The following is a 55,624-nucleotide window of genomic DNA, read 5'->3' as shown; positions in this document are numbered from 1 at the left end:
CCCTCATCGCCACCGATCAGTTCGGGGTGGGGATGTTCGACGGCGGGATCAACGCGACCCTGCGCGACCTCGCCCGCTTCGGGTACCTCTACTCGAATCGGGGGCTGTCCCTGACCGGCGAACAGGTGGTGCCGACCTCATGGATCGGCGACACCCTGACCGGCAGCGAGGACACCCGGCAGGCGTTCGCCGACAGCCCCGGCGACAACCGCATGCCCGGCGGGATGTATCGGAACCAGTTCTGGTTCCCCTTCCCCGACTCGCATGCGTTCCTCGCCCTCGGCATCCACGGGCAGATGGTCTACATCAACCCGGGGGCCTCGTTCGTCGGCGTCAAGCTCTCGAGCTGGGGCCTGCCGCAGGACGCGAAGAAGCTCTTCCCCACGATCCGCGCCTTCGACGCCCTCGCCAAAGCCGTCAACTGACACCCTGCGCTCTCCCCTCCCATCCGCGCGCGCTCCGAAGTCATTCACGGGTCACTGAAAGTCACGGGGCCGTAACCGGGCCTGATTTCCACTGGCCGGGACTGTAATCTTTGGGCACGTTCCTTCCCAAAGGAGCTGCAGCGCGCGTTCGCTGCCACCGCGGCCCGACATCCACCGCATCGGATGCCGGGCCGCGGCGCAGAGACAACTGAAGGCACCCATGTGAATCCCCATTCGACATCCACCCCCTCCCCCGAGCCCGGCGCTTTCGACCTCTTCCTCGGCCCCCGCATCATCGAGGAGAAGCGGTTCGCGTGCCGGGTGGCCACTGAATTCCCCGACACCGACCTCGCCGCGGCGACGGTCACCTCCCTCTTCGACCTCACCGCCGGTCGGATCCGCATCGCCCGCGACGTCATCGTCGGCGCCGACCGCGCCCAGGTCGACCTCGACGCCCTCGACTCCGATCGATTCAGCACCCTCCTCGTCCCCCTCGGCGAGGATTCGGAGCTCACCGGCCACCTCGGCGAGGTCCCTCCCGCCGTGCGCCTCCTCCAGGTGCTCGCCCATGTCAGCGTCATCGACCAGCCGACCGTCGCGCTGGCCCGGCAGGCGATCCCCCGGCTCGAAGCCGTCGATGCCACCGGTCTGCCGAGCATCGACGAGATGACCTCCCAGCTCGTCTTCGCCGGTCTGCTGCGCATCGACACGGACCGTCCGGGCACCTACGCGATGCCCGGCCTCGTCCGCTCCGTGGCCCGCCGCTTCGACCAGACGCCGGCCCCGAGCGGGCTGACGGCTCGGCGGGCGCTCAGCTGCGAGCTCGAGGAGTCGTTCCGCTCGCTGCTCGACATCGGCACGTTCCGTCTCGAGGCGATCTTCGGTCTCATCGCCGACCTCGAGGCGTGGTCCCTGCTCGCCGAGGTGTGGGCCGAGCGCGGCTTCAACGTCTTCTACCCCGAGTTCCTCACCGCCGTCCGCGCGATCCTCTCCGCCCCCGCCTCGGCGGCGCGCGGCTCCCTCGTCCTCGCCGAGGCCCAGAGCGCTGCCCGGGAGATCGCGAACATCTCCACGCGCACCGGGTCGACGGATCCGCGCGAGGTCCTCGCGCTCGTCACCTTCGACCGCCTCGACGTGCCGACCCTCGAGCAGGAGCGGGTGCGCCTCGACAACGGCGACTTCACCGCCAACGAGGTGGCCGTGATGACGCTGCGCTCGATGCGCGACCGCCGGCAGCAGGGCGACCTCGACGGCGGGGTGCGGGCGGCCGAGGAGGGCAACCAGTACCTCTTCGCCCGACAGTCCCAGGCCGCACCCCTGTCGCGTCTCTACGATGCGCGTCTGCTCATGGAGCGCGGACTCGATCTCGCGCGGACCGGCGATGTCCGCCGCGGCCAGGACCTCGTCGACCGGGCGGTGACGATCTCCGAGACGATCCTCCCGTTCGACCCGTACCCGCTCGTGCCGGGGCTCGCGATCGCGGCGCTCGGCCATGTCGCCGCCGGGTTCGGTCCGAAGAGCGAGGGCTGTCTGCGCCGGTATGACGAGCTGCGGTCGCGGTTCGACTTCCACACGCTGCAGACGGACTTCATCGCCAACACCCCGCGCTTGCACCGGGCTCTCGACCAGCTCGACCTCGAGGCCTCGGCGGCGGCGATCGCGATCTCCAAGCGCCTGGCCCCGGACCAGCTGGGGTCGCGGGTGTACCGCTACGGGGAGGTCCTCCACAACGTCTACTCCGGCACGGCGGGCCTCTATCTCAAGGAGCATTCGCTCGCACCGGAGAACCAGGTGACGAACACCGACCTGCAGATCGTCGGGTCCGCGTACTCCCTCATGACGATCCTCACCGTCGCCACCGGGGCGCTGCGGGAGGCGCAGGCGCTCGCGGCGCAGGCACCCCTCGTCGACCGCAAGCACGGGCTCTCCCGGGCTCGGGTCGGCTTCGCGCTCGGACAGTACGACGTCGTCGACTCCTCGACCTCGCATGTGCTCATCACGGGCACCGACCCGAAGAAGAAGGGGTCGGCGCTCGCGCTGCGGGCGGCGTCGATGCACCGCCGGGGCCGTGAGACGGCGGCGCTGGCCGATGTCGACAACGCCCTCGACTACTGCATCGTCGCGGGCTCCGTGCTGCCTCTGGCCCTGCTGCCCTCGGACATCAGGGAGGCGTTCGTCCGGGCCACCGCTGCCTCCCGGCAGTGGGATCTCATCGCCGCGACGTTCGAACTCGTCCCGGTCACCGGCGAGGAGCTGCGTGCCCGTCTGCTCGCGCTGCCGCAGACCTTCTTCGAGGCGCAGGTCGAGAACCGTCTGCTCGATTCGCAGGAGCTCGATCTGCTCTTCCGGCTCGAGAAGGCGACCCCGCTCGCACGGATCGCCGCCGACCTCTCCCTGGCCGAGGGCACGGTGAAGAACCGTCTCTCCGCGATCTACCGGAAGCTCGGGGTGCGCAACCGTCGCGACGCCGTCGAATACGGCTACCGCAACGGCTACTTCAGCTGACGGCGGGCGAACGCGCCTGGGCCGGTCGGTGTCATGACTCCGACCGGCCCAGGCGCGTTCTCGGGTATCCGGGGTGTGCTCAGCTCACGGACTGGGCGCGGGCCTCATCGCGGGCTGCGGCGAGCATGCCCTCACGGGTGGCGATCTTCACCCGCTCACGACCCTCAGCCTCCCCAGCCGCCTTCTCGGCAGCCTCGACCCGGTGGTACCCCTGCCAATCGACGAAATCCACACCTTTGGATTCGAGGAGATCGACGATCGCCGACTCCTCGGGGAACACCGGCTCCGCCAACACTCCGGCATTCCGGTCCCCGAGGATATGGCCGATCGTCTCCAGGGCGTCACCCTTCGTGTGCCCGATCAGACCCACCGGGCCGCGCTTGATCCACCCCGTCGCGTACACACCGGGCACCAGATCAGCGCCCGCCGCCTCCGCCTGATCCAAGGTGTCGACGACGCGCCCCTCATGGTTGGGGATGACGCCCTTGCGCGGGTCGAACGGCAGCTGCGGCAACGCCGTACCCGCATATCCGACAGCACGATAGACGGCATCGAACTCCCAGTCCGTCACCACCCCGGTGCCGCGAACATTGCCCGTCCCATCGAGTTCCTGTCGCTCCGTCCGCAGACCAGTCACCCGACCCTCGCCGAGGATCTCGACCGGGGCATGAAGGAAGTGCAGATGCAGACGGCGCTTCGCCCCGGTGGGTTCACGCAGCGTGAAATCCGTCAGAGTCTTCGCGACCTGCTTGACCTGGTTGGACGATTCGATCGCCTCCAGCGAGCCGTCATCGAACTCGAAGTCCTCCGGGTAGACGATGATGTCGACATCCGGCACATGCCCGAGCTCACGCAGCTCGAGCGGGGTGAACTTCGCCTGCGCCGGGCCCCTGCGCCCGAAGACATGGACGTCGGTGACCTTCGAGGACTTCAGACCCTCATACACGTGGTCCGGGATCTCCGTGACATGCATGTCATCGGCCTGCTTCGCCAACACCCTGGCCACATCCAGGGCCACGTTGCCATTGCCGATGACCGCGACCCGTTCCGCGTCGAGCGGCCAGTCCTGGGCCACATCCGGATGCGAGTCATACCAGTTGACGAAATCCGCCGCACCGAACGACCCCTCAAGATCCACACCGGGAATCGTCAACGCCGCATCCGTGATGCACCCCGTGGAGAAGATCACCGCATCGTAGCGATCCGTGAGGTCATCGAGAGTGATGTCGGTGCCGTAGTCGACGTTCGAGAACAACCGGATGTCACCCCGATCCAGCACCTTGATCAGGGCATTGATGATGCCCTTGATCCGCGGATGATCCGGCGCCACCCCGTACCGGACCAGACCGAACGGCGTCGGCAGACGCTCGAAGAGATCAATGCTGACCTCGAAATCACGCTCAGCCTTCGTCAGCAGATCAGCCGCATAGATTCCGGCAGGACCGGCACCCACAATGGCCACACGGAACGGACGAGTCATGGTTCACCTCAGGTCTTTCGTTGTCGTTTCAGTCGTCGGTGTCCTGCGGCGGGAGCGCCGCGATGAGGGGATGGTCGAAGCTGCTCGGTCCGAAGCCGGCCGCACCTCCGGGTGAGCCGATGTCGGCGAAGAATTCGACGTTCGCCGTGTAGTAGGACTCCCATTCCTCGGGGACGTCGTCTTCGTAGTAGATCGCCTCGACGGGGCACACGGGTTCGCAGGCGCCGCAGTCGACGCATTCGTCGGGTTGGATGTAGAGACTGCGTTCGCCCTCGTAGATGCAGTCGACGGGGCACTCCTCGATGCAGGCCTTGTCCTTCACGTCGACGCAGGGCTGCGCGATGATGTACGTCATGGGGTCCTTGTCATGGTCAGGGCGGAGAGGAAGTCGGCCGGGTTGACCTCAGTGAAGGCCCCGGCGGCGTACGGGCTCAGGCGCACGACGTCGCCGACGACGACGACCGCGGGGTTGCGGACTCCGCGCCGGGCGGCTTGGAAGGCGATGGTCTCCAGGGTGCCGACGGTGACGCGCTGCCCGGCGCCGTAGCCGTCTTCGATGATGGCGACCGGGCAGTCGCCGCCGCGCTCCCCGCCGGCGAGCACCATCGCCGAGTGCGCGAGGGTGCCGATGCCCATGAGGACGACGACGGTGTGGTCGCGTCCCCCGCCGAGGCCGGTGAGCTGATCGTGGCCGGTGATGACCGTGTACGCGGTCGCGAGGCGGCGGTGGGTGAGCGGGATGCCGGCGACGGCGGGCACGGAGTTCGCGCTCGTCACCCCGGGCACGACACGGGCGTCGATGCCCGCCGCGTGCAGGTGGGCGAGCTCTTCGCCGCCGCGGCCGAAGACGAACGGGTCGCCGCCCTTGAGACGGACGACGCGACGACCGGCGCGAGCCTGTTCGACGAGGATCTCGTTGATCCGCTCCTGCGGCACCGGGTGGTGTCCCGGGTTCTTGCCGACGTCGATGATCTCGGCCTCCAGGGGTGCTCCCCGCTCCGCGGTGAGCTCGTCGATGACGGTGCGCGCGCCGAGGCGGTCGGCGACGATGACGTCGGCAGCCTCGAGGGCGCGCAGCCCGCGGACGGTGAGGAGGTCGAGCGTGCCCGGTCCGGCGCCGATGAGGAGGACGCTGCCGGGAGCGAAGTCGGTCGTCCTCATGCTCCTGCCTCCGTCGGGGTCTGCTCCGCGGGGGTGTGGATGCCGGCGGCGACGGTCGCCCCGGTCTGCGGGTCGATGACGAGGAAGCCCCCGGCCCGGCCCTGCTCGCGGAAGTCCGGCAGCGGCAGCGCGGTGCTCAGGCGCACCGTGGCTGTGCCGATGTCGTTGCCGGCGAGCACCTCGGCGGGTTCGGAGTCGTTCGTCGTGAGGTTGCGTCGGGAGTCGATCGTCACGATCCCCTTGACCGTCGACGTGCCCGCTTTGACGAGCACGCGGTCACCGGTGCGCAGGCCCGCCGCGGTGAAGGGGAAGACCTCGGCGCGCAGGGTCGTGCGCGCCGGCGGCAGGGACCCGGCGGCGGCGAGCACGCTGCCGCGGGCGGTGTCGATGTCGTCGGCGAGCCGCAGCGCCACCGACAGGGGCGCCCCGGCGGTCTCGCGGGAGCCGTCGGCGGTGTCGATGCCGACGACGCGGGTGCGCATCCCGGCGGGGTGGATGTCGATCTCATCGCCGACGCTGATCCGCCCCGAGGTGATCTGCCCGGTCACGGCCCGGTAGTCGCGGTAGGCTTCGGCGTCGAGTCCCGGGGCCAGTCCGCCCTGGGGGCGCAGCACCGACTGGACGTCGAGCCGGAAGGGCTCGAGGTCGGCGGTGTCCTCCTCGATGCTCGGCAGGGTCTCGAGCAGCTCGAGCAGGGAGGGACCGGAGTACCAGGGGGTGTTCGCCGAGGTGGTCGCGACGTTGTCCCCGGCGAGCGCGGAGACCGGGATGAGGTGCGCGGTGTCGAGGCCGATCTGGTCGGTGATCTCCTCGACCTCGCGGGCCACCTCGGCGAAGGCGTCCGCATCGTAGCCGAGGAGGTCGATCTTGTTGATCGCGACGATGACGTGGCGGATGCCGAGCCGGTGGACGACGGTGAGGTGGCGACGGGTCTGCTCGGTCGCGCCGTTGCGGGCGTCGATGAGGACGACGACGGCATCAGCGGTCGTCGCGCCCGTGACCATGTTGCGGGTGTACTGGACGTGTCCCGGGCAGTCGGCGAGGATGAACGAGCGCCGGTCGGTCGCGAAGTACCGGTAGGCGACGTCGATCGTGATGCCCTGTTCGCGTTCGGCGCGCAACCCGTCGGTGAGGAGGGCGAAGTCGAATTCGCCGCCGACGAAGCCGCGTTCGGCGCTCGTGGCTGTGACCTGCGCGAGCTGGTCGGCGAGGATCGCCTTCGCGTCGTGGAGGAGGCGGCCGACGAGCGTCGACTTCCCGTCGTCGACGGACCCGGCGGTCGCGAAGCGCAGCAGGGTCTTCGTGGTGGTGGGGGCGATGGTCGTCATCAGAAGTATCCGTCCTTCTTCCGGTCCTCCATGGCGGCGGCGGAGATCCTGTCGTCGGCGCGTGTGGCGCCGCGTTCGGTCACGGTGGTCACGGCCACCTCGGCGACGACGGCGGCGATGTCGGCGGCGTCGGATTCGACGGCGCCCGTGCAGCTCATGTCCCCGACCGTGCGGTAGCGCACGGACTTGGTCACGACGGGTTCGTCCGCGCGCGGGGCGGAGAACTCTCCCGTCGCCCACCACATGCCGTCACGGTGGAAGACTTCGCGGTCGGCGGCGTAGTAGAGGGGCGGAAGGTCGATGCCCTCGCGGGCGATGTAGTTCCACACGTCGAGTTCGGTGAAGTTCGAGATCGGGAACACGCGGACGTGTTCGCCGGGCACGTGACGGCCGTTGTAGAGGTTCCACAGCTCGGGCCGCTGGTTGCTCGGGTCCCACTGGCCGAACGCGTCGCGCAGGGAGATGATGCGCTCCTTCGCCCGGGCCTTGTCCTCGTCCCGGCGGGCCCCGCCGAACACCGCGTCGTAGCCGCCGGCGGCGATCGCGTCGATGAGCGGCTGGGTCTGCAGGGTGTTGCGGGTGCCGTCGGGGCGTTCGCGCAGCCGTCCGTCGTCGATGTAGTCCTGGACCTTCGCGACGGTGAGTTCGAGGCCGAAGCACTCGGCCGTGCGGTCGCGGTAGTCGAGGATCTCCGGGAAGTTGTGCCCGGTGTCGACGTGGAGGAGGCCGAAGGGGATCTTCGCCGGCCAGAACGCCTTCTGGGCGAGGTGGAGGACGGTCACGGAGTCCTTGCCGCCGGAGAAGAGGAGGACCGGCTTCTCGAACTCCGCGGCGACTTCGCGGATGATGTGGATGGCCTCGGACTCGAGGACGTCGAGGGTCGTCGGTGCCTGGTGGTCGATGCTCATACGTGCAGCCCGCATTCTGTCTTGGAGAAACCTGCCCAGCGTCCGGCCCGGGGGTCCTCCCCCGGGGCGACGGGACGCGTGCAGGGCTCGCACCCGATCGACGGGTAGCCCTGGGACATGAGTGGATTGACCGGCACGCCGAAGGCGCCGGCGTAGTCGAGGAGGTCGTCGAAGGACCACGCGGCGACGGGGTTGACCTTGATGAGGCCGTTCTTCTCGTCGAACGTGATGAGCGGGGTGTTCGCCCGCGTCGGCGCCTCATCACGGCGCACCCCGGTGAACCAGAGTTCGTAGCCGGACAGGGACTTCTTCAGGGGCGCGACCTTGCGGCGGGCGCAGCACAGGCCCGGGTCGCGGGCGAAGAGCTCGGCCCCGAATTCGGCATCCTGCTCGGCCACGGTCTGCTCGGGGAGGACGTCGACGATGCGCACATCCATCGTCCGGGCCACCTCGTCGCGGGTCTCATAGGTCTGGGCGAAGTGGTAGCCGGTGTCGAGGAAGAGGACGTCGACGCCGGGCATGTACTGGGCGACGAAGTGCGGCAGCGCGGCATCGGCCATCGAGCACGCGACGGCCGCGGCCCGGGTGTCGACGTTCCGCGAGACCCAGCGGATGACGTCGGCGGGGGCGGCTTCGGCCACCCCGTTGTCCGGGTCACCGGCGAGCTCCCGGTTCCCCGCCTCGGCGAGGGCACGGAGATCATCGAGGGTGCGCGTGCTCATACCAGCTCCTCATCGTCGACGCGGTGCGCCCATTCGGAGAACGTCTCGGATTCGCCGCGGCCGTCGAGGAAGCGGCGCACGAGCTTCTCGACGTAGTCGCTGAGGTTCTCCGCGGTGACCTTGAGTCCGCGCACGGTGCGGCCGAGGCCGGCCTCGTCGCGGTCCTGCGAGGCCAGTCCCCCGCCGACGTGGACCTGGAAGCCGGGCTGCTGGGTGCCGTCCTCGGTGGTGACGAGCTGACCCTTGAGGCCGATGTCGGCGGTCTGGATCCGGGCGCACGAGTTCGGGCAGCCGTTGAGGTGGAGGCTGATCGGGTGGGGCAGGTCGATGCCCGCGAGACGGGCCTCGAGCTGCGCGACGGCATCGGCGGCGGTCTGCTTCGTCTCGACGATCGCGAGCTTGCAGAACTCGATGCCGGTGCAGGCCATCGTCGAGCGGCGGAAGAGGTCCTTCCGGCTCGAGAGCCCGAGGGCGTCGAGACCGGCGACGACGTCGTCGATGTCGTCCTCTGCGATGTCGAGGAGGAGGATCTTCTGGTGCGGGGTCGTCCGCAGCCGGGTCGAGCCGTACTTCTCCGCGAGGTCGACGATCTGCCCGAGCAGGGTGCCCGACGCCCGACCGGCGATGAGGCTCACCCCGATGTAGTACTTCCCGTCGGCCTGCCGGTGCACGCCGACGTGGTCACCGGCCGTCAGCGGCTTGTCCGGGGCGGGACCGTCGGCGAGTCGGTAGCCGAGGTACTCGGTCTCGAGGACCTCGCGGAACTTCTCCGGACCCCATTCGGCCATGAGGAACTTCAGGCGCGCCTTGTTCCGCAGCCGGCGATACCCGTAGTCGCGGAAGATCTCCGTGACGCCCAGCCAGGTCTCGACGACCTGGTCGGGGGCGACCCAGGTGCCGAGGCGCTCGGCGAAGCGGGGCACGGTCGACAGGGCACCGCCGACCCAGAGGTCGTAGCCGATGCCGTGTTCGGGGTGTTCGACGGCGACGAACGAGCAGTCGTTGATCTCGTGGACGACGTCCTGGCTGGGGTGACCGGTGATCGCGGTCTTGTACTTGCGCGGCAGGTTCGCGAGGCTCGGATCTCCGATGTAGCGACGGGAGATCTCCTCGATCGCCGGGGTCGGGTCGATGAGCTCGTCGGCGGCGATGCCGGCCACCGGCGAGCCGAGGATGACGCGCGGGACGTCCCCGCAGGCCTCGGTCGTCTGCAGACCGACCGCTTCGAGGCGGCGCCAGATCTCCGGGACGTCCTCGATGGCCACCCAGTGGAGCTGGATGTTCTGCCGGTCGGTGAGGTCGGCAGACCCGCGTGCGAAGTCGTTCGAGATGTCGGCGATCGTCCGCAACTGCTCGGTCGTGAGCTTGCCGCCGTCGATGCGGACCCGGAGCATGAAGTACTCGTCCTCGAGCTCGTGCGGTTCGAGGGTGGCGGTGCGGCCGCCGTCGATGCCGGGCTTGCGCTGGGTGTAGAGACCCCACCAGCGGAAGCGACCGTGGAGGTCATCGGGGTCGATCGAGGCGAACCCGCCCTTGGCGTAGATCTCCTCGATCCGGGCGCGGACGTTGAGGCCGTTGTCCTCGGCCTTGTCGACTTCGTTCTTGTTGAGCGGTTCGTGACCGTCGATCTTCCACTGTCCGTTGGACTTCTTCGGTCGCGCTGCGGCCTTGCCTGCGGGCTTTGCGCCGCGCTGCTCCACATCTGTGGACATAGCCAACTCCCCATGCTGGTGCGATTGCTTGGTCAGTCACGCTACAGGCTAACAGAATTGCTCAACAAATTAGGATGGCCAAAGCCCGTCATGTTTCGACATATGACGGTCCGCGACAGCGGAAGACGTTTCCTGATCCGGGGCTTGACGCAGCCTCAGAGGACTGCCATCATGCGGTCGCGCACGATGTCGACGAGCAGCGGCGAAGCTGGTGAAGTGCTGTGAAGCAGGGGGTCGGCGAGGCGTCCGCCGGCACCGCCGACAAGGCGCGTCGCGAGGTCGTCGAAGTAGCCGGGGGCGAGGAGGAGGTTGGCGACGACGAGGCGCTCACCGAGGTGGCTCTTCTGCTCAACAATGTCACGGAGATTGTCGTGTTCTCCGGCGAGGAACGCCGTCTGCACGGGCCGGCCGAGGCGGTCGGCGAGCAGGCGCCCGACCGCTCGGCTCGCGTCGTTGGCGCGCTCGTCGCTCGAGCCGGCCGCGACGAGGACGACCTCGTCGTCGGCACCCAGGGACCCCACACGCTGTGCGAGGAGTTCCGCGAGCCGCGGGTCGGGCCCGAGGGTGCCGGCGACGCGGATGTCGCGCACCGCCGTGGACGCGGGACCGGTGCCGTCCGGGAGGACATTGTCCGGGGCGGAATGGTCCGGGGCGGGGCCGCCTGCGGCGGTGACCGCCTCGGCGAGGTCGACGTGGACGTGATACCCCGGGGAGAGGAGAAGGGGGACGAGCACGCTCGGTCGGTCGGCGGGCAGACGGCGGAGCACCTCGGCGACATCCGGGGTCTGCACGTCGACGTGCCCGAGGATGACGGTGTCGGCGATCCCGCGCTGCCGCACGTCGGCGGCGACCGCCTCGGCGAGGGCGGTGATGACCGCCTGCCCTTCCGGGGACGAGGTGCCGTGGGAGATGAGACCGAGCGCAGGGGTGGGCATCGTCTCATCGTGCCAAGCCGGGACTCGCGCGGTCAACGCCGACGTCACACAGTGTCGTCGGCGCACTGCGTCGTGGTCGCACAGTGTCGTCGGCGCACTGCGTCGTGCGGTGGTTGCGTCGGGTCGGACACCGATGTCGCAGAATGCGCACATCGTCAGGCCCGCGGGTGCGGGGTGCCGCGGCGAGAATGGCGTCAGACCCACCCCGTCACCCCACTCGAGGAGTCCCGATGTCCCCCATGCTCACTGCCCCCGGCACGGCTGCCAGGATGCGCACCGTCGTCGCCGCGTCCGTGTTGGCGCTCAGCCTCGGCCTGTCCGGCTGCGGAGCCGGTGGGGATCGCGACGCGCCTGCCGACGGCGCGCCATCCTCGGCGGATCCGAGCGCAGCGGAGTCGACCGCGCCGAGTTCGTCCGAGCCGGGGTCGTCGGAGGCGGCACCGTCGGAGTCGACGGAGGCGGCTCCGTCGGAGGATGCCTTCGCCGACTCCGCCCGCGCCCAGTCGTGGGCGAGCGACGAGGGGATGGACATCGACGCCGACGGCAACGGCACGATCCCCGCGGCCTCCCTCGAAGCCGATCTCGTCGATCTCTTCAGGAACAAGTTCGACCTCGAGGTCGAGAAGGCCACGTGCGACACGGACATGGAGGTCTCGGCGTGGAGCGGCTTCGAGCCCTGTGACGTCGTCGTCAAGGATATGACGTACTTCGGCACGGTCGAACTCATCGACCACAAGGATGCGATGGTGAAGTACGAGGTGCTGTTCCCGGGACTCAACAAGGACGACGTGAGCTTCTAAGCTGGGAGTGGTTCGCGCACCGAGTTTGTTCGAAAAACACCCTGATATGCGAATATAGGCTAGAGTAGCTCCATGTCACGTCAACGGGCGAGCACCGACAAGGTGCACGGACAGATCCGCGCCGACATCCTCGGCGGCGTCTTCGCGCCCGGACAGAAGCTCAAGTTCGCCGATCTCGGGCAGCGCTACGGTGCGAGCGTGAGTGCGATCAGGGAGTGTCTGACGCGGCTGACGGAGCAGAGGCTCGTCGTCGCCGAGCCCATGGTCGGCTTCCGCGTCATGCCGCTGACGGCCGAGGATCTCTGCGATCTCACCGACACCCGCATCGACCTCGAACTCCTCGCCCTGCGCGGGGCGATCGAGCACGGCGGTGTCGACTGGGAATCCGATCTCGTCGCCGCCCATCACCGCCTCGAGCGCACGCCGATGACGGCGCCCGATGCGCCGCGGACGATGTCCGATGAGTGGGAGCAGGCGCATACGGCCTTCCACGCGGCCCTGCTGGCCGGTTGCCGACGCCCCCGACTGCTCGCGATGACCGAGTCGCTGCGGGATGCCACCGCTCTCTACCGCCGCTGGGCGGTGCAGCGGGAGCCCAAGCGCGACGGCATCGACGAGCACCGTGCGATCCTCGAGGCGGCGCTGGCCGGCGACGTCGACGCCGCGACCGAGGCGCTGCGCGCGCACTATGCGACGACCGCGGAGATCCTCTCCGAGGGGCTCTCGTCCCCTTTGCCCCGCACCCAGGGGTGAGCGGCGGTTTCTCGGGCACACGAATGGGCGCGCCGCCGGATCCGCGACGCGCCCGCTCGTCAGTTCGCGGGGACGGTCTCCTCGTTGGCCTCTTCAGCCTCCGCCTCGGCGCGGTTGCGCTGCGACCACACGATGAACGCGGTCGCAGGCACCGCGGCGAGAGCGAGGGAGGCGAGTCCGCTGGCGACGCCGTACCTCTTCGTCAGCCCGAGCGCACCGTCGACGGAGTACTCACCGGGCCCGGTGAACCCGAGGACCCCGGCACCGGCGGCGTAGAGCAGCGGGAGTTCGTACCCGCCCTTCATCGCCCACAGGCCGTTCTTCGCATTCACCGAGGCGGCCACGGCGAGGGTGCCGCTGACCATCGCCGCACCGAGCGGCGTGCCGGCCCCGAGGAGGAGCATCCCGGAGCCGACGGACTCCGTGGTCGCGGCGAGCTTGACCATCGACTTCCCGGGGACGAAGCCCCACTTCTCGAACATCGGCGCGGTGCCCTCGGGTCCGCCCCCGCCGAAGAGCCCGAAGGCCTTCTGCGAGGCGTGCCCGAGGATGAGTCCGCCGACGACGCCGCGCAAGAGCAGCAGTCCTGTGTTCATGGTGTCTCCTAACGGTTGAGCTGCTGGTGGACAGGTGGTGCGGTCAGCGGGAGAGGATTGCGGCGGCGGCCTCCCGCAGGGCGGCCGCCGGGTCGGCGACCATGTCCGGGGCCCGCCACCCGATGTAGCGGTCGGGCCGCACGAGCACGGCCCCGCCGTCGCCGACCTCGCGGGCCCTCGCCCACGCGCCGTAGGCGTCGTCGATGTCCTCACCGCGACCGATCGACCGGATGCGCAGCGGGATGCCGAGGTCGGCGGACACCGCCTCGGCGGCGGCCTCCCACGCCTTGCCGCCGATCCCGGTGAGCAGGGTGAACTCCCCGCCGCCGGTGAGGTCGAGGGTCGAGACCTTCCGCCCGTCCGCAACGACCCATACGTGCGGCAGATAGGCGCCAGGCCACGTCGTCGGCTGGTAGTAGAGCTCGGCATCGCGGGTGTAGGCGGGCATCGGCTCACCGTCGGTGACGGCCGCCGTCGACACGTAGCGCTGACCGAGCTCCACACCGTGGGCGTTGAAGTGGTACTCGTTCTGCGCAAGCACATCGTCGAGGTGACTGCGGCTCGCCGCCCCGGCCGGGGTGTCGCTGAAGAACTCGTCGAGTGCGGCCTGCCCTTCGGCATCGGTCTGCCCGATCCGGCAGCCGAAGGCCGAGGGCACCTGTCCGAAGGCCTGCACACTCGCCAGGGCCCGGTCGACGACCTGGCGGCCGACGGGCCGGCGTTCGGCGTCATACGTGTCGAGCAGGTCGGGTCCGGCGAGGCCGGTGACGACGTGCGCGAGCTTCCAGGCGATGTTGTACCCGTCCTGCACCGAGGTGTTGCTGCCGAGGCCGTTGGCCGGCGGGTGCCGGTGGGCGGCGTCCCCGGCGAGGAAGACGCGTCCGCGGCGGTAGGTCGAGGCGACGAGGTGGTTCATCTGCCATTCGCTCACGCCCTTGATCCGCACGTCGACGCTGGGATCGCCGATGACCTTGCCGATGCGCTGCTGCAGTCCGTCCTCGCTCGTGTCGATCGTCTCCGTCTCGGGGTCGTAGACGACGATGAGCACCCATTCGGTCCACGGTCGCACGGTGACGAAGGTGCCGGCCCCGAGCCAGAAGTCACGGCCGGGCTGGATCGTGAAGAAGAGCGCTCCGGGGCGGTGTGCGCGATACTTCTCGAGGTCGGCTTCGATCCAGATGTTGATCGCCGAACCGAGACCGGTCTCTCCCTCGAAGGGGAAGTCGAGCTCCTCGGCGATGAGGCTGCGACCGCCGTCGGCGGCGACGACGTACTGCGCCCGCACGAGGTAGTGCTCACCGGTCGCACGATCGAGCATCTCGGCCTCGACGTGGTCAGCGGTCTGGCTGATCGCGACGAGCTCGGTGGAGAACCGCAGGTCGCCGCCGAGGTCCTCAGCCCGCCGGCGCAGAATCGGCTCGAGGTCGTGCTGGCCGATGTTGCACATCGAGCTCGGGCTGGCGTTGGCATAGTCGGCGCGACGTGCCGGTCCGCTCCCCCAGGCGTCCATCCGGGCGAGCTCACGGCCGGCGACGCTCGTGGCGAAGACGTTCGTGCCCATGCCGTCTCCGGGCAGGGAGGCGGCGAGCACCTCGTCCTCGATGCCGAGGTCGCGGAAGATCTCCATCGCCCGCTGGTTGGTGATGTGGGCCCGCGGGGTGTGCGCGGTGCTCGGGAACTTGCTCACGGTGATGGCGTCGATGCCGTCCCTGGCCAGGCACGCAGCGGCGGTGAGCCCGGCAGGGCCGGCGCCGACGACGAGGACATCGGTGGTCTCGATTCGCATGGTGGTCGTCTCCTGCCGCTCAGATCGTGTGCATCGCGGAGTCGACGACGAGGTTGGCGGCGTTGATGCCGCGGTTGTCCATGAGCGCGAAGGACGCATCGACGATGTTGTCCGGGGTCGGCAGGCGCTTGCCGGGGGTGCGCTGGCGCGCGGCCTCATAGGCGTCGGCGCGCACGGGGTCCGCGTTGTCGACGGCGTCCGTGCCGCCGACGACCCCGGGCGTGATGACATTGACGCGCACCGGTGCGATCTGCACGGCCAGGGAGGTGGCGAGGCCGACGACTCCGGCGTTGGCCATGGAGATCGTCGTCGAACCCGGGAACGGCCGCCACATCGACAGGCCGCTGAACATGAGGACGGATCCCTCGGCGGCGAGCTTCGGCAGAGCGTAGTGGACGCTCGTCGCATAGCCGACGTTCTTCATCAGCGAGGTGTGGGCGCTGTCGTCGGGTCGGAAGTCCCTGATGTCATTGTTGTCGCGGTCGAGGGCGACGAGGACGAGGTGGTCGATCGGCCCCTCGACGGAGTCGAAGAAGGCCTTGAGCGACGCCCAGTCGGTGAGGTCGCAGACTCCGTGGCTCGCGTTCTCCCCGAGTTCGGCCGCGCGCTCCGCGTTGCGCTGCGGGTCCCGACCGGTCACCGTGACCCGGTCCCCGCGGGCCACGGCGGCGCGGGCGATCTCGAGCCCGAGGCCGCGGGTGCCGCCGATGACGACGATGTGCTCATTGGTGGTGCTCTCCGGCATGATGCCCTCCTGAGTCGACTGCGTTGTCGCGTGACATCAGTTCTACACGAGAACTTTCGAAGCCTCAAGATTTTTTCGAATATTCTCATGACAGGCCGGGATGATGGGGGTTCGGTGAGGGATCGCTGCGCGGCTCAGGCGGGAGTCGCGGGGGCTGGGTTGTCAACGGCCCCGGGAGCGTTCGCGGCGTCCCACCAGTCGAGGACGCGCAGAGCCTGGAGGGTCACCCATTTCGACGGTTCGCCTGCGGGGGCGTCGACGTGGAACCAGACGTCGCCGGCCAGCCGGTGTCCTTGCAGCCACGTGCCGTCGAGCTGGCGCTGGTCCCGGATGCGCTCGATCGCGTCGGCCAGACGCGGGTCCGGCCGCGTCCCGTCGGTGAGCGCGACGTCGCGGAAGTAGTCCGCGGCGGCGAGGATGCTGTAGTACGCGCGCCGCGGATGCGCGAGACTGAACGCGTTCACCGAATACGGCTCGCCGGTGCCCAGGCGCCGGTAGAGCTCGCGTGTCAGCAGATACTCCTCCCCCGCGGCACGCGCCTGCGCGACGCGTGCGACATCACCGGTGCGCTGCTGATAGTCGAGGAGAGCGACGAGCGCGTTGAGGGTCGAGTGGAAGGACGACCGAGTCGAGCCCTCGACCCATTCGCAGTTCCACCCGCCGTCGTCGAGCTGATGGTCGAGGAACCACTGAGCGATCCCGTCGACGTCGGCTCCGAGCCACAGACCGTTCGACAGGGTCCACGCGTTGATGCACACGTCGACCTCCCCGCCCCAGTAGGGCAGGTCCTCATACTCCCACCGCACGGATACGAGCTTCTCCGCGGTCCCGGCGAGCACCTCGGCGTCGATGCCCCATTCGCGCAGGTCCTTGAGCGCCCACGTCGTCGCTGTCCACGGCTGCGGACCCTCGCCCCTGAAGCCGGCGGGGAAGAACGCACCCCCGGCCCACTGCCCGTCGGAGTCCTGCCGCGCGAGCAGGTCGCGCCCGAACCCCTCCGTGGCGACCCGGGCCCGGGTGGCCTGCCAGGTGTCCTCGTCGGCTCCGAGGAGGTCGCGCTCGACCTGCCAGCGCAGCGCCGGATCGGAGTCGAGCAGCCAGTCCCTCATACGTGTGTCGATCATCGTCGATCTCCTCCGCAGTCGGCTCGCAGCCCACTTCAGGCTGCGAGTCCCGCTCACGGCCATCAGCCTAGTCCCGGTGGCCCCGGGCGTCACAGGGTCGGGCGCGCGACATCGGCGGCGAGCACCCCCGGCCACTCAGCGAGGTCGGCCGGTGTCCGGGCGATGATGAGCTCGGAGTGCGGAAGCACGGCGTGGAGCGCCTCGGCCGTGGAGAGCGGATGGGCGGGGTCATCGGCCCACGCGAGGATCGTCGTGCGCGTCTCCACCCCGGCGAGCGCCTCGGTGGCGGGCAGGTCGCTGGCCGCGGCCCCGCGGAGCACTGCGGGCAGGAGACGTTCGGGAACCTGCGGAGTGGTCTCCGGTGCGTCGGCGAGCGCAGGGGGTCGGACGGCGCTCGCCCCGACGGCCAGGTACTCGGCGAAGCCGCCGCCGGCGACGAGGTCGGCCGCTTCGAGGTAGACCTCGGCCTGCGCCGGACGCGTCTGCCAGGCCGTGGGCGGGACGACGAGGGTGAGACCGGAGAAGCGCCGCGGGTCGGCCACCGCGGCGTGGAGGAGGGTGGCGGCGCCCATCGACGGGCCGACGCCGTGAACCGTCTCCCCGGGGAAGTGGAGGCCGAGAAGCGTGAGGAGGTCGACGGCCAGACGGGACCAGCGATAGTCGATGGCCGCGCTCCGGCCGGTCGATTCCCCGTGGCCGCGCGCGTCATAGCGCAGCAGACGGGTGCCGCTGAGACCGACGCCGAGGTCGAGGTGGAGCACGCGGTCGCGAGCTCGCGACGACGTCAGACCGTGGAGTTGGACGACAGCTCGTCCGCCCTCGTCGCTGAGCTCGGCGGCGATGTCGGCACCGTCGACGGCATGTCTCGACATCACGGACCAGACCTCCCCACCTGCGGCTCCCTGCCGTGGCTCTCACGTTAGAGTAGCGACATGCGTTTGACCAACGTGTCTCACCTCAACCTCCCGTTCGGCCGCCTCTACGGCTACGACGTCGTGACCGGGCCGCTCGGACGCAGGCGCCCGATCTCGTTCGACCAGCAGCGGCATGTGGCCGCCGGAGCGCGCCCCGGATCGTGGATGGCGCTCTCGCTGCGCCTGCCCGGCGATGTCGACCGCGATGCTCTCGCCGTCGCCTGGTGGGCGGTCATGCAGCGGCACGGCACCCTGCGCACGGCGTTCTTCACCGATGACGACAACGAGGTGGGTCTGGCCGAGGTCGAGCTCCTCTCAGGGCGCTGGCGTGAGCATGCGATCGCCCAGGGCGAGGCCGTCAACAGCGCCCTGCGCAGCGTCCTCGATGAGGCGTGCACCCCGTTCGCCCGGCCCTCCCACCGCCTCTGCGTGCTCGAGACCGCGGCCGGGTCGACCGTCATCATCGGGGCCGATCATGCGCACGTCGACATGTGGTCGATGCTCGTCATCGCCCGCGATCTCCTCTCCGCGCTCTCGGCGATCGCCGTCGGCGAGGACCCCGATCTCGGTCCTGCCCCGGCGTTCTACGAGCACACCCTGGCCCTGTCCGAACCGGGACCCCCGCCGGAGCGGGTGAGCTCCCGGTGGCGGGAGATCCTCGAGGCCGGTGGTGGCTTCATGCCCCGCTTCCCGCTCCCCCTGGGCGACTCGACCGCGCACCTCGAGCGGGTCGTCGTCCGCGATGTCTTCGACGTCCACTCCTCGGCGGCGTTCTCCGCCGAGGCCCGGGCCGAGGGTGTCTCGACGCTGACCTTGGCGCTCTCGGCGATGGCGGAGATCACCCGCGAGGTCGGCGGAGGCCCGCTGCGCGCGGTCTTCCCCGTCCACAGCCGGTATGAGGAGCGCTGGAACGACGCCGTCGGCTGGTTCATCACGAACTCGGTCCTCGAGATCACCGACCCGGCCCCGCGGGCGAGCGCGGCAGCGGTGCGGGAGGCCATCGACCTCGGCTCCCATCCCCTCGCCGAGGTCCTCGCACCGTGGGGCGGCATGCCCGAGGCCCCGGGGATGTTCGCGATCTCCTGGCTCGACCTGCGCAGGCTGCCGGTGCGCATCGACTCGACGGGACTCGACGCCCAGTACGTGGGCGCGACGATCCGCACCGACGGGGTGATGCTGTGGTTCATCCTCGACGAGAACGGCCTCCACCTGCGCTGCCGGTACCCCGATTCCGAGCAGGCCCGTGCCAACGTCGGCGGGTGGCTCGATGCGCTCGTCGCCCGGATGCAGGACATCGCCGCGACCTCCTCAGGCGACGCCCTGCGCGTGGCCGGCGAGGAGTTCCGCGTCTCACGGGCCCGCCGCGGTGACGTGCCCGCGATCCTCACTCTCCTGGACGGCGATGCTCCCGGCGCCGAGGTGCTCGACCGGCTCCATGCCGCGATCACTCGGGATCGCGCCCACTATCTCGCCGTCGTCCGCGATGAGCGCGCCGAGGTCGCCGGGACGATGCAGCTGACGTTCGTGCCGGGGTTCTCCCACGGCGGGGCGCTGCGACTGGAGATCGCCGGGTTCCGCGCCCGTTCGTACGGGCTCGGGGAGGCGATGCTCGCGTGGGCGCATGAGCAGGGCCGCAACCGCGGAGCCGATGTCGCGCAGATGACGACGGAGGTCGATTCGGAGCTCGTCACCGCCCTCGGCTACACGCCCGAGCAGGGCCGGTTCGTTCGCCGGCTGGCCGGTGACGACGATGGGTGACTCCGATCCTCGCCGAGGCGGTCCCCGGCTCCTGACCTCAGCCGACGGTTCGCGGTCGGTCAGGACACTGACGACACGGCCCGGGCGCTCCTCGCGCACTCGGCTCGAATCCCTGGCGACGCGGCTGTCGATCATCGCGTTCGTCGTCGTCGCGGTCGGAGTGGGCGTCTCGATCCGCGGTGAGACCATTCCGCTCGGCGGGGAGGACTCCCTCGGCGCGCTGACGGGATGGTGGACGGCGCTGACGGCGGGACTGGGATTCGGCCTGTCGTATCTCCTCGCCGGCCGGCGGAAGGAGCTGGCGTGGCGACGACGGCTGCCGCTGGTCAAACGCGCCCTCGATCTCCTCGCCCTCACCTCGGCGGTGGCGCTCGTCGCCAACATCGCGATGCACGCGATCTTCCAGGTCTTCCAGCTCGGCTTCCTCGGCCTCGAAGTCGACTGGCTCGGCGGGGCCGCCCTGGCCGGGGCGGCCGCCTCGGTGATGACGTACTTCGCCGTGGTCATCGGCGATGACGTGACGAGCGTGGTCGTCGTCGGTCTCGTCGTCACCGGGCTGTTCATGGGCACGCTGGCGTCGATGATCCAGTCCCCGGAGGCGACGTGGTGGCAGTTCCACTTCTCGCGGCTGGGCAACGACACCGGCGTCAACGGGTATCAGTTCAACGTCTCGCTGCTCATCACCGGTCTGCTGCTGACGACGCTGGCGAACTTCATCGGCCGCGACATCGACCTCGGGCTGCGGCACCGCGGCATCCGGGAGCCCGGGCGCGTGACCGTGCTGACGTGGGAGTTCGCGGCGATCGGGATCTGCATGATCGTCGTCGGGATGGTGCCCGACGCCGTGAACTTCCCCGTGCACGTCAGCGCGGGGGCGGGGATGGTCGCAGCCTTCGTCGCGTTCTTCCTCACCCTGCTCCGGATGGTCCCCGGTCTCCCCCGCGACTTCACGGCGACGTCGTTCACGGTCATCGCCGCGATCGCGGTGGCCATCGCGCTGTGGGTGCCGCTGGGCTACTACAACCTCACAGGCATGGAGACGATGGCTGCCGGAGTGCTCTTCGCGTGGCTCTTCCTGCTCGCGCGGATGACGCGCGCATATGCGGAGCCGCCGGTGACGGCTTAGACTCACGCCGCGCATTCAACCTCTCGCCGCTCGTTCAACTCTTGCCGTGATCGTCACTGCTTCGGCGACTCACCGGCCGCTCATTCAACACTTGGCATGAATATGTCGCCTTCGGGGTCCAGTTTTTAGCGCCAACTGTTGATCGAGCCTGTTGCGTATCGGGGAAGCTCGAAGCAGGGGCATGAAAGAGCCCCTCACCCGGATCATCATCACAGGTGAGGAACCAATGGACTCCATCGATGTTGCTGGAATGGACGACTCTATTCGGGGACAGCACCGAAAGTGAACGCAGTATCGCCATCGTTCGCGTCGGATCCAGACAAGCGGATGAGATCCGTCTTCCTCGGCGTGTCCAACGATGTGAACGGTTCGCCTTCGAGTTCGACGAACAGTTCTACGCGGCGCCCTCTCTCGTTGTTGCTGATCCAGTCGAGGACTTCGTGGAGATCTCTGGCATCTGCGAGCACAAACGCTTCGAGGTTCCACGCTTCTGTCCCGGACCGCTCCCAGAAGTTGACGCGGTAGGTCGGCGAGTCATCAATGCACGCCCCTTCAGAATGAACAGTTTCGTCTGCTCTCATCTCATTCCGTTTCATTCGACTGGTGCGAAGGTGACGGTGATCTCTTCGCTTACATCATTGGTAGCAGATTGTGGGTTGCCCATCTTCCCACAAGCCACTCAAGCGCGGGGTGCTCTTCGCGTGGCTCTTCCTGCTCGCGCGCATGACGCGCGCATATGCGGAGCCACCGGTGACACCTTAGACTCGCTGACGGGCTCGGCAGACTCGCGCACGTGGCCGAGGCCGCCTGCCTGAACCGCCCGTCCTCACTCCTGGAGCGCACTGTGCCAGATTGGCTCGTCATCGTCCTCTCGGTCATCGCGGGACTGCTCGTGCTCTGGATCGCCCTCATCGTCACCCTGTGGGTCCAGCAGCGGCGCCTCGGCAGGACCGTGAATTGGCGGGAGATCGTGCGGCTCGTCCCCGACGTCGTCCGCCTCATCAGGCGTCTGGCCGCGGATCCGCAGACACCGACCGGCACACGGTGGATGCTCGGCGGGCTGCTCGCCTACCTGCTGCTGCCGATCGACCTGGTCCCCGACTTCATCCCGGTGCTCGGGTACGCCGATGATGCGATCTCCGTCGTTCTCGTCCTGCGCTTCGCGATCCGCCATGCGGGCATGGAGAGTATCGAGAAGCACTGGCCCGGCACCGAGGCGGGCCTGCAGAGCCTGCTCACGCTGACGAACGCGAAACTGCAGAGGTAGGCGGGCGTCCGGGTTAGCGATCGGGTGAGCGAACAGCCACGCGAACGGACGAAGTCGCGTGTGAACGGACGGCCGGGCCGCACTCCGCACCGGTATCCCGCCGCTCGTTCAACACTTGGCGTGTTCATCACCGCTCCGGCGACGCCGCGGCCGCTCATTCAACAGTTGGCGTGAAAATCGCGCCTTTGGGGACGACATTTTCACGCGAACTGTTGATCGAGGGGCCGCCCTGTCGATCGAGGGCCGCCCGGGACGCCGGCCCGCTCCCCCGCTCGGCGGTGGCCGAGAATTGAAAACGCCCCCCACCCGGAACAATCTCCCAGGTGAGGGGCTTATCGAGTAGCGCGGGGGAGGCTCGATCTCCCGACCTCACGATTATGAGTCGTGCGCTCTAACCAGCTGAGCTACCGCGCCTCGAATCAAGCGCCGCGGTTTTCACGCGGCACGAGAGCCCCGAAAGGGAATCGAACCCTTGACCTTCTCCTTACCATGGAGATGCTCTGCCGACTGAGCTATCGGGGCAACAGGTAAGAATTTACACGGGTTTGCGCGACCGGAGCAAATCCGTCCCCGGTGACCTCACTCACAGGCAGCTTCGCCCACGCCCGTCCCCGGCTCGCGCCGGAACCGCAGTACCATCGGGGCCGCCGCTCGAACCCGCTCGGACGCCTACTTCACAGGGTCGAACCGACCCGCGAGGAACCCCTGGAGCCGGCCCGGATGGTTCGTGATGATCCCGTCGACCTCGGCGTCGAGGAGTTCCCGCCACTCGTTCATCTCATCGGCCGTCCACACGAACACCCCGAGGTCGTTGTCCCGGATCTCCTTGACGATCGACTTCCGCAGCGAGAATCCCCTGAACGACGGATTGATCGCCACCGCACCGAGGCTGCGGGCCGTGGCGATGTCCTCGGGCCGGGGCACCATGCGCAGGAGGAACCGGGTGACCATCGGCAGCAGGTCCCGGCATGTGGCCAGCGTGTCGGTGTTGAACGCCTGGACGACCATGCGATCGGCGGTGCCGGTCTCGACGACGAGTTCGGAGATCCTCGCCACCGCCCCCGGCGACCACTCCCCCTTGAGCTCGAGGAGGAGTTCGCCGCCTCGGTGCTGGATGTCGCGCATCACCGCCGCGAGCGTCGGGATCCGGATGCCCATGAACCCCGGCCCCATCCACGAACCCGCGTCGACGAACGAGAGCTCCTCAGCCGTGAGCTTGACGACCGGGCCCTTGCGGTTCGTCGTCCGGTCGAGGTCGGGGTCATGGAGGATGACCGGGACCCCGTCGGCACTCGTCGAGGCGTCGACCTCGATGAAGTCGACGTCGAGCGCCCTCGCCGCATCGACGGCGGCCAGACTGTTCTCGGGAACGACGGCCGAATATCCGCGGTGGGCGATGACGAGCGGGCGCGTGCCGGAGCCGGGTCGCTCGGTGATGCCCCGCTCGCGCAGGAACTGGAGAAAGCTCATGCCTCCACCCTAATTCCAAAGCAGTCATGCCACGCACGCGAATCGGAGAACATCGCCGGTCTTGCATTCTGGATACTCAGTGCTCTATCCCCGCCGCCCAGGAGTAACGTACGCTTCTGAGAATCGGTGAACATCTCGGAATCCGGGATGGCGATTCTCCGATCCGACACCGCACCACCGCAGTCCGCAACCGCTCCACCACCCTGTCGCTTGACGAAAGGTTCGCCATGGAGGCCATCTTCGCCGCCACGATCCTCCTCGCCTTCATCGCCCTCGGCGAGTTGGTCTCGATCTGGTCGAAGGCCCGCATTCCCAGCCTGCTCGTCGCGATGCTCGGCGTCTTCATCTTCGCGAAGATCGGCATCGTGCCCGAATCCGTCGTCGACGACTCGATGCTCGTCCAGATCTACACGATCCTCGTCGCCCCGCTGCTCTTCCACATGGGCACGCTCATCCCCCTGCGCATCATGCTCAAGCAGTGGCGTTCGGTCATCATCGCGGTCTCCGGCATGCTCGTCGCCGTCCTCCTCATCCTCGCGATCGTCGCGCCGCTCTTCGGCTTCGAGACATTCGTCGCCGGGTCCGGCCCGCTGGCCGGCGGCATCGTCGCCACGAGCCTGACGACCGAGGGCCTGACCGCCGCGGGCGCCGCCTCGTCGATCATCGTCCTCCCGGCGCTCGTCCTCATGCTCCAGTCGCTGCCGTCGATGCCGCTGACGAACTTCCTCCTGCGCCGGTATGCGACGAAGCTGCGCGACAGCGGCGAACTCCACGAGATGGCGCTGGCCCACCACGAGGAGGAACAGGAGGCGGCGACGAAGAAGAAGCTCATCACCCTGCCGTCCTACCTCGTCGACAATCAGCTGTTCATGCTCTTCCTCATCCTCGTCGGCGGTTCCCTGGCCACCCTGCTCGCGATTCCCACGCAGATCCCGTCGTCGATCCTCGCACTCATCCTCGGCATCCTCGCCACCGCGATCGGGCTGTCCCCGGACAGGGCGATGGAGCGCTCGAACTCTTTCGGCATCGCGATGGCCGGTGTCATCGCGATCGTCATGGCCCCGCTCGTGACCGCGTCCGTCGAGGACGTCCTCCGCGCCTTCCTGCCGACCGTGACGATCCTCGTCGTCGGCGGCGCCGGCATCGTCATCGGCGGATTCATCGCGACGAAGCTGCTGCGCTGGCGGGCGCCGCTGGGCATGTCCGTGGCCCTGACGGCGATGTACGGCTTCCCCGCCGACTACCTGCTCACCAATGAGGTCGCCCGGTCGATCGCCCGCGACGACGATGAGAAGGAAGCCCTCCTCAACGTCATGCTCCCGCCGATGCTCGTCGGCGGATTCACCTCGGTGAGCGCCGGGTCCGTCGTCATCGCCAGCGTCCTCGTGGGTCTGCTGTGAGAGATCTCCTCGCCGAGGCGGCCGTCCTCCTTCCCGACCTCACCGCGCTGCGGCGCGACTTCCACGCCCACCCCGAGGTCGGTCTCGACCTGCCGCGGACGCAGGCCGCGGTGCTCGAGGCGATCGCCGACCTCGACGTCGAGGTGACGACGGGAACGGGAACCACCTCGGTGGTCGCCGTCCTCCGGGGCACCCACCCGGACCGCGGTGCCGATGCACCCGCGGTCCTGCTGCGCGGGGACATGGACGCCCTGCCGCTCACCGAGGCGACCGCCGAGCCGTTCGCGGCGACGAACGGGGCGATGCACGCATGCGGTCACGATCTTCACACCGCCGGTCTCGTCGGAGCGCTGCGCCTGCTCGCGGCACACCGCGACGAACTCAGAGGCGATGTCGTCGCGATGTTCCAGCCCGGCGAGGAGGGGTTCAACGGGGCGTCGGTGATGATCGACGAGGGCGTGCTCGACGCGGCCGGGTCACGGGCGATCGCCGCCTTCGGCGTGCACGTCAACACCAGTGAGCGCGGGATCGTCTCGACGAAGCCGGGGACCCTGCAGGCCGGGTCGAGCGTCCTGCAGGTCACGGTGCACGGTCGCGGCGGGCACGGTTCGCAGCCGACCCAGGCCGTCGATCCGGTGCCGGCGCTCGCGGAGATCGTCACCGGCCTGCAGACCATGGTCACCCGGCGCGTCGACCTCTTCGATCCCGTCGTGCTCACGGTCACGCAGCTGAGCGGCAGCGAGGCGGTCAACATCATCCCGGAGCAGGCGTCGCTGGGGGCGACTGTGCGCACGCTCTCGCAGGCCTCGCTGGAGACCGTGCGGGATCAGGCGACGCAGCTGGCCACGGGCATTGCGGCCGCCCACGGGTGCACCGCCGAGGTGGACTTCGAGGTCCAGTATCCCGTCACCGTCAACGACGCCGCCGAGACCGCGTGGGCTGTCGACCGGCTGCGCGACCTCCTCGGCGACGATCGGGTGCAGGTGGTCGCGCAGCCGATCATGGCGAGTGAGGACTTCTCCTTCGTCCTCGCCGAGGTGCCCGGGACGTACATGATGCTCGGTGCCGGGCGCACCGATGTGCCGGCGGAGCAGCAGGGCGACAACCACTCCCCGTTCGTCATCTTCGACGACACGGTGCTCACCGAGCAGGCCGCGATCCTCAGCCACCTCGCGATCACGCGGTTGGCCTAGGGTCTGGTCTCCGGCGCCCGACTCAGCGCTTCCGGCGGAGACGCCACCAGCGAGGTCGTCGGCGTCCGGGCTGATCAGGGTCGATGTGCTCCTCGGCGGGGGCTGGGTCCTCAGCAGCGGCAGAGTCTGCTGCCGCAGCTTCGGCTGCCGCGCGCAGTGCGGTGCGGCGCTGTCGCCAGGAGACCACCTCGGCGTCGATGTCGCGGGGCGGGGTGAAGACCGGGGGGCCGGTGCGGAGGTCGAGGACGGCTTCGCGCACCCGGGCGTTGAACCCGGTGAGATAGTCGCGGACATCCGACTCCTTGGCGAATGCATCGAGCGTGTCCTCGAGGACGGCGCTCTCCTTGCGCAGCTGGAAGGCGGCGGGGGCGACGCCGCTGATGTCCTCGGCGTCGAGCTTCTGCTTGATCCACCAGTCGGGGTCCTCGGAGCTGTGGAGACCTTTGAGCGGCTTGCCCATGCCCGGCAGGTTGTCGAAGTCGCCGCGTCTGACGGCCTTGTCGATCGCCGATTCCGCGACCGCGTCCCGGTCGGCGAGCGAATTCATCCGCCGAGGTGGTTCCTTCGCTCCCATCGCTGCCCCCTCCACTGTGGTGCTCTCCACGGTAGTGGGGGGATCCGGGCGTGACAATGCGGGTCCCCCGATGTCGGTGTCATGACAGAACCGGGCGGGAACGCCACAGGGCCCGATGGTCACGCGTTTCCGCTGAACATCGGGCCCTGTGAGTCTGCGTGGATCAGGCGCTGACGGGATCGCGCGGAGCCCTGTCGGTGACTGCTTCGGACACCTCCATCGCGCGAACATCGGCCTGACCCTTGAAGCCGCGCAGACGAAGGCTGTTGCTGACGACGAACACGCTGGACAGCGCCATGGCCGCGCCGGCGAGCATCGGGTTGAGCAGACCGAACGCAGCGAGCGGGATCGCCGCGGTGTTGTAGGCGAAGGCCCAGAACAGATTGGTCTTGATCGTCCCAAGCGTCTTCCTCGCCAACCTGATCGCGTCTGCCGCTGCGCGCAGGTCCCCGCGCACAAGGGTGATGTCGGCGGCTTCGATCGCCACATCGGTGCCGGTGCCCATCGCGAGCCCGAGGTCGGCCTGAGCCAAGGCTGGAGCGTCGTTGACGCCATCGCCGACCATCGCGACTACCTTTCCCCTCTTCTGCAGATCGGTCACGACATCGACCTTGTCCTTGGGCAGAACCTCAGCGAAGATCTCGTCGATGCCGACCTCGGCAGCCACCTGCTCGGCAACCGCCCGATTGTCGCCGGTGAGCAGGACCGGGGTGAGACCGAGTTTCCTGAACTGGGAGACGGCTTCGACGCTCGTCGGTTTGATCCGGTCGGATACGACGATCACCCCGCGCGCCGCTCCATCCCAGGCGACGGCGATCGCTGTCTTGCCTTCTGCTTCGGCCTTCCGCTTCGCTTCAGCAAGGCGACCGTCAAGGCGCACCGACCAGTCAGCGAGCAGACTCTCCCGTCCGGCGACGATGGCATGACCATCGACGATCCCTTGGACTCCGCGCCCCTCGACGTTGCCGAACGACTCCGGCACGGGGAGCTCACCGATCTCCGATGATGCACCCGCCGCGATCGCCTGGGCAATCGGGTGCTCAGAGGCGCTTTCGAGGGCACCGGCGAGACGGAGCAGCTCAGATCGCTCGACCCCGTCGGCGACGTACGCTCCGGTCAGCGTCATCTTGCCGGTCGTCACCGTCCCGGTCTTATCGAGGACGATGGTGTCGACCTTGCGTGTGGACTCGAGAACTTCGGGACCTTTGATGAGCACTCCCATCTGAGCTCCCCGTCCGGTTCCGACGAGCAGTGCTGTGGGCGTCGCAAGCCCCAGAGCGCACGGGCACGCGATGATGAGCACGGCCACTGCGGCGGTGAACCCGGCCGCGAGTGGGAATCCGGCTCCGATCCAGGCACCGAGAGTGACCACGGAGATGCCGATCGCGACGGGAACGAACACCCCTGAGACGCGGTCGGCCAGGCGCTGGACTTCGGCCTTGCCCGACTGGGCGTCTTCGACGAGCTTGGCCATCTGTGCCAGCTGCGTATCGGAGCCGACGCGGGTGGCGCGCACGACGAGTCGGCCTCCCGCGTTGACTGTGGCACCGGTGACCGTGTCGCCCTCAGTGACCTCGACGGGCACCGATTCTCCGGTGAGCATCGAAGCGTCGATCGCCGACCGCCCGGACACGATGACTCCGTCGGCACCGATCTTCTCGCCGGGGCGGACGACGAACTCGTCGCCGACTTCCAGCTCCTCGATCGGGACGCGCTGCTCCTTGCCGTCGCGGAGAATCGCGACGTCTTTAGCCCCAAGTTCGAGGAGGGCTCTCAAAGCGGCTCCTGCGCGTCGCTTCGATCGTTTCTCGAAGTAGCGGCCGAGGAGGATGAAGGTGATCACTCCCGCGGCGACTTCGAGATAGATCGAGCTGAGCCCGTCGGATCGGGAGATCGTGAATTCGAAGGCGTGGGTCATCCCTCGGTCGCCAGCCGTGCCGAAGAACAGGGCGACGATCGACCACAGAAGTGCCGCGGTGGTGCCGACCGAGATGAGGGTGTCCATCGTTGCCGTACCGTGCTTGAGATTCATCCAGGCCGCACGGTGGAACGGCCAGCCTGCCCAGATCACCACGGGAGCGGCGAGCACGAGAGACGCGAATCCCCAGTAGTCGAACTGGAGTGCCGGAATCATGGCCAGAGCAATGACGGGCACAGCCAGAACCGCTGAGGTGAGCAAGCGGTTCCGCAGTGACCGCAGTTCTGCGTCCTCGACTGACTCGGGATCCTCACCAGGAGCATCGCTGGAACCCTCGGCTCTGGGAGCCGGCATCTTCGCGGTGTATCCGGTCTTCTCGACTTCGGCGATGAGCAGCTGCGGGTCGTACCCGTCGGGCGTGGTGACACTGGCCTTCTCCGTCGCGTAGTTGACGCTGGCGGTGATGCCCTCGAGCTTGTTGAGCTTCTTCTCGATGCGGTTCGCGCAGGATGCGCAGGTCATCCCTCCGATCTGGAGTTCGACATCCTGGCCAGCGGCCGCGGAGGCCTCAGTTGTGCTCATCGTCATCACCGTCACTCTGCGAGTTGAGAGCATTGTCTGCTCGTGGAAGGGACACCGTGGAACCCTCGTCGCCGGCATCGAGGACGAGGGGTGCAGAACGCACCGTTCCGTCGATCTGGAAATCGAAGTACAGCAGGTACCGTCCAGCCGTCGGGACGTTGGCCATGAAAGTGACGTCGGGGCCGGACAGATCGTCCGGGTCCGGCTCTTCGCCTTCTGGGTGCACGTGCATGTACGCCAGGTCGCCCTCGCGCAACGCCACCAGGTGGCCGAATGCACCGAGATACGGTTCGAGGGCTGTGACTGGTGCGCCCCCGTCTGTCACGCTCAGTGTCAGAGCGGAATTCTGCCCGGGGATGAGGTCACCGGCGACTGAGACCTCATAACTGTCGACGTCGCTGGTCGTGACCTCTGTCTCGGCCGGAGCAGCAGTGAAGTCCCCGTTGACGGAGACTGTGGTCGACAGGGTCAGACCGTCCCCTCCCGCGGGCACGAAATCAGCGAAGACTCGGTATTCTCCGGCTTCGTCCCATGACCATGGGATCGTCCACTGCCCGTTCGGGTCCATCGTCGGATGGACGTGACGGAACTGCTGGCCATCGGCGCGCACGACGATGAGGTGGAGCTCCTTCTCGTGCTCCCTCTCGAAGTCTGTGACGACCTGACCGGTGGTGTCAGTCACCGTCAGAGCCAGTTGACCCTCACTGCCGGTCTCGGTCGGGGCTGTCACCCCGGCGATGGCAAAGCCGTTCTCAGCCTGACTCAAGCCCATCGCCATGCCCGCACCGGCATGGTCCATCCCTTCCATTCCCCTGTCTCCATTCATGTCAGCACTCCCTGCTTCATCGTCGCTGTTCATCTCGGCATGGTCGCCGGATCCCTTCGTCCAGTCGTCGACGACTTCCTGCGGTACAACGGCGTTGGCCGTGACCGAGGCGGCGCCGAAGAGGACGACGAGGCCGACGCCGAAGAGCGTCAGTTTCACCGGTGCGCGCATCAGACCCTCCTCGTTTCGCTGTCGCGCAGCCGAACTCTGCACGCTGTTGCGTCAACGCCAGTCTGGTCATTCCCGCCACGTGGCCAGCGGCCCTTCTTCGGTGCAGTGATCTCCATTGTGGGCACCCGTCTCTCCCTTCGCTCGGTTCATGGATACTATACCCCCCTAGGGTATAAATCTAGTCCTTCTCTCCGTGATCCTCCGCACGACCGGCATCGGTGAAACCGTGCCGCTTGTGACTGCCGTCGCAGAACGGCTTGGCAGCGGAATGTCCGCACCGACAGAGGAAGACCGCCCGGTGCTGGACCTCGTAGATTCCACCGCCGCCGTCAGTGACCTGGAATGTTCCCTTGACCTGGAGAGGTCCGTCGTCGACGACCTTGATTGCGGTCGGAGGGGTGGAGCCCTCGGATCCCGGCGTCATGCTCATGTTCTTTCCTCCCTGATATCAGTGCCCTGGGCCCGGCCCAGGGGATAAGGTTCCGGCGCGAATTGCCGCGCCCTCCTCGGCGATGACCCGCCTATGACGGGCCAGGCTCGAGGCACTGCCGACCCCGACCGCCCCGACGAGGTAGTCGTTGAGTGTGTAGACGGCGACGAACCGCCCGCTAGCCGGGCTGCCTTCGGCGATGGCCACGCGGTCGGCGAGGTGGGGCATTCCGACGGCGAGGATCTTCTGGTCGTACTGGTCGGACCAGAACGTGGGGACGGGGTCATGCTGGGCAGGGTGCTCGCGCCCATCGAGCTCACTGAGCAGGACCCGCGCGGCGCTTGCGGCCTGCTCCGCGGCGTTCGACCAATGCTCGACACGCACGGTTTCGACGGGGAAGAGCGGGTGCGGCCAGCGGACGACATCACCGGCGGCGACCACGGCAGTCCACTGCTTTCCAGAGCGGTCGAGGACACGCAGTCGGCTGTCGGTTCGCACACCGTCGTCGATGAGGACATCGTCCCCCGCGAGCCAGTCGACGTTGGGCAGGGAGCCGACTGCGGCGACGACGAGCTCGGCATCGAGTGATCGCCGACCGTCGACGTCGACGCGAAAGCCGTCCGAGGTCCTGGCGACCTCCGTCACGGTGCACTCCGGCATGAGATTGACTCCATGGCGATAGTGGATGTCGCCGATGTACTGACCGACCGGGCGCCCGAGTGCATGCTCGAGCGGCTGGGCCGTGCGAGCGAGGAGGTCGACCTGCCAACCTCTCGACCGGGCGGCGGCTGCGACTTCGGTGCCGATGTACCCGGCGCCGATGACGACCGACCGCCCCCGCCCCTTCATCAGGGTCGCACGCAGCCGTTGCGCGTCACGCAGAGTGCGGACGCTCGGCACATCAGCGGAACCCATCCCATGGGAGAGACGCTTCGGACGCAGACCCGAGGCGATGATGAGCCCGTCGAAGCGAATGGTCGAATCGTCGTCGAGGAACAGGCGCCTCTCGCGCATCGAGGAGGCGACGACAGTCTTCGCGATGAAGGCGTCAGCAGTCGGCTTGTCGGCCCGCGCGAACCGGATGTCGGCTTCCCGCTGCGTGCCCTTGAGCAGGCCCTTGGTCAGCGGAGGACGATCATGATCAGCATCGCCATCGCCATCGATGATCGTGATATGACCACTGAAGCCCGCCTTGCGCAGTGCTGTCGATGCGCGAGACCCCGCGAGGCCGCTGCCGACGATGACGACGCGCTGATTCTCCCAGCCGCAGCGACTCATGGCTGTCCCCCACCGGCGCCGAACTCCACGAAGGTGATCGCGCGAACCGGACAGCTCTCGATGGCGGCCCTGACATCGTCGAGCCACACCTCATCAGGACGCTGGTCGTAGTGCAGGACGAGATCGTCGTCCAGCATGAAGACCTCGGGGGCGCTGAGTGCGCACAGTCCATTGGACGCACAGATCCCTCGATCGACGTTGATTCTCACCCTCATCACTGTCCTTTCCTGAACTCACTCGAAATCGTTCATCCGAGTACGAGTTGATTTATACCCTACTGGGGTATAGTGTTCTTCGCAAGCGGAAGTCCTGCAACGGAGTACGGGTTCGGTGGCGCCCTTCCCCTTGCCGCCGACGTCGCCCGCTCCCGCGCCCAAGGGTTTCCGTGGGCTATGAGTACCGAGAACGACTGGGAACCAGTCGAGAGAAGGAGTCCACAGCAATGAGCACGAACACCTACGTGGTTGAGGGAATGACCTGCGGCGGATGCGCCGGCAAGATCACCGAGGCCGTCGAGCAGATTCCCGGCATCACCGATGTCGATGTCGACCTGTCGACCGGCGGGATCACTCTCACGGCCGACCAGCCGGTCAGCGATGAAGCCGTCCAAGCCGCCGTCGAAGGCGCCGGCTACAGATTCGCTGACACCCGGCAGTGAACTCTGCTGAGTGAGCCCCGGCCCGACCACGGTGATCACCGGCTCGGGCCGGGGCTCGTCACGTCAGGACCGCGCCTGTCACCACCTCTCGCACACCATTGCCCGATTCCAGGAGGCCCCACAATGAAGCTCTTCGCGATTCGCGACTATCGGCACCTGTTCAGCGCTCAGATCATCGCCCTGTTCGGCACCGGGCTGGCCACCGTCGCGCTCGGCCTCTTGGCCTATGACCTCTCCGGTCCCAGCGCAGGGGCAGTTCTCGCGACGGCCCTGACGATCAAGATGGTCATGTACGTCGTCATCGCTCCCATCGCCGGTGCCTACGCCGACCGGCTCCCGCGGAGAGCCTTCCTCACTGTCCTCGATGTCGTCCGGGCGGGTGTCGTCCTCGCTCTGCCCTTCGTCACCGAGGTGTGGCAGATCTATGTCCTCGTGGGAGTGCTGCAGTCCGCCTCAGCGGCATTCACTCCGACGTTTCAGGCTGTGATCCCTGACATCGTGACCGATAGGTCGCAGTACACCCGTGCGCTGTCGGCTTCTCAGGTGGCGTACACCATGGAGAGCCTCCTCAGCCCGGTCCTCGCAGCGGTAGCGCTGACGTTCATGACGTTCAACTGGCTCTTCATCGGCACAGCGATCGGCTTCATCGTCTCCGCCGGCCTCGTGCTGTCCACACGCATCCCGAATGCCGCCGACACCGGGCAGTCTCGGGTCTGGGACAGACTGTCTGCCGGGGCGGCGACGTTCTTCGCCACCGCTCAGCTGCGTGGCATCCTTGCACTCAATTTCGCTGTGGCCGGTGCAGGGTCGATCGTAGTGGTCAACACAGTCAATTATGTCCGCGATATCCTCGGCGGCACACAGGCCGATGTCGCCTGGATGCTCGCCGCTTCTGGGATGGGAACTCTCATCGCGGCTCTTGTGATTCCGCCGATCCTCGACCGCGTCGCCGATCGGACGGTCATGTTCGTCGGTGCCGCGGTCCTGTCCGTGAGCATGATCGGCGCAGTCGTCATGGCGTTCTCCGCGGTTGCGGAATGGGCGATCACCGCGCCGCTCTGGGTGCTCATCGGCGCCGGGATGGCTCTCATCGTCACCCCGACCGGACGAGTCATCCGCAGCACGGTCAGTGATTCGGGACTGCCCGCTGCGTTCGCTGCGCAGTTCTCGCTCTCGCATCTTGCGTGGCTGATCACCTACCCGATCGCCGGCTGGCTCGGCACCACCTTCGGCTTGGGCTGGGCCTGGAGCGTGCTGGCAATGCTCACCATCGCGGGAGCCATCACGGCACCTCTGCTCTGGCCCTCGCACCCCCTCGAAGAGGCCGACCCCGAACCCAGCGGGATCGACAGCACAGGGTCGGAAGTCGACGCGCCCAACCATCGGGGCGCGGACGGGGTGTGCTCGGTCGACGAGCGTGCGGCAGTCGACAACAGAGGCGAGGCCACCCTGCGCGAGGCTCAGTGCGGCTGTGTCAAACCGATCTGACGAGCTTCATCGGCCACCCTCCCGGATCCGCGAGGACTCCAAGCTCTCAGTCCGCGGCGAATGCGCTGAGCAGAACGGCGACGATGTAACCAGTCGCCTCCTTCGGATCGAGCCTGCCCGCTGCTGATTCCTCAGCAGCGGCGTTCATCACCGCGTGGGTGACGGCGAGCAGCCATTCGACGGAAAGATCACTGCGAAACGCTCCTTGAGAACGACCGCGTTCAAGGAGCCCCCGCAATCGCGCCTCAGCCTTCTCGTGCATCTCGCGAATTCGGCTGGCCGGGATCTCGTTCTGAGCCGCCACCAGCAGAGTGCTCACCTGATCGAGCAGCGTCCAGCTCGGTTCGATCAGGCGGGCGAACGCCCCGGCCGCTTCGCCGTCGATGTCAACTGCGGACAGGACGGCCTCGGCTCGCTCCAAAGCATCGGACAGCGCGGCATCGAGGAGCTCGGCGCGGTTCTTGAAATGCCCGTAGAGCGTCATTCTCCCCACTCCCGCCTCCGCGGCGATTTCAGCGATCGACGCATCCGGGTTCTTCCGCAGCGCTCGAGGCGCTGCGGCAAGAATCGCCGCACGATTGCGTTGGGCGTCGGCACGCTGGTTGGCCTGCTTGGATTCATTGTTCTTCGCAGCCATCGGCTCACCTCGGAAATCGGATCAGAAAACTAACTCGTACGGGAATGAATGAGATAGTATCACGGTTATAACTCGTACTCAGATGCATGAGTTATCAGGGGCCAATGGCCCGTCGTCCGAATCGAAGGAGGACTGATCATGAAAACTTCACGACACAGCTATGGGGGTGCCCGATGACCGGCGACCCGCAGGCACCGGCACGCACCGGAGCCAAGCAGTGGTGGGGGCTGGCGACACTCGTCCTGCCGTCGACACTGCTGTTCATGATGCTCACCATTCTCTTCCTGGCAGCGCCGAGCATGGCCATAGACCTTGAGCCGACGAGCACTCAGCTGCTGTGGATCCTCGACATCTACGGCTTCGTCATGGCCGGATTCCTCGTTGCCATGGGCGTCGTCGGTGATCGTGTCGGCAAACGGCTGCTCATGGTCATTGGTGCGATCGGGTTCGGCGCGATCTCGATCGCGGCCGCGATGACGACCGATCCGGGCATGATGATCGCCTGGCGAGCCGTGCTGGGGCTGTTCGGAGCGATGATGGTGCCCTCAACTCTCGGCCTCATCTTCGTCATGTTCGCCGATGCCAAAGCACGGGGAATTGCCATCGGCGTCTGGGCGGGCGGAATTTCAGCCGGTGTCGCGCTGGGACCCCTGCTCAGCGGAATCCTGTTGGAGAGCTTCGGCTGGCAGGCGACCTTCCTCGTCGCCGTCCCTGTCATGGTGTTGGTGGCGATCGGTGCCCCCCTGCTCCTTCCTGAGCACAGGGATCCCAACGCCCGCATCGACCTCTTCAGTGCCGTGCTCCTCGTCGCCTCGCTGTTGGCCATCATCTACGGAATCAAGCGTTTCGCAGCGCAGGAGCCCGCGGGCCCGTCGATCGGCCTGCTGATCGCGGGAGCGCTGGTGGGCCTGTGGTTCGTCATCCGGCAGCTGCGTGCCGAGCGACCGTTGTTGGATGTGCGGCTGTTCGCCAACAGAACAGTCAGCGCCGCCCTCATCGTGTTCATGCTCTCTGCGGCAGCGCTCGGAGGGGTCTACTCCCTGTTCACCACCTACCTTCAGTCGGTGCAGGGACTGTCGCCTCTACAGGCCGGATTCGCGATCCTCCCGGCCGCGGTTGTGCTCATCGTCGTCTCGACATTGGCGCCGGTGTTCGCCCGACGATTCCGACCGGGGAATGTCATCGCGATCGGGTTGGCGACGCAGGTGGTCGGGTACGGCATCTTCACGCAGCTGGATGAGGGCACTGGACTGGCCCTGGTGATTGCCAGCTTCGCGCTGACATATCCGGGAGTGGCGCCCGCGATGGCGCTGACGACCGACCTCGTCGTCGGATCAGTGCCGCCGGAGAAGGCCGGCGGTGCATCGGGCCTGGCGACGACGGCCAATGACCTCGGAATCTCTCTGGGTGTGGCCATCATCGGCAGCATCGGGGTGTTCGCGTACCGGTCGAGAATCTCCGAACTCCTGCCCGACGGCCTCCCGGACGAGGCCGCGGCAACAGCCGAATCCGGAGTCGACGGCGCTCTCGCTGTCGCGTCCGAGTTGCCGGCCCAGCTCGGTGATGCGCTGGTCGAAGCAGCGCAGCAGGCGTTCAGCAGCGGCCTCAACGCTGCCGCTGTCATCTCGGCGATCATCGCTGCGCTGACTGCGATCATTGCCGCCACACGGTTGCGACACGTGCAGCCCACCGGCAAGTGATTCCACGCCCGCAGAGAACGCCACAGGGCCCGATGTTCACGCGTTTCCGCTGAACATCGGGCCCTGTGAGTCTGCGTGGCAGATGCAGGATTCGAACCTGCGAAGGCAATGCCGGCTGATTTACAGTCAGCTCCCTTTGGCCGCTCGGGCAATCTGCCGCAGTTGGCGCTCGAAGAGCACTCAAGAAGAATACTAGGCCCGTGTCGCGATTGCCAACTCGGTTGACGCAGGTCACACCGGCCCCTCTCGACTAGACTCGTCTGCAGACCAGGCACGGGTTCCGACCGGCATCACTCTCACCTGAAGAAGGAGCTTCCATGGCCAGCGAATCATCGTTTGACATCGTCAGCAAGGTCGACCGCCAGGAGGCCGACAACGCCCTCAACCAGGCGGCGAAGGAGGTCAACTCCCGCTACGACTTCCGTGGCACCGACGCCTCGATCGCGTGGAGCGGCGAAGCCGTCCTCATGAAGGCCAACAGCGACGAACGCGTCAAGGCCGTCCTCGACGTCTTCCAATCGAAGCTCGTCAAGCGCGGCATCTCCCTGAAGTCCCTCGACTCGGGTGAGCCCTACCCCTCGGGCAAGGAGTACCGCATCGACGCCTCTCTCAAGGAGGGCATCGACAAGGACGAGGCGAAGAAGATCTCGAAGATCATCCGCGACGAAGGACCCAAGGGGGTCAAGGCGCAGATCCAGGGCGACGAGCTGCGCGTGAGCTCGAAGAAGCGCGACGACCTCCAGGAGGTCATCGCCCTCCTCAAGGGCAAGGACCTCGACGTCGACCTGCAGTTCACGAACTACCGTTAGTCTCCGCGAGATTGCAAGGCAGAACCCGTTCCAGTCTGCACAGAGTCCGCAGAAGGATAACTGAGTCCATCAGGGCGGTGCCGGCGGTGCGGGGTTTGTCGTCCGCGTTCGGCCATAGATTTGAGCACCGGTATAACGCGGGTGACGGCGCCAAGTGTCTAATCGCGTGATGCACGGTCACCATGTCGCAGCCTGAGGCGATGAGGCCCTAAGCATATAAGTTCCAGAGGTCATGAAACGTGTACTCTTCCATACCGCACTTCGATCGAGCTTCCCGCCAATAGTGGCCGCCTCTCCCCCGCTGGAACAGAGTCCCGCCGTCAGTTAACAGCCATTGGCAGCGGTCATCTTCACGAATCCGGTAAGTAGCAATAAGCGCTTATATGAGTTCCACCAGCTCCTCCGAGACACGGAAAGTCCGCTTCGACCCGCACTTCGGATCCTCGACCTGCACGCCGCTGTGAGACGCCCGTTACATTCATTGTCAAGCAGCAGCCGGGGTCTTCGCCTCGTAGAAGGCCTCGGCCCTGACCATCGCGAACAGAACATTGAGCCGGCGCCGAGCCAGACACCGAGCCCGAGAAGGATCAAGCCTGGCCAGTGGACTGCCACCGGAAGGATCGCGCTTCCCAGGCCCATGCACGCCAGTGCGATCGTCACGACGAAGCGACGGTTCTTGACCCAGTTCCGCCCCAGGAGCAGGAGTGGCTGGATGGCCACCACCATCAGCATCACGATGCTGATCTGGGCTCCGGCTGACATGCCGAGTGCGTCGAGAGTGCTCGGCGCTGTGGTGTAGAAGGTGTAGAACGCGGCGAGGCCCCCGCCGGCGGCCGTGGCGATTCGAGCCACGGTGCGGGCGGGGGCGGGCCGAGCCAAGGTCACTGATGCAGGTCCGGGGAGGTAGTGGCGGTGTCGTCCTTATTCTCAAGCTTCGGGCTGTCGGCGAGCTTGAGCCAGATCACTCCGCCGATGATGACGGCCAGCCAGAAGGCCTTAACCAGGGTGAGGGTTTCGTCAAAGAACACCGGCCCGAGCAGGGCGGCCCCGACCGCACCGATGCCGGCCCAGACGGCGTAGCCGATGCCGACATCAATCCTTTTCAGGGCCACGCTGAGGAAGAACAGCGTGAAGAGGAAGAAGACGATCGCGACGAGGGACCAGGTGAGGTCTGTGAAGCCCGCGCTGCCGTTGACGCTGAGGGCATATCCGATTTCGAATACTCCGGCCAGGAGGAGGGCGAACCAGGCGCCGGCCTTTTTCTCAGTCGTTTCGACAGTGGTGGTCTCGTGAGCTGCGGTGGAAGTCATGGGTGAGATTCCTTTCTCGAGATGGGTGAAGTGAACGCGGGATTAGGCAGTGCCGGCGAGGTTGAGGCCGACGACGCCGGCGATGACGACGCCGATGCCCAGGAGCTTCTTCCAAGTCAGCTTCTGAGAGAGGAAGAGTGCGCCGAGGATGACGATGCCGACACCGGCCAGGGAGGTCCAGAGCGCGTAGCCGACGCCGACGTCGAAGGTCAGCAGGGCCAGGCTGAGGAAGAAGGTGGCGATGCCGCCGTTGACGAGGGTGGCGATACTCCACCAAAGTTTGGTGAAGCCCTGCGCCTTTCCGGCAGAGATGCCGACGGCGACTTCGAAAATGATGGCGATGCCGAGGTAGAGCCAGCTCATGATGGTTGTCCTTTCAAGGGTGCATTCGGACGCTGGTCAGCGTCCGTAATTGGTCTGTGTGTGCAAGTAGCGGGAGAACGGTTCATTTCCCCGTTCTGTCGGAAGGTGGTTGAAGAGGTGGGACCGGAGCTCTTCGGTGATGCCCAGCGAGGGGTAGCTGGTGCGGTAGTCGAAGCCCCATTCGGCAGCGGTGTCGCGATCGACGGCGACGTAGATGGCGTCCACGCCGTGATCGATCGCGAAGCGATAGCACAGTCCGCAGGGCTCTCCGGTGGCCACCAGCGTGGTGCCGGAGAGGTCGTCGCGGTCATTTGCGTTGAGCACTTCGCGCATGGCGACGATCTCAGCGTGAGCGGTCGGGTCACCGGTTTCCCGCACCCGGTTGACGCCGAATCCGGAGATGACGCCGCTGCCGTCGACGAGCACGCCGACGAAGGGCAACCCTCCGGCCTCGACATGCTCGAGGCACCTCTCGACCGCCTCATCCATGACCTGGACGAGGACATCCGATGGGACGGAAGTCATGATCGGCCCTCGGCGGCCGTCGCGCCCTCGACGAGCGTGTCGACAGTCTTCTTCAGCCGAGCGGCGCTGGGCACCCCGCGTAGGAGCTGACCTTCGACCATGATGCCTGGCACGGAGGTGACGCCCACGGCGTTGACCGCGTAGTCCTGATCTGCCTGCTGCCGGGCACGTCGTTCCTCACTGCGAAGGGCCTGTTCGGCCTCCGCCCGATCGAGTCCGACCGAAACCGCCACGTCGAGAATCACCTCATCTTCACCGATGTTCCGGTCGTCTTGAAAGAAGGCTTTGAACATCGCCTCGGAGTACGCCTCGGCCTTGCCCTGCTCCTGGGCCAGTTGCAGCACCATGAACGCCTTCTCCGTGCGCGGCTGGGGAGAGATCGTCGGCAGGGTGATGGGAACATCAAGCCGGTCGGCCATCGGGTAGACGGCGTCTCTCCAGATCCGCGGCAGGTAGTCGTCCTCGGGGCGCAGAGTGGGAACGGGATCCGGTCGCAGTTCGAAGGGCCGGATCGTCACGTCGACGTCGCGGTCACGCTTGAGTTCCTCGATCGCTCCCTCGACGAGGAAGCAGAAGGGGCAGACGTAGTCGACGAAGACATCGATTTTCGTAGTCATGGTGGTCATCCTTTCGGTTCAATATGTATTCTGTTTGTATGTGCATGCATATATAACGGTAGAGATCGCCCCTCCTTCTCCAGGGTTGGCAACCTTACGAGACGAGCTTGCTGATGGTCTCGAAGGAACGGTCGAGGTCACCGAGGTCCAACTGCGGGTACTGCCTGGCTGCCCCGCTGAGGAGTTCGCAGATCTTCGCTTCGTAGGGTTCGCGGATCTCTGCCACGGAGTTGAGGCCTTTCTCGGTAATGACGGCGTAGACCCCGCGCCCGTCGTCGGGGCAGGCGTCCCGGAACGCGAGCTCCTTGTCCTCCATGCGGCCGACGAGCCGGGTCACAGAACTCTGGTTGAGGCCGACCCTGTGGGCGAGCTCGGTGATACGCAACTCCCGGTCCGAGGTTCTGCTCAAATGCAGGACTGCACGATACTCGGTCAGACCGATGCCGTAATTATCGACGAGCCATTTGCCCAGTGTCGCGTCCACCGCGGCGACGATCGCCGTGACCTGCGCCCATGCCGTGCTCAGATTGCGGGCCGGGGGGGTGTCTGCTGCCTCAGATGATTCCATGTACATGCACGTAACACTATCGTGGGCGCCCTTCTGAGTCAACCCGCGTCAAATAGGCATCCGTATCCTCTCACCCGGGACCTCAGGTCGGTGCCGTCGAGGCTTGACCACAAGAGAACTTGATTGGCGGTGAGCATCGTGATGCCGAGCATGGACTCCAGATGGTCGATCGCTCCGATGGCTCGCTGTCCGTTGCCGGCGACGAACACTGCCTGAGCGCCGGTCGCCGCGACCAGTTCCTCCACTGCTGCGGCAGTGGCCGCCGGAGTGATGGTCAGCGGGCCTCCTGTAGGGCCACTGGGGGTTGCGGAGATGATGTCGATGCCCTGGTCGAGGAAGTAGGCCTCGCCGGCTCGGCAGAGGTCGTCGTCGAACCAGGACGGCGCCATGATAGCGATTTTTTTCAGACCCAGCTTTCGGATCGCGGCGGTGGCCGCGGTACCGGTGGTGTCGAGCTTGATGCCGTGGCTGACCGTTGCCAGGCGTGTGAGCAGTTCTTGCTCACGGTGTGCTCCGATCTTGAACGAGGAGCTGGTGAAGGCCAGTCCGATGGCGTCCAAGGGCGAGCTGGAGAGGCTGTCGACCGTGCGGTCGATGATATCTGGAGCGATGAACTGCAAGACCGGGTCATGGGCGATCTTCTCGTCGATTGTCCCGCCTGGGTGCATCGGGCTGAAGTCCACGCGTGCTCCGTGAATGGTGCTGCGTGTGCCGGCGAGCATCGCCTGGGCTTCAGCCTCCGGGCCGATGTCGGCGTGAGGGGTGACGATTCCGAGTTTGAAGTCGGATTCCCAACCGTCGTATTTCCACATATGTCCTTTCCTTTCTAGTTCGGCAACGTCGTTCCGGCCAGGCTCAGCGAGGTCGGAGTGCGTCCGTAGTCGGTGACCATCTTGGGGTGCTTGGCCGCGATGAGCGAGAGCAGTGTGTCCATGTCCGGATCGACGTAGGAGCGTTGCTCGCCGCTATAGATCATCCTCGTGCTGTCACTGTTGCGCTGTTCGATGGCGTCGCCGCTGGGATTGAAGCGGAGGACGTCGATGCCGTAGAGCATGCACAGCAGCGTGTTGAAGATGGGCGCAGCTTTGATCCATCGACCGTTGAGGTAGATCCGTGCGAACCAGTGCAGGAACTCCTCACCTCCGACGAGCTCGTGCATCGCGGCGTCGGCGACGTGGTTGGTGACCACGTCGGAGCACAGCACGGCTGGAACTCCGAGCTTGCGGCACCCGGCGACGAACAGAATGCTCTTGTGCAGGCAGAAGCCGGAGGGTTCATCGACAACGTCGGAGGCGCCGAGGTCTGTGTGCAGCGCGACGTTGAAGACGTTGTAGTCGATAGTGTCGCGGACAGCGTCGTGGAGGCGTTCGACGGCCTTGGCGATATTCGCTTCGCTGTAACAGCCAGCGTCCTCGACGAACTGCGCAACGCTCGGGGCGTCGTAGTCGAGCACGGCGGTTGCCTGGGTCAGCTGGAGGTCGCGGGCGATCATGAGCTCACTCCTAACATGGTGGCGATCTTAGTGCGCAGGAGGTCATTCGATCCGGAGTAGATCGCTCCGGGGATCGCGTCGAGGAGGTTGCTCGCCAGCGGTGCCGTGGTCAGGTACCCGTTGCCGCCGTGGACACGGATGGCATTGATCGCCGAGTCGACGTTGGCCTCGCTGATGAAGACCTTGGCCGCGGCGATCGGGACGGTCACGTCCTCGAAGCCGTCCAGTCGTTCCGCGATAGATTCCAGCAGGGCTCCGCCCAGTTCGATGGCGATCTGGGTCTGCACGATCCGGTCCGCCACCAGCTGATTGCTGCCGATGCTGCGCCCGAACTGTTTGCGGTCGTTGACATACTGCACTGAGCGGGTGACCAGCTGCTCCATTTCGCCGATATTGCCGGCGAAAGCCAGCAGGATCTCGCGTTTCATGACCTGGTCGAGGATCAACAGGCCTGCGCCGCTGTGCCCGATCCGGTTGGTGATGGGTACCCTCACGTCCTCCAGCGCGACCTCTCCGATCGGCGAGGTGGTCAGCCCGGCCGTGGGCAACTGCTGGGAGGTGTCGACACCGGGCCATCCGGTCTCGACGAGGAAGGCTGAGAGCCCCTTGTCGGCGCCGTCTTCGACGGTCTTGGCGTAGATCACCAAGGTCGAGGCGATCGGTGCGTTGGTGATGAACCGCTTCGCTCCGTTCAGGACGTAGTGGCCGTTGCTGAGGACGGCAGTGCTCGTCATCTTCATCACGTCTGAGCCGGCGTCGGCCTCGGTGATGGCGTGCCCACCGATGGCGGTGCCGGATTCGGCCGCCGGAAGGTAGCGGTCCCGCAGTTGTCGATCTGCGAATGCGCGCAGGCAGTAGATGGTACTGGCCAGCTGAGTCACTGCTGAGAAGGTCAGTCCCCGGTCCGGGCTGGTGCGCCCGAGTTCACGGACCCGGTTGATGGCGGTACTCATCCCTGTGCTGCCAATGCCCTCGGCAGCGAGGAGGCTGAACAGCCCGCTCGCGGCAGCAGCATTCCACAGTCCCGTTGGAAAGCCATCCTGCCGTGAGGATGGGGTCGTGGGCGTGTACTCGCGCAAATGGTCGAGGAAGCTCGACCATGGGTCGTCGGTCAGAATCGTGCTCATGCTCGTCCTCCTCAGTAGGTGCTGAAACCGCTAGCGCTGAGCACGTGCTTCTCGTCGCCGCGGATCGGCGGGTTGAAGACGCTGACGAGTTCGAGATCCTCGTGGTCCGATGCCCGCAAGTAGTGGGGCTCGTTGCCGTCCAGGACGTAAACCACGCCGGGAGTAACCTCGAAGAAGTTGCCCTGGGTGTCTTCGACGTTGCCCGAGCCGCGGATGCAGTAGCAGGCTTCGAGGTTCTTCCGGTACTCGAGCTTGGACTCGGTGCCGGCGCGGACGACGGTGTGGGCCAGGGCGAAGCCCATGTTGTCGTTCTCGACCAAGAGGCGGTGGCTGGTGCCATTGCCCCACTCGACAGCGGAAACGTCATTCTTGGACCTGGTGAACATGGAGGTACTCCTTTTCTTCTAGAAGGGATTTCGGTGATGGTTGGTCGTGATGGAGGTCAGGAGGCCAAAGCGTCGGTCCGGTTGGCCGCGATGAAGCCGGTGATGCCTTCGGGAGTCTTCAGCTCGTCCGGGTTGATAGGGATCGTGTTGATCGGAATCTTGTAGGTCCGGGCACACCAGCCCAACAGCTGGACGGTGGTGACGCTGGTGAGAATGCCGGTCGTGAGCAGGTCGACATCGTCGGGCAACTGGTCAGCGGTGATATCGGTGGCAAAAGTCTCGACAATGTACTGCTTGACCTCGTGGATGGTGGACATTCGTTACTCGCTTTCTACGTGTGACTTGATGGTGGGCAGATCAGGTTTGCCGTTGCCGTTCAAGGGAAAGGGGCCGTCGAAGGCATGCAGCTGGTTCGGCATCGCGAAGGCAGGTAAGTGAGCGCTCATCGCCATGCGAAGCTGGAACCCGTTGACGAGGCGGCCATGGTCGGGCACAGTGTAGGCCAGATGCAGCTTCTCGTCGGAACCGGAGTTCTCTAACCACGCGCAGGCCATGCCGACCAGGGCCGTCCGGCGCGCGCAATGCTCGATCTCTTCGAGATTCACGCGCTGCCCGCGGACTTTGACCATGCGGTCGCGGCGGCCCTGGTACATCAGGTGCCCGCTTGACCAGCTGGCCTCATCCTTCATCGGGTACAGGCCCTCCCCGGTCAGCGGCAAGGGAGCGATGGTTCCCTCAGCGATGTAGCCGAGCGCCATCCACGGCGTGCGTACGAGCAGTTCCCCGTCCATGGCTTCCTCAGCCGCGTGAAGGCGGGCCAGGTCTCCGTCGGCGTCGAGGTAGACCTCGCAACCGGAGATGGGTTTGCCGATCGGTAACGTCTCAGCGGCGGCGAACTGCTCGGCCGAGAGTGTCTCGATGAGGCAGTCGTTGACCTCAGTGGCGCCATAGACGTTGTGGAACGTTGCTGTGGGGAACAGGCGCGTCGCGGCGGCACGCAGGGGTTGTGCCACGACGCCGCCGGTGAGGACGACGTCGTGAACCGAGGGGTACTCCGCATCCCTTGCGGCGTTGAGCAGTGCGTCTAGTGTGGAGGGAACGACCTGGACGAACGTCGGTCGGTACTCATCGAGCATCCGGGTCAGGTATGCCGCGTCGTGCAGTCGCGCTGCCTCCGCTGCCACCACCGTGCCGCCGGCGACCAGAACGGCCCAGGTGTCGAGGAGGGAGACGTCGAAGTTCCAGGGGCTCAGACTCAACGAGACCGTCGCGTCCTCGAAGCCGAAGTACTCGCTGCCCCAGTTCAGGAAGTGAGCCAGACCTGTCACGGGGAGGGCGACGAGCTTGGGTGCTCCCGTCGAGCCGGAGGTGGGCAGAGCGAGCACGCCGCCCTCCGAAGCGTTCGTGGAGGTCGAGCGTGTTCTGGCGAACTGTTCGACCTGCTCGGCGATCGTCTCCACGTAGGCGGCGGAGGCCGAGGTGGGCACCAGCGCTGCAACTCCTCCCCTGTTGAGAAGGCTGACGCACTCATCGATGAGGTGACGGTTCTTCGCCGCGCGGTAGATGCCGTACTCACGACCAGTGATGTCGTCCTTGCGCTCGTCTTCGCCTTCGACGATGGTGCCTGGTTCCAGGCTCAGGCCAGTCACCGCAGTATGGACGCTCGTGACTGTCATGCTCATGCTGTCCCCTTCCGTGTTCGTTGCGCGTCGAGCCGATCGGCCCGGATCGGATCCGGTCTGATCACCTCGAATGTTCTTCGATGTACATGCATTAACCTAGACTAGTGCTTGTGCATACATCAAGGTTTAACGGCGAAAACGCCAAAATGTGTCATAGATCACCGTCGCCCCTCCGTCTCTGGACGGCCTCCTGGCACAGCGGCGATGACGTTGCCGCGCTCCTTGTCGAACGAGCACTCGGGACCGAGGCCAGGCGCTATTTCCGCAGTTCAGACCGGTGTTTTCCTCTTTGTTACGAGGACAAGTACTTCTCGGTCTCACACTCCGCACTGACCGCCGCGGTAGTGGTCGCCGACGTGCCGGTCGGAGTCGACATCGAACAGCGACTCTCTTCGCCCGGGTGCGCGGACCTTGCCTGTGCCTGGTCGCCTGGCGAGCGTGCTGAACTCCAAGGCGAGGTTGCCGTCGAGCGTGTCTCCACCGAGATCTGGACGGCGAAGGAGGCCGCTGGCAAAGCCCTCGGGGTGGGATTGCAGGCGATGCCCTCAGCTATTGAGTCATCTCCTGTGCTCACTGCCGCCGCGCACAGGACCATCGTGATGCCCTCGGCGGTCGGGGAGCTCGTCCACCTGGACTCACATGGCATGTGGCACGGTGAGAGCCATCTCCGGATCGCATGGAGGCAGGACAGTTAGGGCGTGTCTGATAAATACTGTAACCAGGCGATCACACCGTTGAACACGACAGCGGCCCGGTAGACGACGGCGAGCTTGTCATATCGAATGGCCGAGCTGATGAGTCTTTGTCGATAGGCCCCCGCGGGAGCGGCCAACGGCGTGGTCAGGCGACTCGATCAGCAGAGCCCTGTAACTCGACGATTCCCCGTTACATTCATTGTCAAGCAGCAGTCGGGGTCTTCGCCTCGTAGAAGGCCCCGGCCTTGACCATCGCGAACTGAACATTGAGCCGGCGCCGAGCCAGACACATGACTGCCGCAATATGACGCTTACCCTCAACCCGTTTCCGGTCGTAATACGCCTTCGACAACGAGTCATGACACGACGCCACCCACGCCGAGTGGAACAACGTTTCATGCCCCGGGTTTCGTAGAGGCTCCTTTTCCTGGTTTCCTAAGCAGCCACGGGTTCTGCCGCGGACTGGTTGACCCATTCAGAATGGACCTCGATCGGCGGACGGTACCCGACCGCTGAATGCAACCGCTCCTGGTTGTACCAGGCCACCCACGCCGAGGTCTCCGCGAGCACCTCGATCAATCCTGACCACACCCGTCTGTCAATCAGCTCAGCCTTGTACACCGAGTTCAACGCCTCAGCCATCGCATTGTCATACGAATCTCCGCGCGATCCCACCGACGCGACAAGCTCGGATTCCGCGAGAGCCTCGCCATAGCGAATCGACCGAAATTGGGCGAGTTCAACTAGTCGTTGCAACACCGGGTTGTTGAAGCGATCGTAGTTGCTCTTCGAAGACCTCCGCCGGCGTCTTCCAGCCGAGGACCTTCCGGGGTCGATTGTTCAGCGCGTGAGCGACTGCCTCGAGGTCCTTGGCCGACCAGCGCGACAGATCAGTGCCCTTCGGGAAGTACTGTCGCAGCAGACCATTGGTGTTCTCGTTCGTGGGTCGCTGCCAAGGCGAGTGTGGATCGGCGAAGAACACTCGCGTGCCAGTATCGAGGGTGAACTGTGCATGAGCGGAGAGCTCTTTGCCGCGGTCCCAGGTCAGGGTCTTGCGCAACTGCTCGGGCAGGCGGGTCAACGCGGTCGTCAGCGCAGCGTTCATCGCGACCGCGCCGTATCCGGCGAGGGCGGGACCGTTCTTCACCGGCGGACTCTCGCCCCAGCCGTCGAGCCTGGGCAGGTGTACCAGCAGTGTGGAGCGGCTGGAGCGCTCGATGATGGTGCCGATCGCGGACCGGCCTGTGCCGATGATCAGATCTCCCTCCCAATGCCCGGGAACCGCGCGGTCGGCGGCGTCGGCGGGACGCTCGCTGAGGACCACGTCCTCGGTGACATGCCCCCGCGGCTTGTTCTGAGTCCGCGCCCGCGGCCGGCGAAGTGCCCGCCCAGTGCGTAGGCACGCGACCAGCTCTCGTTTGAGCGCGCCGCGTCCCTCGATGAACAGGGCCTGGTAGATCGCCTCGTGGCTGATACGCATGGACTCATCATCAGCGAAATCGATCCTCAAACGATGAGAGATCTGTTCCGGACTCCACGCCGTCGCCCACCGCCGGTCCTGCCGGTGCGGCTTGTTACGCCCCTTCCAGTCGCCTGTCACTGGCCCAGCAACCCCGGTCCCGTCAGCTCGCTTGATTGACCCGTCGAGGCGTTCCTGAACGTACTGGCGAAGTCGGTCGTTGGTCACGAGCTTGGCGACTTTCGGACGTTTGGCCGCCTGCTGCGCCTTCCACTGCGCCACCACCGCCCGATACTCGGATCTACCGCCTCGAGTCGCGGCGTTGCGCCGCAGTTCCCGTGACACCGTCCCCGGGTCACGACCCAGCTCACGAGCGATCTGGCGCACTCCCAGGCCTGTGGAGCGCATGATCGCGATCTCCTCACGCTCCTCGAACGACAAGTAGCGGCCGGTGGGCGCTGCAAGCGAGATCGGTGGCATGCCACAAGCATGGCGAAACCAGCGTGTACCCACCGGCACGGACACGCCCACTGTCAACGCGGCCTCGGCCGAGGTGATACCCGTTGTGATCAGCCTCCAGAACTCACGCTGCACCGCCCGTGAGGGCTCGGGACGTCCCGGGGACCGCGTCGGGGGCCGCAATGCTCGATCCGCGCGCCACTGCCGTCGCACGCCCTCGGGCACATCGCTGGTCTTGGCAATCCAGTCCTTCGTCGCCACTCTTGCCGACCTCCATACTCGAGGTGTTGCGACGACCAATTGAATCCGCCCTGCGAGCCCCTATCGCTGTGGACCACGCAGCCGGCTGCGGCTCGTGGCCCGCCACGACGGGCCACGGCGTCCTCGATCGCCGCGACCGCCAGGCGCGATTTCATCCTGGAATCGATGGCATAGCCAACGATCTTGTTGCTGTAGACATCCTTGACTGCGCACATGTACAGCTTCCCCTCACCGTTGGGGTGCTCCGTAATATCGGTCACCCACGCTTCGTTGATCGAACTCGCGGTGAAGTCGCGTTTGACGAGGTCATCACACACCCGCGGGCCGGGCGTCTTGCCGTGTTTCCGGGCTCGTTTGATGGTGTGGGAGAACAACTGGTCCTGCGAGTACAGTCGCCACACACGACGCTCAGAGGCCCCGTAGCTGGCGGCGTGGAGTTCATCAGCGATGAACCGGTGCCCGATACTGAAGGGTCGTCGGTGTGGATGTCGTAGGCGGCATTGATTAGGTGTGCCTCGTCCCAGTCCCGATCCGAGTCGGGGCGCGCACACCATTGGTGGAACCCCTGCTTCGAGAAGCCGAGCACCCTGCAGGTCACTGCCACCGGCACCCCGGTGGCAGCATGGTCACGGTACCTGCGGGTACATCATTGTGGGTGGTGACCACCGAGCTTCACGTTCGCTTGCGAGAGATACGCTGCGGCCTCGCGGAGGATCGTGTTCTCCCGCTCAAGCCCCCGGATCCGCTTCAATGCTGCTGCCTGGGCCCGTGACTCCTCGGGATCGCTGGGCGGGTTCGAGTCCGTGCTCACGCAGGCGTGAGTCGCGAACCCAGGCTTGCAGGGCTGATTTCGATATGCCAAGGTCGGCGCAGACCTGCTTCTGGGTCATTCCGTCGTTGATGAGGTCGAGTGCTGACTGCTTGAACTCATCGGTGTAGATCTTTGGCATGACCTCTCACCTTCCTGGATTCTATCCAGTCGTGAAGTCAACCGAACCTTCAGCAGTCCCAAGCCACTGATCTGCCCCAGCGTGCTGAAGTCGCGGCTGACGTGCTTCGGCGCCCACGTCAGGCCCTCACGGTGGGCCCATTGGGCCACCGCCTGCCCTGCATCGGTGCGAGAATCCAAACTCTGTCCGGCTACCTTCATGCGGAAGTCCTCACCAGAGGTGTCCTTGACCCGCCCGGTGGCGTTCTCCAGCCCGGCGATCTCGTCCTGGTGGGCAGTGATGTCCTCGCGAGCGCGGGCACGAGTGTGTTCGAGCATGGACTCGTTGCGGGAGTGGGCGATTTCGAGGCGGTGGAGTTTGGCGACCTCGGCTTGGATGGTGGAGTGCTCCAATAGCAGTGGGTTGCAGGAACTGACCGCCTTGGCCTCGGCTGCGGAGAGCTCGGCGGAGTCGATCTCTTCGATCTCACGGGCGTCGAGGAGCCATGCATGATCTGGGAGATGAACCGCGCTTTACGTCCCACGGCCTGCCACATGTACGCATCGAAGGACTTCTCCCCCCCTCCCGGCCGCTCGCTAGCGCAGTACCCGCGCCGGTACCGATCTCGCGCAATAGTGTATGAGTTGTGATACGGTAAGTCAGACACTGATGTTTGACTATTGGAGGTCCGGCTCATGCATGAACCTCGCGCCGCTCGGCGCACCGATGCAGTCAGGAACACCGAGCGCATCGTCGAAGCTGCAGCACTCCAGCTTCGGCAGAGACCGGACGCGACGATGACCAGCATCGCTCGTGTAGCAGGGGTCGGACGCGCCACGCTTTACGGGCACTTCGAGTCCCGTCGCGACCTCGTCGACGCAGCACTTGCCAGAGAGTTCTCGGAGGCCCAGCGCGCGCTCGACACCATGACCGGTGACCCGGACTCCGCGCGGGCATTGGAAAATGTACTCAATCGAAGCTGGCAACTCATGGACCAGTCGCGTTCCCTGGTCATCGCTGCATGCGAAGAACTGTCACCAGAACGACTGTGGGAATTGCACGAGGTTCCAGCCGCGAGAATCACAGCCCTGATACAGCGAGGCCAAGACGCGGGTACGTTCCGCACCGACCTCCCTATGTGGTGGCTCATCGCGGCCATTCACCGGATCTTCCACGCGACGCCCGGTGATTTCGGAGTCCGACGCACCGATCCCTCGCAGATGCCTGCCGTCATGACCGAAACGGTGCTCGCCCTACTGCACAGGCCCACGTCCTCACCTCAGGAAGTGCCCCAATGAACTCGCTGACCAACTCCTCGTATGTTCTCGATCAGGTTGTCCACCATGGGCAGGCCGGTCCCAGTGCCATCGCACTCATCCACGGGGCAACTCAGATCAGCTATGGCGACTTGGTCAGCCGGGTAAGCCAAGCTGCCGAGGCATTACGTGCGCACCGCTGGGAGGCCGGGTCGACAGTCATGGTGGCGTTGCCACGCGGCCCCGAACAGATCATCACGCTGCTCGCCGCATGGGCCGTCGGTCTGACTGTCGTCCCCGTTGATCCGGATGATCCCACCGAGCGACAAACGGCCATTCGCAGCGCCACAGGGGCTGTAGCCACGATCACCCTCGCCGGATACGAGCCTACTGACGAGGTGCGCGCCACCCGGATCAAGGACCATTGCACCGTCCCGGACGAGGCCCGCGCAACAGCACCGGGCGCATATGCGATCTTCACGTCCGGTTCGACCGGCACGCCTAAAGGAGTTCTGGCATCACACGAAGCTTTCGCTGATCTGATCAAACACCTCGTCAGTCGTTATGCCATCACCCGCGATGATCGCGTGTTGCAGTTCGCGGCTCCCACGTTCGACACGGCGCTGGAGCAGATCGGGGTCACCCTTGCCGCGGGAGCTACGCTGGTCCAACCCGATACGCCATGGGCTCCCTCGGAGTTTGCAGACCAGCTGGCACTCTATCGAGTGACCGTCATGGATCTGACTCCGAGCTACTGGCGCGCTGTCGCTGTCCACGCGGCATCGAGCGTGTCGCATCAAGACCTTTCCGTGCGGCTCGCGATCCTCGGCGGCGCGGCGGTGTCGAATCACGACCTCATCGATGTGAGCACCCACTATCCGCGCGCCCGGATCATCAATGCCTATGGGCTCACCGAGACTGGCATCACTTCGTGTCTGGCTGAGCCGGACATTTCGTCCCTCCCTGAAACCGGGCCTGCTGCCGTCGGCGCACCAATCGAGGGTGCTCATGTCGTGGTCATCGACGACAATCACACACCTGTCCCACACGGCACGATCGGCCACGTTGCCATTGGAGGACGGCTCGCGCTCGGCTCGCTGAGCGACAGTGGCACGCTGACTCCGTTGGCCACGATCGCAGTCGGCGAAGAACCTGTGTATCTCACCGGTGATACGGGGTATCTGGACACAGCTGGCCACCTCGTGATCGATGGTCGTTCGGATCGTCAGATCAAGATCCGTGGTTTCCGCGTCAGCCCGGACGAGATCGAGAACGCGATCCGACGCCACCCGGCTATTTGCGATGTCGCCGTCATCGCTGATGCCTCGGCACTGCGGCTTCACGCGTTCTACACTGTGGCGCTCGGCAACCCTGACCCTGGTGGCGCCAGCCTGATCGAGACGGCACGCGCCACGCTACCGAGTTACTGCATCCCGAATCATGCGACAGCGCTCGACGCGCTTCCCCAGACGCCACACGGAAAGACCGACTACCGAACACTCGAACTCATCGCGCCCTCGAGCGCGGACTCTACGTCTCCCGTGCGACCACAAGCGCGTGAGTCGGCAATCGAGCGAGCGGTTGCGACCGTGTGGACAGATGTTCTCGAGATCGACGTTGCCCAGCTGGGCGCTTCATTCTTCGATGCCGGAGGCACCTCAATCGCCGCTGCCGAACTCGTCGCACGCACCCGTTCGAGTCTCGGTATCCATGTTCGCTTCGCACGGGCACTCATCGAACGTCTCCTGACCAATCCGACGTTTTCCGCCTACTGCATCGCTGTCGCCGAGGCCCGCGCAGGCATCCTGCAGGCCGGTGCAAGCCCTCAAGAGCTAATGGATGCTGACCTTCGCCGTCCCGCCCCGATCGTCAAGCAGCCGTATGCAGCATCACCGCTCACCTCAGCATCGGCCGCTGTCCTCACCGGGGCTACCGGGTTCCTCGGCGCTCACCTTCTGCCGCGTCTTCTTAGCCGAACTTCCGCGCGGGTGGCGTGTTTGGTTCGCGCGGAAACCGAAGACGCCGCCCGCGAGCGCCTAATGGCAGCGTGGCAGAAGTACGACTCTGCCTCAGACATCCCCGAGCACGCTCTCGACCGTATCGATGTCATCCTCGGCGACCTCGCCCAGCCCTCCCTGGGACTCACCGAATCTGCGTTCGACGCGTTGGCCAACCGGACGGACATGGTGTTCCATTCCGGCGGAACGGTTAACTTCATCTACCCCTACGCAGAGATGAAAGCAGCGAACGTCGACGGAACCTACGAACTCCTACGACTCGCCGCCCGTCGCGGCGCACCATTCCACCATGTCTCCACTATGGCCGTCATCGCCGGACACGGCATCGTCAACAACAGGAAACAGATCCACGAGGACGACACGCTGGGGCATCTGAATCAACTGGGCGTCGGGTACGTCGAGAGCAAATGGATCGCCGAGCACCATGTGCGTCGAGCCGCCGAAGCAGGGCTGCCTGTGGGAATCTACCGAGCCGCAGACATTTCAGGCCACTCCTCGCGAGGGACCTGGAACACATCCACGGAGATGTGTTGCATGAAGCGGTTTATCCGCGATGTCAACGCCGTTCCGGTCGCCGAACTGCCGATGGACTACACACCTGTCGACGTGTTCGCCGACGCAATGGTCCACATTGCGACGACCCAGCCGGCCAATGGACGTGTTTTCCACCTCACGAACCCGAACAAGTCACACATCTCCGTCCTCCAAGACCGTTTGCAGGCGCGCGGTCATCCCGTCAAAGAGGTCCCCTGGGACGAGTGGGTCACCCACATGATCGACCTCGCCGTGACCGACCCGCAACACCCTATGACGCCGTTCGCACCCCTGTTCATCGATCGCTGTCCCGGTGGGCAGATGAGCGTTGCCGAGATGTATCTGGAAGACACCTACCCGGATTTCACACGTACGAACGTCGAAGATGCGCTAGCGGGAACCGACATCACCTTCCCAGAGGTCGACGGTCCGCTCATCGATCGGTACCTCGATTTCCTCGAACGAAAGGACTTCCTGTGAGCCTCAACTGGCAACGCATCGCTCACGCAACCGAGCTCGACAACGGACCCCTCGCCTTTGGCAGCGACGTTTCCGCGAGCCGTCTCCACGCTGCCGCACTCGCCGGGTTCTACTGTTTTCCCACGGCGACCTACGAACAGACACTCCTCAACGAGATGCGCTACGGTGCCGACGTAGACACCGGCGTTCGCACGATTGCCGTCAATGACCCTGATCCCTACTCGGTCGCGTGGCTGAACCCAGACCCGCGGCCCGTCATCGATCTGACCTCGCGCGGTGCCGGCCGTAGCATGCGTCGTCTCGCACGACGCCACGGACAATGGCGCACCACAATCGATGTCGCGTTCGATGACGTCGTGACCAGATGCGCCCAGCACCGGGGCAGCAGCTGGATCACCAGCGCGCTCCGCAAATCACTGCGGAATCTACATGACGCTGGAGTCGCCCACAGCTGCGAAGTCTGGGATGACGATCAGCTCATTGGCGGCGTCTTCGGTCTGCGACTCGGTGCCGTGTTCACCGCCGACTCACAGTTCACGGCCGTCGAAGGAGCGGGAAAGCTTGCCGTAGTCGATCTCATGACTAGATTCGCACAAAGTGGAGGCACTTTGCTCGACCTTCAGCACGACACGCCCCATGCCCGAACTCTGGGAGCAACCGCTATGCCTCGATCGTCATATCTCACCGCCCTCCAACGACTGAACACCCAACGGACCATAATCTCTAGCGAAGCTCGCTCTGCCAAGCACATCGCGGAGTTGAACACCGCATGAGCAACTCGACCCAAACCTTCTCACTCGCGTATCGCCCCGACCTCGCAGCCAGTTTCCTCTCGTTGGACGTTGCCTGGCCTGCCTTCATCGAACCCTCGCGGCTTCTCGTCAATTGGGGTCTCGACGTTCACTCCCAGTACCAGCTCGTCGTACTCGATCAGGAAACCACTGTCGCCCGAGTAGCAGCCCTGCCTATCCAATGGGACGGCCACCCTGACTCGCTGCCCGACCGGGGATGGGACGGCATCGTCGAGCAATCCGTCACTGATACCCATCGCGGTGCGGCCCTCAATACGCTGTGCGCCCTCGAAGTGGGTGTCAGCAGCAACCACGCTGGGCGTGGCCTCTCACGTACGGCCCTGACGGCTTTGCGCGACGAAGCACGCCGTCTGGGCTTCGAGCACCTGATCGTGCCTGTGCGCCCCACGGGCAAGGCCGAACGCCCAGACGAACCAATCGATAGCTACGTTGCTCGACGTCGCGACGACGGTTTCCCGGTGGACAACTGGCTCCGTGTCCATGAACGCCTCGGAGCACGAATGGTCGGTCTCTGTCCAACCGCGATGACGGTCGTCGCACCCATCTATCGGTGGCGACAGTGGACAGATTTGCCTTTCAACCGGTCCGGTGTGATCACCGTTCCCGGCGGAATCGCCCCAGTAACGGTCAACCACGAGCTCGACTACGCCGCCTACGTCGAACCCAACGTCTGGATGGAACATCCGCTGACGTCACCCGCACAATCCGAAAGGACACTCTGATGACTGCACTCGAGGACCGCGACTCCGTCATTCAACTGATCGGCGGATACATTGTCTCCAATGCCATCCGCGCCGCGGGGGATTTCGGCATCTTCTCTCTGCTCGATGTCGATGACGGACTCACTTTGACCGAGGTAGCCCTTGGCGCGCGCATCGACGAAGCGCACCTCATCAGGTTGCTCCGCACCTTGCAACAGGCCCACCTTGTCGAAGAGGCCGGGAACCGATTTCACCTCACTTCACCGGGTCGACTGCTGGTGCCTGAACGCGAAGGGACGCTGGCCAACTTCGCTCGGAACTTCACCAGTCCACTCTTCCAGCGCTCCTGGGACTCCCTGGAGGAGACCTTGCGCACCGGGACACCTGGCTTTTTTCTCGTCAACCAGCAAAGCATCTACGACTACTTCGCTGAGGATGATGCTGCGAACGCCCTGTTCAACGGCGCGATGCAAGAGGAAGCAGCCGCGACCGCCACCGCTGCCACCACCATCATCACGCTCGCCGAGAACGAGAGGGTCATCGACCTCGGCGGAGGCGATGGCACCTTCCTCACCAAGCTGCTCCAAGCGAACCCCACTGCAACCGGAACCGTCTTTGACAGCCCTGCCGGCATCGCGAACGCCCCCAGTGTCATCGATTGGGGTGTGACACTTCTCGTAGACAGTCGTTACCAGGAAGGCACGACAGGGAATCATGTCTACGAATCGCAGGACGTTCACGCCGGAGTTCAAAGCCGACGCGGTCCAGTTG

At 66.0% G+C, this 55,624-nt stretch carries 55 protein-coding genes, 3 tRNA genes and 2 pseudogenes (1 of these 60 cut by a window edge); 19 read left to right on the top strand and 41 right to left on the bottom strand.

The features are described 5' to 3' along the window. Together FFS20_RS08780 and FFS20_RS18315 are read left to right on the top strand one after the other, a co-directional pair. Positions 1-425: the 3' end of a serine hydrolase gene (locus FFS20_RS08780; protein ID WP_137825470.1), read on the top strand. It extends 838 nt beyond the left edge of the window; only the last 425 of its 1,263 coding nucleotides appear in the window; its start codon lies off the left edge, out of view; the stop codon is at positions 423-425. A gap of 222 nt (positions 426-647) precedes the next feature. Next, positions 648-2,930, top strand: coding sequence for a LuxR C-terminal-related transcriptional regulator (locus FFS20_RS18315; RefSeq protein ID WP_232623870.1), 2,283 nt, complete (start codon positions 648-650; stop codon positions 2,928-2,930). 79 nt (positions 2,931-3,009) lie between these two features. On the opposite strand, the gene FFS20_RS08770 is transcribed toward FFS20_RS18315, so the two are convergent. From FFS20_RS08770 to FFS20_RS08735, 8 genes are all read right to left on the bottom strand, one after another. Then, positions 3,010-4,410 carry an FAD-dependent oxidoreductase gene (locus tag FFS20_RS08770; RefSeq protein ID WP_137825469.1) on the bottom strand — a complete coding sequence of 467 codons (1,401 nt, stop codon included), beginning with the start codon at positions 4,408-4,410 and terminating at the stop codon, positions 3,010-3,012. 28 nt (positions 4,411-4,438) lie between these two features. Beyond that, positions 4,439-4,765 (bottom strand): ferredoxin, encoded by a 327-nt coding sequence (gene fdxA / locus FFS20_RS08765; protein WP_137825468.1) that lies wholly within the window; start codon positions 4,763-4,765, stop codon positions 4,439-4,441. Further along, a complete protein-coding gene (cobA, locus tag FFS20_RS08760; protein ID WP_137825467.1) occupies positions 4,762-5,571 on the bottom strand; it encodes a uroporphyrinogen-III C-methyltransferase in 810 nt (269 codons plus the stop codon). The genes fdxA and cobA overlap by 4 nt, the downstream gene beginning before the upstream one ends. Then, positions 5,568-6,899: a GTP-binding protein gene (locus FFS20_RS08755; protein ID WP_137825466.1), complete on the bottom strand. Its 1,332-nt coding sequence runs from the start codon at positions 6,897-6,899 to the stop codon at positions 5,568-5,570. Before FFS20_RS08755 ends, cobA begins: the two co-directional genes overlap by 4 nt. Further along, positions 6,899-7,807, bottom strand: coding sequence for a sulfate adenylyltransferase subunit CysD (gene cysD / locus FFS20_RS08750; RefSeq protein ID WP_171007033.1), 909 nt, complete (start codon positions 7,805-7,807; stop codon positions 6,899-6,901). Before cysD ends, FFS20_RS08755 begins: the two co-directional genes overlap by 1 nt. After that, on the bottom strand, positions 7,804-8,529 hold the full coding sequence (locus tag FFS20_RS08745) for a phosphoadenylyl-sulfate reductase (protein ID WP_137825464.1): 726 nt from the start codon (positions 8,527-8,529) through the stop codon (positions 7,804-7,806). The genes cysD and FFS20_RS08745 overlap by 4 nt, the downstream gene beginning before the upstream one ends. Continuing rightward, positions 8,526-10,241, bottom strand: a complete 1,716-nt coding sequence (locus FFS20_RS08740) for a nitrite/sulfite reductase (RefSeq protein ID WP_137825463.1) — start codon at positions 10,239-10,241, stop codon at positions 8,526-8,528. The genes FFS20_RS08745 and FFS20_RS08740 overlap by 4 nt, the downstream gene beginning before the upstream one ends. Before the next feature lie 155 nt (positions 10,242-10,396). After that, positions 10,397-11,176 carry a CbiX/SirB N-terminal domain-containing protein gene (locus tag FFS20_RS08735; RefSeq protein WP_137825462.1) on the bottom strand — a complete coding sequence of 260 codons (780 nt, stop codon included), beginning with the start codon at positions 11,174-11,176 and terminating at the stop codon, positions 10,397-10,399. 230 nt (positions 11,177-11,406) lie between these two features. Here FFS20_RS08735 and FFS20_RS18100 point away from each other — a divergent pair, with 230 nt between their 5' ends. Together FFS20_RS18100 and FFS20_RS08725 are read left to right on the top strand one after the other, a co-directional pair. After that, on the top strand, positions 11,407-11,976 hold the full coding sequence (locus FFS20_RS18100; protein WP_212743310.1) for a hypothetical protein: 570 nt from the start codon (positions 11,407-11,409) through the stop codon (positions 11,974-11,976). A gap of 72 nt (positions 11,977-12,048) precedes the next feature. Further along, positions 12,049-12,729 (top strand): FCD domain-containing protein, encoded by a 681-nt coding sequence (locus FFS20_RS08725; RefSeq protein ID WP_137825461.1) that lies wholly within the window; start codon positions 12,049-12,051, stop codon positions 12,727-12,729. 59 nt (positions 12,730-12,788) lie between these two features. On the opposite strand, the gene FFS20_RS08720 is transcribed toward FFS20_RS08725, so the two are convergent. From FFS20_RS08720 to FFS20_RS08700, 5 genes are all read right to left on the bottom strand, one after another. Beyond that, a complete protein-coding gene (locus FFS20_RS08720; protein WP_137825460.1) occupies positions 12,789-13,325 on the bottom strand; it encodes a DoxX family protein in 537 nt (178 codons plus the stop codon). Positions 13,326-13,368: 43 nt separating this feature from the next. Then, entirely contained in the window at positions 13,369-15,111 is a 1,743-nt protein-coding gene (locus tag FFS20_RS08715; RefSeq protein WP_137825459.1) for an FAD-dependent monooxygenase, read from the bottom strand. Positions 15,112-15,130: 19 nt separating this feature from the next. Then, positions 15,131-15,856, bottom strand: coding sequence for an SDR family oxidoreductase (locus FFS20_RS08710; RefSeq protein WP_137825458.1), 726 nt, complete (start codon positions 15,854-15,856; stop codon positions 15,131-15,133). Between the two features lie 134 nt (positions 15,857-15,990). Then, on the bottom strand, positions 15,991-16,980 hold the full coding sequence (locus FFS20_RS08705; protein ID WP_137825457.1) for a squalene cyclase: 990 nt from the start codon (positions 16,978-16,980) through the stop codon (positions 15,991-15,993). Positions 16,981-17,069: 89 nt separating this feature from the next. Continuing rightward, positions 17,070-17,852, bottom strand: coding sequence for an alpha/beta hydrolase (locus FFS20_RS08700; RefSeq protein ID WP_137825456.1), 783 nt, complete (start codon positions 17,850-17,852; stop codon positions 17,070-17,072). 60 nt (positions 17,853-17,912) lie between these two features. Here FFS20_RS08700 and FFS20_RS08695 point away from each other — a divergent pair, with 60 nt between their 5' ends. Continuing rightward, positions 17,913-19,652 (top strand): condensation domain-containing protein, encoded by a 1,740-nt coding sequence (locus FFS20_RS08695; RefSeq protein WP_137825455.1) that lies wholly within the window; start codon positions 17,913-17,915, stop codon positions 19,650-19,652. Then, the gene (locus FFS20_RS08690; RefSeq protein WP_137825454.1) at positions 19,645-20,778 is read left to right on the top strand and encodes a DUF998 domain-containing protein; all 1,134 of its coding nucleotides are present in this window, start codon (positions 19,645-19,647) and stop codon (positions 20,776-20,778) included. The genes FFS20_RS08695 and FFS20_RS08690 overlap by 8 nt, the downstream gene beginning before the upstream one ends. 260 nt (positions 20,779-21,038) lie before the next feature. On the opposite strand, the gene FFS20_RS08685 is transcribed toward FFS20_RS08690, so the two are convergent. Further along, on the bottom strand, positions 21,039-21,359 hold the full coding sequence (locus tag FFS20_RS08685; RefSeq protein ID WP_232623869.1) for a hypothetical protein: 321 nt from the start codon (positions 21,357-21,359) through the stop codon (positions 21,039-21,041). 263 nt (positions 21,360-21,622) lie between these two features. Here FFS20_RS08685 and FFS20_RS08680 point away from each other — a divergent pair, with 263 nt between their 5' ends. Next, positions 21,623-22,045, top strand: a complete 423-nt coding sequence (locus tag FFS20_RS08680; RefSeq protein WP_137825453.1) for a DUF1232 domain-containing protein — start codon at positions 21,623-21,625, stop codon at positions 22,043-22,045. A gap of 340 nt (positions 22,046-22,385) precedes the next feature. Here the strand turns inward: FFS20_RS08680 and FFS20_RS08675 are convergent. The 3 genes from FFS20_RS08675 to FFS20_RS08665 form a co-directional block, all read right to left on the bottom strand. Beyond that, a tRNA-Met gene (locus FFS20_RS08675) sits at positions 22,386-22,459 on the bottom strand. 35 nt (positions 22,460-22,494) lie between these two features. After that, positions 22,495-22,567 (bottom strand) — tRNA-Thr (locus FFS20_RS08670). Positions 22,568-22,714: 147 nt separating this feature from the next. Beyond that, positions 22,715-23,515: a glycerophosphodiester phosphodiesterase family protein gene (locus FFS20_RS08665; RefSeq protein ID WP_137825452.1), complete on the bottom strand. Its 801-nt coding sequence runs from the start codon at positions 23,513-23,515 to the stop codon at positions 22,715-22,717. Between the two features lie 227 nt (positions 23,516-23,742). Here FFS20_RS08665 and FFS20_RS08660 point away from each other — a divergent pair, with 227 nt between their 5' ends. Together FFS20_RS08660 and FFS20_RS08655 are read left to right on the top strand one after the other, a co-directional pair. Next, entirely contained in the window at positions 23,743-24,915 is a 1,173-nt protein-coding gene (locus FFS20_RS08660; RefSeq protein WP_137825451.1) for a hypothetical protein, read from the top strand. Further along, the gene (locus FFS20_RS08655; protein ID WP_137825450.1) at positions 24,912-26,108 is read left to right on the top strand and encodes a M20 family metallopeptidase; all 1,197 of its coding nucleotides are present in this window, start codon (positions 24,912-24,914) and stop codon (positions 26,106-26,108) included. The genes FFS20_RS08660 and FFS20_RS08655 overlap by 4 nt, the downstream gene beginning before the upstream one ends. Before the next feature lie 22 nt (positions 26,109-26,130). On the opposite strand, the gene FFS20_RS08650 is transcribed toward FFS20_RS08655, so the two are convergent. From FFS20_RS08650 to FFS20_RS08625, 6 genes are all read right to left on the bottom strand, one after another. Beyond that, complete coding sequence (locus FFS20_RS08650) at positions 26,131-26,682, bottom strand: DUF1992 domain-containing protein (protein WP_137825449.1); 552 nt, start codon at positions 26,680-26,682, stop codon at positions 26,131-26,133. 163 nt (positions 26,683-26,845) lie between these two features. Beyond that, positions 26,846-29,182 carry a heavy metal translocating P-type ATPase gene (locus FFS20_RS08645; protein WP_137825448.1) on the bottom strand — a complete coding sequence of 779 codons (2,337 nt, stop codon included), beginning with the start codon at positions 29,180-29,182 and terminating at the stop codon, positions 26,846-26,848. Then, on the bottom strand, positions 29,169-30,041 hold the full coding sequence (locus FFS20_RS08640) for a heavy-metal-associated domain-containing protein (RefSeq protein WP_181365657.1): 873 nt from the start codon (positions 30,039-30,041) through the stop codon (positions 29,169-29,171). Before FFS20_RS08640 ends, FFS20_RS08645 begins: the two co-directional genes overlap by 14 nt. A 316-nt stretch (positions 30,042-30,357) precedes the next feature. Further along, entirely contained in the window at positions 30,358-30,609 is a 252-nt protein-coding gene (locus FFS20_RS08635) for a CDGSH iron-sulfur domain-containing protein (RefSeq protein WP_232623868.1), read from the bottom strand. A gap of 18 nt (positions 30,610-30,627) precedes the next feature. Then, complete coding sequence (locus FFS20_RS08630; RefSeq protein WP_137825447.1) at positions 30,628-31,887, bottom strand: FAD-dependent oxidoreductase; 1,260 nt, start codon at positions 31,885-31,887, stop codon at positions 30,628-30,630. Further along, the gene (locus FFS20_RS08625) at positions 31,884-32,102 is read right to left on the bottom strand and encodes a ferredoxin (RefSeq protein ID WP_212743309.1); all 219 of its coding nucleotides are present in this window, start codon (positions 32,100-32,102) and stop codon (positions 31,884-31,886) included. The genes FFS20_RS08630 and FFS20_RS08625 overlap by 4 nt, the downstream gene beginning before the upstream one ends. Positions 32,103-32,329: 227 nt before the next feature. On the opposite strand from FFS20_RS08625, the gene FFS20_RS08620 reads away from it, so the two are divergent. Both FFS20_RS08620 and FFS20_RS08615 read left to right on the top strand, forming a co-directional pair. Continuing rightward, positions 32,330-32,545, top strand: a complete 216-nt coding sequence (locus FFS20_RS08620) for a heavy metal-associated domain-containing protein (protein WP_111473052.1) — start codon at positions 32,330-32,332, stop codon at positions 32,543-32,545. Between the two features lie 123 nt (positions 32,546-32,668). Continuing rightward, on the top strand, positions 32,669-34,033 hold the full coding sequence (locus FFS20_RS08615) for an MFS transporter (protein WP_137825446.1): 1,365 nt from the start codon (positions 32,669-32,671) through the stop codon (positions 34,031-34,033). A 46-nt stretch (positions 34,034-34,079) separates the two neighbouring features. On the opposite strand, the gene FFS20_RS08610 is transcribed toward FFS20_RS08615, so the two are convergent. Next, complete coding sequence (locus tag FFS20_RS08610) at positions 34,080-34,670, bottom strand: TetR family transcriptional regulator (RefSeq protein ID WP_137825445.1); 591 nt, start codon at positions 34,668-34,670, stop codon at positions 34,080-34,082. Between the two features lie 173 nt (positions 34,671-34,843). Between FFS20_RS08610 and FFS20_RS08605 the strand changes: the two genes are divergently transcribed. Further along, positions 34,844-36,370 (top strand): MFS transporter, encoded by a 1,527-nt coding sequence (locus FFS20_RS08605; protein ID WP_137825444.1) that lies wholly within the window; start codon positions 34,844-34,846, stop codon positions 36,368-36,370. A gap of 76 nt (positions 36,371-36,446) precedes the next feature. Here the strand turns inward: FFS20_RS08605 and FFS20_RS08600 are convergent. After that, positions 36,447-36,528: transfer RNA gene (locus FFS20_RS08600), tRNA-Tyr, on the bottom strand. A 159-nt stretch (positions 36,529-36,687) separates the two neighbouring features. Between FFS20_RS08600 and FFS20_RS08595 the strand changes: the two genes are divergently transcribed. Continuing rightward, positions 36,688-37,179: a YajQ family cyclic di-GMP-binding protein gene (locus FFS20_RS08595; RefSeq protein WP_137825443.1), complete on the top strand. Its 492-nt coding sequence runs from the start codon at positions 36,688-36,690 to the stop codon at positions 37,177-37,179. Positions 37,180-38,060: 881 nt separating this feature from the next. Here FFS20_RS08595 and FFS20_RS08590 read toward each other — a convergent pair. The 11 genes from FFS20_RS08590 to FFS20_RS08540 all read right to left on the bottom strand — a co-directional run bounded on the left by FFS20_RS08590 (position 38,061) and on the right by FFS20_RS08540 (position 45,249). Continuing rightward, on the bottom strand, positions 38,061-38,489 hold the full coding sequence (locus FFS20_RS08590) for a multidrug efflux SMR transporter (protein ID WP_137825442.1): 429 nt from the start codon (positions 38,487-38,489) through the stop codon (positions 38,061-38,063). Positions 38,490-38,531: 42 nt separating this feature from the next. Further along, on the bottom strand, positions 38,532-38,852 hold the full coding sequence (locus FFS20_RS08585) for a multidrug efflux SMR transporter (protein ID WP_137825441.1): 321 nt from the start codon (positions 38,850-38,852) through the stop codon (positions 38,532-38,534). A 36-nt stretch (positions 38,853-38,888) separates the two neighbouring features. Further along, positions 38,889-39,377: a nucleoside deaminase gene (locus FFS20_RS08580; protein ID WP_137825440.1), complete on the bottom strand. Its 489-nt coding sequence runs from the start codon at positions 39,375-39,377 to the stop codon at positions 38,889-38,891. Next, entirely contained in the window at positions 39,374-39,994 is a 621-nt protein-coding gene (locus tag FFS20_RS08575) for a DsbA family protein (protein ID WP_137825439.1), read from the bottom strand. Before FFS20_RS08575 ends, FFS20_RS08580 begins: the two co-directional genes overlap by 4 nt. A 94-nt stretch (positions 39,995-40,088) precedes the next feature. Continuing rightward, positions 40,089-40,478: a MarR family transcriptional regulator gene (locus FFS20_RS08570; protein ID WP_249356747.1), complete on the bottom strand. Its 390-nt coding sequence runs from the start codon at positions 40,476-40,478 to the stop codon at positions 40,089-40,091. Positions 40,479-40,600: 122 nt separating this feature from the next. After that, the gene (locus FFS20_RS08565; RefSeq protein ID WP_137825438.1) at positions 40,601-41,374 is read right to left on the bottom strand and encodes a maleate cis-trans isomerase; all 774 of its coding nucleotides are present in this window, start codon (positions 41,372-41,374) and stop codon (positions 40,601-40,603) included. 14 nt (positions 41,375-41,388) lie between these two features. After that, the gene (locus FFS20_RS08560) at positions 41,389-42,054 is read right to left on the bottom strand and encodes a transglutaminase family protein (protein WP_111353167.1); all 666 of its coding nucleotides are present in this window, start codon (positions 42,052-42,054) and stop codon (positions 41,389-41,391) included. Further along, positions 42,051-43,181 carry an acyl-CoA dehydrogenase family protein gene (locus FFS20_RS08555; protein WP_137825437.1) on the bottom strand — a complete coding sequence of 377 codons (1,131 nt, stop codon included), beginning with the start codon at positions 43,179-43,181 and terminating at the stop codon, positions 42,051-42,053. The genes FFS20_RS08560 and FFS20_RS08555 overlap by 4 nt, the downstream gene beginning before the upstream one ends. An 11-nt stretch (positions 43,182-43,192) precedes the next feature. Next, positions 43,193-43,567, bottom strand: a complete 375-nt coding sequence (locus FFS20_RS08550; protein WP_137825436.1) for an ectoine synthase — start codon at positions 43,565-43,567, stop codon at positions 43,193-43,195. 56 nt (positions 43,568-43,623) lie between these two features. Continuing rightward, entirely contained in the window at positions 43,624-43,884 is a 261-nt protein-coding gene (locus FFS20_RS08545) for an acyl carrier protein (RefSeq protein WP_137825435.1), read from the bottom strand. Positions 43,885-43,887: 3 nt separating this feature from the next. Continuing rightward, on the bottom strand, positions 43,888-45,249 hold the full coding sequence (locus FFS20_RS08540) for an AMP-binding protein (protein WP_137825434.1): 1,362 nt from the start codon (positions 45,247-45,249) through the stop codon (positions 43,888-43,890). 104 nt (positions 45,250-45,353) lie between these two features. On the opposite strand from FFS20_RS08540, the gene FFS20_RS08535 reads away from it, so the two are divergent. Next, a complete protein-coding gene (locus tag FFS20_RS08535) occupies positions 45,354-45,944 on the top strand; it encodes a 4'-phosphopantetheinyl transferase superfamily protein (RefSeq protein ID WP_137825433.1) in 591 nt (196 codons plus the stop codon). Here FFS20_RS08535 and FFS20_RS18095 read toward each other — a convergent pair. From FFS20_RS18095 to FFS20_RS08505, 5 genes and pseudogenes are all read right to left on the bottom strand, one after another. Continuing rightward, positions 45,941-46,036: pseudogene (locus tag FFS20_RS18095) on the bottom strand (IS5/IS1182 family transposase); the annotation flags it as partial. The gene FFS20_RS08535 and the pseudogene FFS20_RS18095 overlap by 4 nt on opposite strands. 110 nt (positions 46,037-46,146) lie before the next feature. Next, positions 46,147-46,293: pseudogene (locus FFS20_RS18310) on the bottom strand (IS110 family transposase); the annotation flags it as partial. Between the two features lie 86 nt (positions 46,294-46,379). Then, complete coding sequence (locus tag FFS20_RS08520) at positions 46,380-46,619, bottom strand: integrase core domain-containing protein (RefSeq protein WP_283202128.1); 240 nt, start codon at positions 46,617-46,619, stop codon at positions 46,380-46,382. A gap of 64 nt (positions 46,620-46,683) precedes the next feature. Beyond that, the gene (locus tag FFS20_RS08515) at positions 46,684-47,883 is read right to left on the bottom strand and encodes an IS30 family transposase (RefSeq protein ID WP_137825431.1); all 1,200 of its coding nucleotides are present in this window, start codon (positions 47,881-47,883) and stop codon (positions 46,684-46,686) included. A 968-nt stretch (positions 47,884-48,851) separates the two neighbouring features. Then, on the bottom strand, positions 48,852-49,073 hold the full coding sequence (locus FFS20_RS08505) for a transposase (protein ID WP_137825429.1): 222 nt from the start codon (positions 49,071-49,073) through the stop codon (positions 48,852-48,854). A gap of 674 nt (positions 49,074-49,747) precedes the next feature. Between FFS20_RS08505 and FFS20_RS08500 the strand changes: the two genes are divergently transcribed. The 5 genes from FFS20_RS08500 to FFS20_RS08480 form a co-directional block, all read left to right on the top strand. After that, complete coding sequence (locus FFS20_RS08500; RefSeq protein ID WP_137825428.1) at positions 49,748-50,350, top strand: TetR/AcrR family transcriptional regulator; 603 nt, start codon at positions 49,748-49,750, stop codon at positions 50,348-50,350. After that, complete coding sequence (locus FFS20_RS08495) at positions 50,347-53,340, top strand: thioester reductase domain-containing protein (RefSeq protein ID WP_137825427.1); 2,994 nt, start codon at positions 50,347-50,349, stop codon at positions 53,338-53,340. Before FFS20_RS08500 ends, FFS20_RS08495 begins: the two co-directional genes overlap by 4 nt. Beyond that, the gene (locus tag FFS20_RS08490; RefSeq protein ID WP_137825426.1) at positions 53,337-54,113 is read left to right on the top strand and encodes a leucyl/phenylalanyl-tRNA--protein transferase; all 777 of its coding nucleotides are present in this window, start codon (positions 53,337-53,339) and stop codon (positions 54,111-54,113) included. The genes FFS20_RS08495 and FFS20_RS08490 overlap by 4 nt, the downstream gene beginning before the upstream one ends. Beyond that, on the top strand, positions 54,110-54,874 hold the full coding sequence (locus FFS20_RS08485) for an N-acetyltransferase (protein WP_137825425.1): 765 nt from the start codon (positions 54,110-54,112) through the stop codon (positions 54,872-54,874). The genes FFS20_RS08490 and FFS20_RS08485 overlap by 4 nt, the downstream gene beginning before the upstream one ends. Beyond that, positions 54,874-55,624, top strand: a 751-nt coding sequence (locus tag FFS20_RS08480; protein WP_212743308.1) for a methyltransferase, incomplete at its 3' end; no start/stop codon positions are given. The genes FFS20_RS08485 and FFS20_RS08480, both read left to right, overlap by 1 nt.

The organism is Brevibacterium sp. 2SA, from assembly GCF_005502845.1.
Taxonomy (GTDB): domain Bacteria; phylum Actinomycetota; class Actinomycetes; order Actinomycetales; family Brevibacteriaceae; genus Brevibacterium.
The sequence above is the reverse complement of the archived record's forward strand: the minus strand, read 5'-3'. Positions and strand labels throughout refer to the sequence as shown.

Bases quoted from the DNA above. Each gene is read 5' to 3' on its own strand.
- FFS20_RS08690 (WP_137825454.1), top strand. From the start codon at position 19,645: ATGGGTGACTCCGATCCTCGCCGAGGCGGTCCCCGGCTCCTGACCTCA.
- cysD (WP_171007033.1), bottom strand. From the start codon at position 7,807: ATGAGCATCGACCACCAGGCACCGACGACCCTCGACGTCCTCGAGTCC.
- FFS20_RS08725 (WP_137825461.1), top strand. From the start codon at position 12,049: ATGTCACGTCAACGGGCGAGCACCGACAAGGTGCACGGACAGATCCGC.
- FFS20_RS08620 (WP_111473052.1), top strand. From the start codon at position 32,330: ATGAGCACGAACACCTACGTGGTTGAGGGAATGACCTGCGGCGGATGC.
- FFS20_RS08740 (WP_137825463.1), bottom strand. From the start codon at position 10,241: ATGTCCACAGATGTGGAGCAGCGCGGCGCAAAGCCCGCAGGCAAGGCC.
- FFS20_RS18100 (WP_212743310.1), top strand. From the start codon at position 11,407: ATGTCCCCCATGCTCACTGCCCCCGGCACGGCTGCCAGGATGCGCACC.
- FFS20_RS08555 (WP_137825437.1), bottom strand. From the start codon at position 43,181: ATGAGCACGATTCTGACCGACGACCCATGGTCGAGCTTCCTCGACCAT.
- FFS20_RS08545 (WP_137825435.1), bottom strand. From the start codon at position 43,884: ATGTCCACCATCCACGAGGTCAAGCAGTACATTGTCGAGACTTTTGCC.
- fdxA (WP_137825468.1), bottom strand. From the start codon at position 4,765: ATGACGTACATCATCGCGCAGCCCTGCGTCGACGTGAAGGACAAGGCC.
- FFS20_RS08695 (WP_137825455.1), top strand. From the start codon at position 17,913: ATGCGTTTGACCAACGTGTCTCACCTCAACCTCCCGTTCGGCCGCCTC.
- FFS20_RS08585 (WP_137825441.1), bottom strand. From the start codon at position 38,852: ATGAGCTGGCTCTACCTCGGCATCGCCATCATTTTCGAAGTCGCCGTC.
- FFS20_RS08755 (WP_137825466.1), bottom strand. From the start codon at position 6,899: ATGACGACCATCGCCCCCACCACCACGAAGACCCTGCTGCGCTTCGCG.
- FFS20_RS08575 (WP_137825439.1), bottom strand. From the start codon at position 39,994: ATGACTACGAAAATCGATGTCTTCGTCGACTACGTCTGCCCCTTCTGC.
- FFS20_RS08625 (WP_212743309.1), bottom strand. From the start codon at position 32,102: ATGAGGGTGAGAATCAACGTCGATCGAGGGATCTGTGCGTCCAATGGA.
- FFS20_RS08685 (WP_232623869.1), bottom strand. From the start codon at position 21,359: ATGAGAGCAGACGAAACTGTTCATTCTGAAGGGGCGTGCATTGATGAC.
- FFS20_RS08580 (WP_137825440.1), bottom strand. From the start codon at position 39,377: ATGACTTCCGTCCCATCGGATGTCCTCGTCCAGGTCATGGATGAGGCG.
- FFS20_RS08745 (WP_137825464.1), bottom strand. From the start codon at position 8,529: ATGAGCACGCGCACCCTCGATGATCTCCGTGCCCTCGCCGAGGCGGGG.
- FFS20_RS08495 (WP_137825427.1), top strand. From the start codon at position 50,347: ATGAACTCGCTGACCAACTCCTCGTATGTTCTCGATCAGGTTGTCCAC.
- FFS20_RS08660 (WP_137825451.1), top strand. From the start codon at position 23,743: ATGGAGGCCATCTTCGCCGCCACGATCCTCCTCGCCTTCATCGCCCTC.
- FFS20_RS08610 (WP_137825445.1), bottom strand. From the start codon at position 34,670: ATGGCTGCGAAGAACAATGAATCCAAGCAGGCCAACCAGCGTGCCGAC.
- FFS20_RS08735 (WP_137825462.1), bottom strand. From the start codon at position 11,176: ATGCCCACCCCTGCGCTCGGTCTCATCTCCCACGGCACCTCGTCCCCG.
- FFS20_RS08550 (WP_137825436.1), bottom strand. From the start codon at position 43,567: ATGTTCACCAGGTCCAAGAATGACGTTTCCGCTGTCGAGTGGGGCAAT.
- FFS20_RS08665 (WP_137825452.1), bottom strand. From the start codon at position 23,515: ATGAGCTTTCTCCAGTTCCTGCGCGAGCGGGGCATCACCGAGCGACCC.
- FFS20_RS08590 (WP_137825442.1), bottom strand. From the start codon at position 38,489: ATGACTTCCACCGCAGCTCACGAGACCACCACTGTCGAAACGACTGAG.
- cobA (WP_137825467.1), bottom strand. From the start codon at position 5,571: ATGAGGACGACCGACTTCGCTCCCGGCAGCGTCCTCCTCATCGGCGCC.
- FFS20_RS08650 (WP_137825449.1), bottom strand. From the start codon at position 26,682: ATGGGAGCGAAGGAACCACCTCGGCGGATGAATTCGCTCGCCGACCGG.
- FFS20_RS08605 (WP_137825444.1), top strand. From the start codon at position 34,844: ATGACCGGCGACCCGCAGGCACCGGCACGCACCGGAGCCAAGCAGTGG.
- FFS20_RS08630 (WP_137825447.1), bottom strand. From the start codon at position 31,887: ATGAGTCGCTGCGGCTGGGAGAATCAGCGCGTCGTCATCGTCGGCAGC.
- FFS20_RS08505 (WP_137825429.1), bottom strand. From the start codon at position 49,073: ATGCCAAAGATCTACACCGATGAGTTCAAGCAGTCAGCACTCGACCTC.
- FFS20_RS08720 (WP_137825460.1), bottom strand. From the start codon at position 13,325: ATGAACACAGGACTGCTGCTCTTGCGCGGCGTCGTCGGCGGACTCATC.
- FFS20_RS08485 (WP_137825425.1), top strand. From the start codon at position 54,110: ATGAGCAACTCGACCCAAACCTTCTCACTCGCGTATCGCCCCGACCTC.
- FFS20_RS08500 (WP_137825428.1), top strand. From the start codon at position 49,748: ATGCATGAACCTCGCGCCGCTCGGCGCACCGATGCAGTCAGGAACACC.
- FFS20_RS08645 (WP_137825448.1), bottom strand. From the start codon at position 29,182: ATGAGCACAACTGAGGCCTCCGCGGCCGCTGGCCAGGATGTCGAACTC.
- FFS20_RS08700 (WP_137825456.1), bottom strand. From the start codon at position 17,852: ATGTCGAGACATGCCGTCGACGGTGCCGACATCGCCGCCGAGCTCAGC.
- FFS20_RS08635 (WP_232623868.1), bottom strand. From the start codon at position 30,609: ATGAGCATGACGCCGGGATCCGAGGGCTCCACCCCTCCGACCGCAATC.
- FFS20_RS08770 (WP_137825469.1), bottom strand. From the start codon at position 4,410: ATGACTCGTCCGTTCCGTGTGGCCATTGTGGGTGCCGGTCCTGCCGGA.
- FFS20_RS08640 (WP_181365657.1), bottom strand. From the start codon at position 30,041: ATGAACAGCGACGATGAAGCAGGGAGTGCTGACATGAATGGAGACAGG.
- FFS20_RS08560 (WP_111353167.1), bottom strand. From the start codon at position 42,054: ATGATCGCCCGCGACCTCCAGCTGACCCAGGCAACCGCCGTGCTCGAC.
- FFS20_RS08615 (WP_137825446.1), top strand. From the start codon at position 32,669: ATGAAGCTCTTCGCGATTCGCGACTATCGGCACCTGTTCAGCGCTCAG.
- FFS20_RS08595 (WP_137825443.1), top strand. From the start codon at position 36,688: ATGGCCAGCGAATCATCGTTTGACATCGTCAGCAAGGTCGACCGCCAG.
- FFS20_RS08515 (WP_137825431.1), bottom strand. From the start codon at position 47,883: ATGCCACCGATCTCGCTTGCAGCGCCCACCGGCCGCTACTTGTCGTTC.
- FFS20_RS08710 (WP_137825458.1), bottom strand. From the start codon at position 15,856: ATGCCGGAGAGCACCACCAATGAGCACATCGTCGTCATCGGCGGCACC.
- FFS20_RS08705 (WP_137825457.1), bottom strand. From the start codon at position 16,980: ATGATCGACACACGTATGAGGGACTGGCTGCTCGACTCCGATCCGGCG.
- FFS20_RS08715 (WP_137825459.1), bottom strand. From the start codon at position 15,111: ATGCGAATCGAGACCACCGATGTCCTCGTCGTCGGCGCCGGCCCTGCC.
- FFS20_RS08540 (WP_137825434.1), bottom strand. From the start codon at position 45,249: ATGAGCATGACAGTCACGAGCGTCCATACTGCGGTGACTGGCCTGAGC.
- FFS20_RS08565 (WP_137825438.1), bottom strand. From the start codon at position 41,374: ATGTGGAAATACGACGGTTGGGAATCCGACTTCAAACTCGGAATCGTC.